We start from the raw sequence: 56,253 nt of genomic DNA on the forward strand, positions 1-56,253 counted from the left end.
CGATCATGGATCGCGACGATCTGAAGGCCGATGACAACCTTTCGGCCAGTTGCGCGTTCATATGGCCGGAGGTACCGTCATGGGCTCAAGATATCACCGGCAGACTGCCGACACCGAGAAGCTTTCCGATGACCAGATCATCGTTCTGGCGCATGAGCTCGTCGAGGCTTTTCTGGAATTCATCCGGGAAGACACGCCCGGCAACGATATCCTCGACGTCAAGGCGCTGCCGACACGGAAGACCTCGATCGAAAACGCCTTCCGCCTGGTGATCGCAACCGAGGAAAATGAAAGGGTGAGGCGTCGCCTGTCCACCGCGGGCATGGTGCTTGCGAACTTTCAGGACGGGATCGGGCCAAGGGTCTCTCTGGTTCCGGCAAGCGCCGAAGCGCCGGCCAGCTGTGACGATGATGATCGCGTGCAGCGTGTACAGCAGAGGCTCGATCGCATCTTCGCCAGGGTTGACGCCGACGTGACGAGATTGCGCACCGTTTTCGATCAATCCAATGAGCTGGCCAAGCGACGGTTCACGCGCCTGCATGCCACACCGCCTTTCCAGGAGGATGGCACCTATACCTGGCATGGCCACCATTAAAGCCACATCTGACGGCTAGGTTTCTTCCAGCCCCCCGCCAGGTGGCGCCTTGTCGGCCGCGGGTGCTCGCTCAACCAATCCACCTTCGTCTCTTCGTCAATTTTATCAACACCGTACCAAATTTACACAACTTCACTTCGCTAGCCGGACATGCCTTGACTATGGCTTTCCGGCTCCCACATCAGCGCCTCCAACGAGTAACAGTCAGACTGAACATGCGTCCATTTTTAGAAACGAGTTTCGGGCCAACCGAGCTGGAGATCATCGAAGCGGTCTTGAATCACTGGCGCAACCAGCATGCCGTGCCGAAGGAAAGTCCCGATGCAGACATCGCCGCGGCGGTGATGATCAACCTGTTCCGGGAGGGTTATCAGACCATCCCCGAACTCCGCCGGGCGGCAGCGGAACACAAGGCATTGAGCGAGCTCGTCCCTTAGCCGATCAGCTGGACCCTGAGATCAGGTGCGCGGCCGGGCCGACCAATTAACGCTGGGCCGGCGCGACGGGCGGCCGATCAGGACTTTATTTGCAGGACATGCTCGAAGAACTTTATCCGCTGCACCGGATCTTCAGTCGGGTGCTCGTAGATCAGCTTGTCGTTCTGCCATACGGGCTTGGTCCGGGCTGAAAGCGCCTTCAGTCGTTTCTGGCTGGGTTTTCCTGCAAAGGCGATTGCCATGGCCCGGGGACCCGCCTCCAGCTTGCTGATCCGCAGCCGGCCTGCCACGATCCGCAATTTGGCGAGGCGTAGGAGGATAGACGCCTCCGGCGGCAGCTCCCCAAAACGGTCGTCAAGCTCCTCCTCGAATCCGTCGATTTCTCCTGCCGACGTAGCCCGCAGCAGCCGGGCGTAAAGGTTCAGCCGAACCGTCGCATCCGAGACATATTCGACAGGGATAAGGCCTGTTATCCCGACATTGACGGTGGGAGCCGCCGCTGTCTCGACCGCCTTCTTTCTTGCGACCGCAACCGCACGTTCCAGCAGCTTCTGGTATAAGCTGATGCCAAGGATCTTCATGTGGCCGGCCTGATCCTCGCCGACGATGTCGCCGCCCCCGCGAAGGTCGAGATCCTCCATGCTGATCGCCAGTCCGGCGCCCAGGCGGTCATTCTGCACGAGGGTCGACAATCGCAGCCGCGTTTCCTCAGGAATCTGGTCCGTATCGGTCAGAAGATAAGCAATCCCCTGCGCCTTGCCGCGCCCGACCCGGCCGCGCAGCTGATGAAGCTGGGCCAGTCCGAACCGGTCGGCCCGCCAAACGAAGATCGTATTGGCACGCGGGACATCCAGGCCGCTCTCAATGATATTGGTCGACAACAGGATATCGCCGTCGCCATCGGAAAAGCCGACCATGACCTCGTCCATTTCGGCGGCCGGCATTTTTCCATGTGCAAGGCGCAGGGTCAGCTCCGGCACGAGTTCCGCCAGCGTGGTTTTCAGCCCCTCAAGATCCTCGATCTGCGGTGCAACGAAGAAGCTCTGCCCTCCCCGCCGACGTTCGCGCAGCAGTGCCACCCGTACCGAGGCCTTGTCGAAGGCGTTGAGCGAGGTGCGCACCGGCCGTCGCTTTGCCGGCGCCGTGGTCAGGAGGCTGACATCCTGGATACCGACCATGGCCGCCTGAAGCGTGCGCGGGATCGGGGTGGCGGACATGATCAGCCGGTGAAGGAGCGGCGCCATCTTAGCCATGGCAGCTTTGTCACGGGCTCCTAACCGATGCTCCTCGTCGATGATCGACAGTGCCAGGCGATCGAAGACGACGTCCTTGGCAAGGATGGCCTGGGTGGCGATAACGATACCGATCTCGCCGCTGGCAAGGCCCGCCTTGACCCTTTTCGCTTCTGCCGAGGCTACCACCCGAGACAACATGGCCACCTCAATGCCGGTTCCGGCAAAGCGCCGCTGGAAGGTGGTGAAATGCTGACGCGCGAGGACCGTCGTCGGTGCGATGACGGCCACCTGGCGCCCGGAAAGCGCGGCAGCGGCAGCGGCACGCAGGGCGATTTCCGTCTTGCCGAAGCCGACATCCCCGCAGATGAGGCGGTTCATGAACGTGCCCGAGCCGAGATCGGCAAGCACTGCCTCGATGGCTGCCGCCTGATCTGCCGTCTCGAGATAAGGAAAGCGCGCTACGAATTTCTGGTATTGGGCCCGCGGCGGAACGATCACGTCGGCCTGCGCCTCCTGCCTTTCCCGGGCCAGTCTAAGCAGATGTCGGGCCGCGAGCCGGATGTCCTTGTCGACGGCTGCGCGCTTCTTCGCCCATTGCTCCGTATGGAGCCTATCCAGCGTGACCGCCTCCGGCTGTGAGCCATAGCGCCAAAGCTTGCCGAACTCCTGCATCGGCACGAGGATAGAGGCCGCATCGCGATATTCGAGCCGCGCCGCATCATGCGTCACGCCGTCGACGGCGACATTTTCCAGTCCCGCCAGTACTGCAACGCCGTGGTCCTCGTGGACGACCACGTCACCGACAGCCAGTTCCGGTTCTGACAGAAGCATGCTCGGGCTGGAGGTTGCCGATGTGCCGCCGACGACATCCGCCGTGGTGATCACGGCGAGCCTTGTCTTGCTGTCGGCATAGCCGTGCTCCAGATCGCAGGTGAGCTTCAAGAGTGCGCCGGGTTTTGCAGCAGCCATGTCGGCCCAGCTGGCGGCGCTCAGCACCTCGGCCGATTGCTCGCGCTCCAGGCGCCGGCAGAGGCTCTCGAATGCAGCGCCATTGCCGAGTATTGCCACTCTGTCATGCGAGGCGAGCCGGCTCTTCACATAGTCGGAAAATGCCTTTCGGGGATTTGTGCCGCCCGTGAAGCTCGGCAGCTCCTCCCAGCGCTCGTCCAGATCCAGATCGAAAACCTGGGCGGCGGCGAAGGCCTCGCTCCATTCGCCCGGTCCGAGGTAAAGCGAGTGACGATCGGTCCGGGCCTGGTCGCCGACCTGATGGGCATGCCTCGCCTCCTCGATGATCTCGAGATAGGAGGCAGCGCGTTCGCCAGCTCCCGCGGCAAATGCCATTCTGGCCCTGCCGACAAGATCGAAGATCGTCTGCATCTCTCCGTATAACTGGTAGAGGCGCCGCTCCATGGCGTCCGCGCCTCTGCCGGGTTCTTCCCCGGTTTCAGCTTCAGCCGCAATAGCTTCCGATGCCGGCCCGAATTCCTTTTCCTCCAGCGTATGGACGGTCCGTTGCGACACCGGATCATAGGATCGAAGTTCGGACACCCTGCCATCCTCGGCAAGCACGATGCGCATGGGCATGGACGCGCCCGCAGGGAAGATATCAATGACCTCGTCGCGGAAGGCCAGTTCGCCCGCTTCGTCGACAACCGCGTCTTCGATATAACCGCTGCGCGACGCGAAATCCTCGAAGGCCTGCCGATCGAATGGTTCTCCGACGGCCAGCCTGTACCGGCTGCTGTCGATAATCGAGGAGGGTGGAACGCGCTGCAACAGCGCATCAAGCGAGGTTACCATCAGAGAAGGCCGCGATGTCGACCTGTTCCAGACCCTCAAAGCATCCATGCGGCGTCCCATGCACTGCCTGGACGGGGGCACGCGGTCATATGGGAGACAGTCCCATGGCGGCAGAAAGACCAACGGCAGATCCGGATCCAGACATTGGACCGCCTCGGCGATCTTGGCTGCCGAGGATTCGCTCAGAGCTACATAGACGAGCGGCTTTTCGGCACTGGGCGCAGCGGCAATCAGCCTTGCCGCGACAAGCGCTGCGGGTGGTCTTCGATTGATCGGTTCTTCCGGGGCAGAAGGAGGTGCAGCAACTTCGGCAATCTCGACATTTTCATCGGCACGCAAACGCAATTCCACCCTGCTCTACTCCTCCTCCAGGAGGACCATGATCGCACCCTCTGCCGGACAGCCGAATGGTGCGGGGAAGAACCTCGTTCAGACCGTATGGTTCCCGCGGCAGCGTGAGTTCGATGAGCAAAGGGCCGGCGATAACGGCGCCTGTCAGGATTGGTGCAAGAACGCCAGGATCTTCTCGTTCACCCATTGCGGCTCTTCGAGGTGCAGCCAATGCGTCGCTGCCGGATGGCATTCGAAACGGCCGGTCGCACATTGCAGCAGGCTCGCTTCGCCAAGCTCCGGAAGAAGCGCATGATCCCGCTTTCCCCACAGGATCAATGTCGGGGGCACGATTCGGGCAAGCGGCGGACGTGGGTTCCGGGCCAGCGCCCTGTAATAGTTCAGCATGGCGTGCAAGCGGCCGTGCCGACGCCACTCCTGCGCATAGGCCTTGATATCCTCGGCGCCGAACGTGCCCGCTTTCGAGGTTGCGGTCAGGCTACGGCGCAGAAGAAAGAAGTCGCCGGCCGAGAGGCTGGCTTCTGGTACCAAGGGCACCTGGAAGAAGCCGATATAGGCGCTGCGCAACAGCTGCGATGGATGAGACCGGATCACGTCGCGGAAGATGTCGAGATGCGGCGCGCTCATGACCACCATGCGCAGGACCCGCACCGGGTGGCTGGCCGCCGTGGCCCAGGCGACAATGCCGCCCCAGTCATGCCCGACCAAATTGAAGCGCTCATGACCGAGCATGTCTGCAAGGGCTGCGATATCTTCAACCAGCCGTTCGATCCCGTAGCCGAGGACCTCGCCCGGACCGGTGCTTTGTCCATAACCGCGCAGATCCGGTGCGATGACCCGGAAGCCTTGGCCGGCCAAGGCGCCGATCTGCTTGCGCCAGGCCCACCAGAATTCCGGAAAACCGTGAAGGAGGATGAGGGGGCTGCCATCTTCCGGTCCGGCTTCCACGAGATGCATGCTGATGCCGTTGACCTGAACCACGCGTTCGGTCCAACCAGGTTGAAGCAGACTGCCTTCATTCATGTCGGAGCTGACCTCATGCTCATGAGGAGGCAAGGACTCATGCTCGCTTGCAATAGCCGGCTCAAGCTGCATGAGATCATCCTCGGTTGACGTCACCTGCAAACCTCTATGTGCCGTCTTGGTTCCTAGACCGGCATGCCTTCAGAAGCCATGGCGCGCGGCCGAGCGGCAAGTTTGGCCTCCTTACCGGCTTCAAATCATGTCACAAGGTCCGCCAATGTCGCCGTCGGCTGATCAATCGGCGCCTTGATCCGCTTACGTCTTGGGGAACAGATATAGGAAACCTATGAGCCATCCTACCGTACCGGCCTGGGCCGCGCTGCTGGCTTTTGCCTTCACCTTGCCAGCTTCGGCTGCGGACCTGGAACACGGGAAACGTGTCTTCCGCTCCTGCGCCTCCTGTCACGCCATCGAGACAGACCGGAACGGCTTCGGGCCACATCTGAAGGGCGTGGTCGGCAGAAAGGCAGGCTCCCTTCCTGATTACAATTATTCACCGGCCATGCGGGCTGCCGGCGAAAGCGGTCTGGTATGGAACGAGCAGGCGCTGACAGAATTCCTTGCCGACCCCAAGGGAAAGGTGCCCGGCAACAAAATGCGCTTTTGGGGCCTTTGGAAATCGGAGAGCGACGACCTCATCGCCTATCTGAAAGCCCATCCGTGAACCGGACGAGCCACACCCGGCTCAATCCCGAGAAATCGTTGCAAGGTCAGTCTGCAGGACTCACTTTGGAAGGTGATGCGGGTTGAGGCCCGGGACCCACTCCGTATTGGGCATCTGCGTTCCGGTATAGGTGAGGCCGCTTTCGGTCTTGCAGTGATAAATCCGCACCGGCATGCTGTCGCCATACAGGATGTCGTAGCGCCCGCGGTGCTGGTAAACGTCGGCGATCTCGGTGGTGCATGTATAGGCATCCGGTTTCACCCGGCTCCTCTCCGGCACCACTCCCGGAAGATCCTTGAAATAGGTCTGCGACGACCGGAGGAAATCGGTTGTCTCGGCGGCCGACGCTGCCATGGGCGCGAGCGTCGCTAGCATCAGCGCAACCAGCATGATGACCGGCAAAATCCAGGCGCCCTTGAGCATCGATCCATTCCTCGTTCGCAGAAGTTTCAGCCTTGGAGATATGTGCGCCCTGTCGTCCATTCCATGGGCCGCAGCCCACATTTGTGTGATTGCGGGCAGTCAGTCCAGACGACGGTAGCCGGTCGGCCGATCATAGAGCCAGCCGATCCGTTCGATTGCCGCATCGAGGTTTTCACGCGCCACCGTCATCGTGTGGCCATTGGCATGCAGCAAGGTGCTGTCATCCTCCATCATGCCCACATGTCCCTTCCAGAAGACGAGGTCGCCGCGGCGCAGCTCTTCCCGGGTAATGGCCGTGCCGATCTTCGCCTGCATGTCGGAATCGCGCGGCGCCTGCTTGCCGACCATCATCAAGGCCAATTGCACGATCCCGGAACAGTCAATGCCGAAGCCTGACCGACCGCCCCAAAGATAGGGGGTTTCCAGGAAAGTCTCGGCGACGGCGAGATAGTCATTCCCCAGGGTGTCGCCGATAGCCAGGCAGTGACGGGCGATTACCGCCTCTCCGCTCGGCAGCGTCAGATAGCGCGTGCCGCGGGTTTTGGCCTCGCCGACGATGGTAATGCGGCTCCCCATGGAAAGCACAGCTGTCGGCGGCTTGCGAAGTTCCGGCTCCGGATAAACAAAGGTCCGCGGCACGGAAACCAGATGGGTCGGCTCTTGCGGGAGACCAAGCATGGTTTCCGGCAGATAACCGACATAGCCGTCCTGATCCGCCTGAAGCCAGGCAAAACCGCCGGCGCGATCAAAAACCCGCACCGTTTCGCCCAAAAGCAGTTCGGTATCGATCCCGCAGGCCAGATCCGGAGAGGCACGCAACGGCGCGACCGGGACAGTGATCCGCGCCGGCTCGCCGCGCACATAAGTGCCGGCGCCGACGCGACCCTTCAGGGCCTCATCGGCCAGATCGGCGCGGAAGGCATGCAAACGTCTGTCGAGTATCTCCGTCATCCCTGTCCTCGTCCTGCCATTCTTTTCAACGCCGCCCTTCCTGGATCACCAGATCGCCGAGCTTTTCCAGAAACAGCGCTCCGGCCACGGTCCGCTTGATCACCACATTGCGGCGATCCCGCTCATCACGCTGGCGGTCGACCAGCCCCATTTCGCCCATCGTATCCAAGGCGCGGGTAATCACCGGCTTGCTGACCCCCAGCGTTGCAGCCAAACCACGAACCGTGTGCGGCGGCGGCACAAGGTAGATCTGCAGGAGGATGGACATCTGGCGCAATGTCAGGTCGCGCCCGTCGCGGCGAACCTGCTCCAGCGACACCCTGTGCCATAAACCCAATGCTTCCGTCGCCGTCAGTTCAACCGGCATGACCACCTCGACCAAATCCGTGGCGATCTTAAGGTAAAGGACTTACCGGTTGGTTGCGGAGGTGGGCTATCCCGCCTGCATCTGGCGGATCACGCGATAAAGCGCCCGTATGGCAAAGGCTTCGCCGCCGACCGGCGCATGCGGCTTTTCCGCCAGAACCCAGGCATAGATGTCGAAATGCGCCCAGCGCTTGGTGGCGGTGACGAAACGCTTGAGGAACAGGGCGGCCGTGATGGAGCCCGCCATGCCGCCCGAAGGCGAATTGGTGATGTCTGCGGCCCGCGCGCGTATGTCTTTGTCATAGCCCATCCACAATGGCAGCCGCCACATGGGATCGGCCTCCTGTCGTGAAGCCTCCATGAGATCCCGCGACAGGTCCTCGTCATCGGTGAAATAGGGTGCGAGTTCGGTGCCGAGCGCCACACGCGCCGCACCCGTCAGGGTCGCCATGTCGATCATCAGGTCAGGCGGAGTTTCGTCCGCATAGGCCAGCGCGTCGGCAAGCACCAGCCGCCCTTCGGCATCGGTATTGTCGATCTGCACGGTGATGCCCTTGCGGCTCCTGTAGATATCCCCTGGACGGAAGGCGTTGCCGGAGATCGAGTTCTCGACCGCCGGAACGAGAACCTGGAGGTCGACCTTGAGACTGGCATCCATGATCATCAGTGCGAGCCCCATCACATTGGCCGCACCGCCCATGTCTTTCTTCATCAGCGCCATGTTGGCAGCGCCCTTGATGTCGAGCCCGCCCGTGTCGAAGCAGACGCCCTTGCCGACCAGCGTGATGCGCGGATGGCCCTTTTCGCCCCAGCGCAGTTCCAGCAGGCGGGGCGATGAGACACTCGCCCGGCCAACCGTATGGATGAGCGGAAAATTGTGAGCGAGAAGATCGTCGCCGACAATCGACGTAACCGTTGCGCCATAGTGCTCGCCAAGCGCCCGGAATGCCGCTTCAAGCTCCGCCGGCCCCATGTCGTTGGTGGGAACATTGACGAGGTCGCGGGCGAGAAAGACGGCGGCGAGCTGGCGCTCAATCTCGCCGCGATCAACTCCGGGCTGCAGGGACAGCTGCACATCCCTGTGCTTGTCGGCGCGGTAGCGGCCAAAGGAATAGGTGCCCAGTCCGTAGCCGAGGGTCAGTTGGGCCGGCCCTAGACCAGCCGATTCTATCCGCCAATTCCCTTGCGGCAGGAGCCTGGACAATTTGCCCGTGGCAAAGGGAGCCTCTGCCGGATCGGACCCGAGGCCGAACAAGGCACTTGCGACGTCACCTTGCGGGCCCGGCACCAGAAGGAAAGATCCAGAATCCGCCTTGAAGCCCGCGGCTCTTGCCCAGGCCAGGGCGGCCGGATCTGTGCTGCCGGCTTCCAGATCCTCCGGCGTCACGGCATAAACGGGCTTACCGGCCACTCCCTCGGCGCTGAAAGGGGATGGACGGTCGATGTAGTAGTAAGGGCTCATGGGCAGGCTTCTCGCAGGACTGGATCGGCCGAGGAATCGGCTGTCTTAACGGTCTATTAGGGTTAACAGTTTATTTCTGGAGTGGAAATGCGAGACTTGCCGCAGGCCCGCTCGAAAGACCGGACGCGGCACCGGACCCACGAGACCAGCATCCATGACCGCTTCTTTCGCCCTGTTGCCAAACAAGATCCGCCTCGTGCGGACCACTGCCTTCGCGCTCGTGGCTCTTTCGGTTGCCGGCTGCGCCAGCACAAAGCGTGACGTGGAAACCACGGGGTCGATCCCGAAAGTATCGACATCTTCTTCGTTTGAAGCCATGAACAGTGCAGAGCTGGCGAATGCCGAACAGTCCATCGGCGCTGCCTACGGCCGAGAACCGAAGAACAGGGATGTCGGCATGCGTTATGCGACCCTGCTCGGCATGACGGGAAAGCATGCGCAGGCGCTGGCGGTGATGCAGCAGGTGGCGATCGCCAATCCGGCCGATCGCGAGGTTCTGGCCGCCTATGGCAAAGCGCAGGCCGCAGCCGGCCAGCTCGAACAGGCGCTGGCAACGATCAACCGGGCCCAGACGCCCGATCATCCGGACTGGCGGCTTTATTCGGCGGAAGGGGCAGTTCTCGACCAGATGGGCCGCTCCCAGGAGGCTCGCACCAAATATCGCCAGGCGCTCGACACAAAGCCGAACGAGCCGACGGTGATGTCCAATCTCGGCATGTCCTACGTGCTTTCGGGCGATCTGAAGACGGCCGAAACCTATATGCGCAATGCCGCGACACAGCCGCGGGCCGATAGCCGGGTGCGGCAGAACCTGGCGCTTGTCGTCGGTCTTCAGGGCCGCTTCTCGGAAGCCGAGGATATTGCCCGCAAGGAGCTTTCGCAAAGCCAGGCGGATGCCAATGTCACCTATCTGCGCTCGATGCTTTCCCAGCAGAATTCCTGGGCGAAGCTCGCCGACAAGGACGGCAAGCCCAAGCCGAACACGAACTGATTACTTCAGAACCATTCTAAATTTGCCGCAATTGCTTCCTTAAGTCCTTCATCACATCGGGGACATGGGAAATGCATAAAATCTGGAAGCAGTCGGCGACGCTGCTCGGTGTTTCGATCCTGGCGATGGCAGCCTATCTAGGGCTCCTGCAGATCAACGGGAACTTCCATGAAGTTCTCCCCGGCGAGCTTTACCGGTCGGCCCAACCCACGCCGCATCAGCTTGCCGACTATATCGAGCGCTACGGCATCAAGACGGTGATCAACCTGCGTGGGCCGAGCCAGCGGGCATGGTACAAGGACGAGGTCGCCACGGCGGAGCGCCTGGCGGCGCAGCATGTCGATTTCCAGATGTCGGTGAGACGCCAGCTAACGCCCGAAGAAAGCCAGCGCTTGATCGCGCTGATGCGCGACGCGCCGAAGCCGATCCTGATCCACTGCCTGGCAGGCGCCGATCGGACCGGACTGGCATCGGTCATTTACCTGCAGCAGATCGCACATATCGACGAAGATACGGCCGAGTGGCAGCTTTCGCCGATCTACGGCCACCTGAACCTACCCTTCCTCAAGGCCTATGCCATGGACGAAACCTGGGAGGGGCTGGAACAGCTGCTGGGGATCGAGAGCCGGGATCTCGGCTGAGCGCCCCCTAGAAGCGGTCGGAGACCTGAATTCCGGCCGGGCCGAGGATGACGGCCACAAGCACAGGCAGAAAGAACAGGATCATCGGAACGGTGAGCTTCGGGGGCAGAGCCGCGGCCTTCTTTTCGGCCTCGTTCATGCGCTCGTCGCGCCCTTCCTGCGCCAGAACGCGCAATGCCTGGGCAACCGGGGTACCGTAGCGTTCCGCCTGGATGAGCGCCTGGGCAACCGCCTTGACGATATCGAGCTGGGTTCGCGTGCCGAGGTTTTCGAGCGCCATCCGCCGGTCCTGAAGAAAGGACAGTTCGGCCGTGGTCAAAGCCAGCTCTTCCGCCAGTTCGGGCGACTGGGTACCGATTTCCTCCGTCGCGCGACGCATGGCAGCTTCGATGGACATGCCGGATTCGACGCAGATCAGCATCAGGTCCAGCGCATCAGGCCAGGCGCGGCGTATCGACATCTGGCGTTTCTTGACCCGGTTGGAAATGTAGATGTTCGGCGCATAGAAGCCGACATAGGCAAAGCCGATGGCAGCCACCATGCGGATCGCGAAGGGCTTGCTCGCCAGATTGCCGAGCACGAATATCCAAACCACCGCCGCTGCCAGGAAGAGGAAGGGCAAAAGGAACCGTGCCAGAAGGAACATGTTGAGTGCGTTCTGGGTGCGCAGGCCAGCGGCGCGAAGCCGGTTCATCGTATTCTCGTCGACGAGCGCCTTTCGCAGATTGAAGCGCTCGACGATCTGGCGGACGGACTGGTTGTTCTGGGTGCGCAACGTCGTTCTTGACTGCTCGGCGTTCATCCGCGCCCGTTCGCGCGCGCGGATCTGCTCGCGCTCCGTCGAAACCGCCTTCATCCGCTTGTCGAGATTGCCCCGTTCCAGGAAAGGGCTTGCCAGCGTGTAGAAGGTGGCAAAGACCGCGATGGCGACAAGCAGGGCGAGTAGGGTAGTCGGCTCAGTCAAGGTGGCGGCAAGTTCCTTCACGATCCCATGTCCTCAGATGTCGAAATTGATCATGTTGCGCATGACAAGGATGCCGATCGACATCCAGATGCCCGACCCCACCAGGATCATGTGGCCTCGGGGATCGGTGAAAAGCACGGTCATGTATTGAGGCGAGGTGAGATAAACCAGCAGGGAAACGATGAAGGGCAAGGCACCGATAATGACGGCGGATGCCTTGGCTTCCATGGATAGAGCGCTGACCTTGGCCTTCATCTTCTTGCGCTCGCGCAACACACGGGCCAGATTGCCGAGCGCTTCCGAAAGATTGCCGCCCGCCTGGCTCTGGATGGCGATCACGATTGCAAAGAAATTGACCTCCGACAGCGGCATGGTCTGCATCATGCGGAAGCAGCCTTCCGGAATGCTGAGGCCGACCTGCTGCGATTCTACCACGCGGCGGAATTCAGTCTTCACCGGCTCCTGACCATCTGCCGCGATCAGCCGCAGAGCGTCGTTCAGCGGCAGGCCCGACTTGATGGAGCGCACCATGACGTCGAGCGAATTGGGGAATTCGACCAGAAACTTGTTCTGGCGCCGCTTGATCAGGAAACCGATGATCCAGCGCGGCAGGCCGAGGCTTGCAACAAAGGCGCCACCGAGCGAGGTCAGCATGGAAAGGCCAGCAATCAGCGCGACGAGGAAGATGAACAGGCCAAGCGCGGCGCAAAGCATGTAGAAACGGCCGGGCGTCAAGGACAGGCCGGTCTGCGCCAGACGCGACTTGAGGCTTCGATCGCCGATCTTCTTGTTCTTTTCCGCCTGCTTCTTTTCCAGTTCCTTCAGCGAATCCTGCACGGACTTGCGGCGCTTGGACAGCTCCTGCACCCGGTCGCGGGCGGACTTCATCCTGTCGAGATCGCCTTCGGCCATCTTGACGCGGCTGAGGCGTGCGTCGGCCTTCTTCTCGACCTCCATGCGGGAGAACAGGAAAGCATAGCAGAGCGCGCCGGCGGCCACGGCCACCAGTGCGATAATCGCCACGACATTGATATCCATCCCGAACATGCGTCGATGCGCTCCTGACGCTTAGCTCTTGCCCGTTTCCATGGCATCCAGTGCGGCAGCAAGCCGCCGGTCTTCGTTGTAATAGCGGGCCCGATCCCAGAAATGCGGCTTGGCGATGCCGGTCGACACATGGCGGCCTATCAGCCGGCCGTTTGCATCTTCACCCTCGATTTCGTAGCGCATCAGATCCTGCGTCACGATCACGTCGCCTTCCATGCCGACCACTTCGGTGATCTGGGTAATGCGGCGCGAGCCGTCGCGCAGGCGGGCCGCCTGGATGACCACATCGACCGAGCCGGTGATGATTTCGCGCACCGTCTTGGCAGGCAGGGTAAAGCCGCCCATGGCAATCATGGATTCCATACGGCTCAGGCATTCACGCGGAGTATTGGCGTGGATCGTTCCCATCGATCCGTCATGGCCAGTGTTCATGGCCTGCAGCAGATCGAAGACTTCGGGTCCGCGCACTTCGCCGACGATGATCCGCTCGGGCCGCATGCGCAGGCAGTTCTTGACGAGGTCGCGCATGGTGATCTCGCCCTCACCTTCGATGTTCGGCGGGCGGGTTTCGAGACGCACCACATGCGGCTGCTGCAGCTGCAGTTCGGCCGTGTCTTCGCAGGTGATGACCCGCTCCTCCTTGTCGATGTAGTTGGTCAGACAGTTGAGGAGCGTCGTCTTGCCCGAACCGGTACCGCCGGAAATAACGACATTGCAGCGCACCCGGCCGATGATCTGCAGAAGCGTGGCGCCTTCCGGCGTGATCGCCCCGAACTTCACCAGCTGATCGAGGGTCAGCTTGTCCTTCTTGAACTTACGAATGGTCAGCGCGGGGCCGTCGAGCGACAGCGGCGGGGCGATGACGTTTACACGCGAGCCATCGGGCAGGCGGGCGTCGCAGATCGGCGAACTCTCGTCGACGCGCCGGCCGACCTGACTGACGATGCGCTGGCAGATGGACAAAAGCTGCGAATTGTCGCGGAAGCGGATTTCCGACTCGATCGTCTTGCCGCCGACTTCGATAAAGGTCTGGCCGGCACCATTGACCATGATATCGGCAATGTCGTCGCGGGCCAGGAGCGGCTCCAGCGGACCATAGCCGAGAACGTCGTTGCAGATATCCTCGAGCAGTTCCTCCTGCTCGGAAATCGACATGGCGAAATTCTTGATGGTGATGATGTCGTTAACGATGTCGCGGATTTCTTCGCGCGCACTTTCGCCATCTAGCTTGGCCAACTGCGACAGGTCGATCGTGTCGATCAGCGCCGAAAAGACCTGGCTCTTCGTATCGTAATAGACTTCCGTGCGGGCCGTGCGCTTGCGCGCTGCAGGCGCCTGTGGGGCCAAAGGCGGCGCCGCTATAGGCTGACGCGATGAGGCCGGTTCGCGGATAATCTCGGCCAGGACCTCTGGCACTGCGGCACTGACTGCCGGAGATGGCGCAGGGGCAGGCGGCGGCGCGAAGCCGACGCTTTTTCCAGATCCTTCGTTTCCGCGTTTACCGAACATGCTGCGTTCCAGTTCCTGATGCCTTCGCGAGACTATTTACGTCCGAGCATGCCGAGCATTTTGCCAAGCCCGCCCTTCTTGACCTTCTTAAGCTGTCCCCTGCCCGTCACCACATGGGCGATCTGCGAAAAGGTTTCGGCAGCCGAAGACTTGGCGTCCATTTCCGAGATCATCCGGCCGCTATTGGCCGCATTGCCGAACAGCTGTGCGTCGAACGGCAGGATGGCGATCGGCTCCATTTCCAGCGGCTCGATGAAATCACCCGGCGCGATTTCCGGACGCTTCGGCATGCCCACCTGGTTGAGGATCAGATGCGGCGCGCGGTCGTTGGGCCTCAGCTTCTTCAGGGCGTCGAGCATGTTCTTGGTGTTGCGCAGGTTGGCCAGATCGGGCGCCGCGCAGATCACCACTTCATCGACCTCGGCCAGAACCGAGCGGGTCCATTCGGTCCAGCCATGCGGCACGTCCAGCACCGCAACCGGCGCACTCCGCTGCAGCAGTTCGATGATCGGCAGGAAGGCGCCGCTCTCGAAATCATAGGCCCGATCGAGCAACGAGGGTGCGGCCAGAAGCGAGAGATGTTCGGAGCATTTAGTCAGAAGGCGATCCAGAAAGACTTCATCGAGGCGCTCGGGCGCAAAAACCGCCTCGGCAATGCCCTGGGCGGGATCCTGGTCGAAATCGATATTGGCCGTGCCGAAGGGGAGGTCGAAATCGGCGAGGATGGTTTCCGTCGAAAACAGCGTCGAAATTCCAAAGGCACAGTTATGGGCGATGGTGGACGCACCGACGCCGCCTTTGGCACCGATCACGGCGATGGACTTGCCGACGGGTTCGGCTTCGGGATCCACGAAGATCGCCGAGATCGAGGCGAGCAGATCGGCCATGGAGACCGGACCGACGAGATATTCCGAAATACCGTTGCGGATCAGTTCGCGGTAAAGCGCGATGTCGTTATAGCGCCCGACGATAATGACGCGGGTGGACGGATCGCAGACTTCCGCCAGCGGTGCGAGTTCGTGAATGAGGCTGTCCGGCTCCGCGTCGGTCTCAAGGACGATCAGGTTGGGCGTCGGCGCGGAAGCGAACATATTGGCGGCGGCAGCCACCCGGCCGCTGGTCACCCGCAGATTGACCTTGGACAGCCGACGGTCGCGCGACATGCGGTCCATCGTCCGTTGCATGGCTTCGCTTTCGCAAAAGGCATGGATGGAAATGCGCGGCAGCGGCCGCAGCGATTCCATCTCGCTGACCCGCTCGGCATCGTTGCTGAGGCCATCCTTTGATTCGGTCTCGTGCCGAATGCTATAGTCGACCGGGGTCATCTTACATGTCCTCCAGCTCGGTGGCGCTTTCACGATAGCGCTTCATAGCCTGACCGCGCTGTTCCGCATCAGCTGGCGTCATCTGGCGCGGTCCGAGAAGATCATTGGGATTAGCGATCTGAGCTGCAAGGTTGCTTTGGCTTGCGCAACCGAAATTATAGTAATTCTTGTTCTCGATCATGTTCAGGGTCATATCTTCAGGCCACTGTCCGCACGGACCAGTGTGAGCGGAAACGGCACGATAAGTCAGCCGGATCGGTGCCGCATCGTCGAAGTGGCTCGGCGCAAAACGGGCCTGCAGAATCTTCGCCTTTGGAACACCCATGCGAACCAGAAGCCGCCTGATATCGCCGGCAGCCGCAGCGGCGGCACCCGAATTGGCGGAATCTTGGGGAGTGATGATCTGGATGATGCCTTTGGAGGAGCGCATGTATTCCGCAGCGAAACCTGCGACAACCTCACTTTGGCCCCGGACCAAGCCGGAGTCTCCTGCAGCGATCGGAATGTCGATGGACTTCTCGCCTTCTGAAACGACTATCGCATGCCTCGTTCGATAATCGTCTGGGAGGGAGCCGGTCGTCGTTCTGTCGGCATTGGCGCAGCCGGAGACAAGTGCGGCAAGACCAAGCAGGGCCGCAGTCGCAGACAAGTTTGGCCTTACCTTTAAAGGCAATTGTTCCCTAGGCCTTACGGATGACGCGTAAAAGCCCGAAGCGGATCCGCTCTTATGTCTTTGTGGCTCACAGGTCATTTGTAGATGAATCCGACGTTGCCTTCATAGGGAAGGTGTGGGGCTGGGCTGTCCTTGCGGCCATAGATCTTGTTGACGTGGCCGAGGAAAACGCTGGCTGTGTCTCTGGCCGGATTGAAATTGTCGTCCGGCCTTGCCAGCTGGTTACGTCCGACGGGCCGCACGAGATAAGGAGTGGCGATAATCACAAGCTCGGTCTCAGTCCGCTCAAGCGTCTTTCCACGGAAAAGCGCGCCGAAGAGCGGCAGCTTTGATGCTCCAGGCGTACCCGTCATGCCTTGCGATATGTCGTCCCGGATCAAGCCCGCTAACGCCATTGATCCGCCGGAAGGAAGTTCAACAACGGTCTCGGCATCACGCTTGCGGTATTCTACTCCGCTTGTCGTGGTAGATACCGGTTCCGACACCCGCGTCTGAATGCGCAGGCTGATACGGCCTGAGGACAAGACCGTTGGCGTGAAGCCGAGCGAGATGCCATATTCATAGGGTGTCACGGTGGTAACACCGTCTACACCCGTTGTTGTGTAAAGCCGTTCGCCACCAGAATTGAAGGTCGCTGATTGCCCGGACGTCGCCGTCAGAGTTGGCTCGGCGAGCGTGCGGATGGCGCTTGCCTGCTCCAGCGCACTGAGAGCGGTTTCAATCCCCATGCGGCCGATGGAACCGGCGATGGTGCCCGACAATCCAGCGCTGCCAGCTCCGACCGTCAGCACGTCCAGACCGGTATTTGAGGTGGCGTTGCGGGTAAATGTATTGTCGAAGCCAAGCTGCTTCAGGACTTCGCGGCGCACTTCTGCAACCGTGACCTTCAGCGTCACCTGGTCCTCGCCCTCTATCGTCAGCATGTTGACGATCGAGGAGGTCTGGCGGGCTTCGGCGAAAATGTCGCCGTCGCCGTTATTGCCCTGAACCGTGATGTTGCGGGTGGTGGCTTCACCGCCCTTGAGGAAGGCCGTTGCCAGCTTTTCGGCTTGCGACGAATCCTGAGGCGTGCGCACCGTTCCCGACAGCACAATATTATCGGAGATGATTTCGACCTTGATCTCGGAATCCGGCAGGAAACGCCGCAGGTTCTGCTGCAGGCCGGAAATGTCGCGCTCAATCTCTACGTCGAGGCTGACGATCTCTTCGCCATTGGCACCGAACACGAATATGTTCGTCTGGCCGACCGTCTTTCCGAACAGATAGATGCGGCGGGACGTCCGCGTCACCGCATCGGCCATGGACGGGTCGGCCACCAGGATATCATGAGCATCGGCCGGCAGATCCACCACCAGAGCCTTGTTAAGGCCGAGCTCCAGCCGCCTTTTGACGCCTGGTCCGCCTTCGTTTATGCGGATGAGGTTCGTGTCACCCGCCACGGCGCTCGCCACGCCAAGGCCGAGTGGAGCGAAGCCGCCGGGAGTGCCGGAGAAGGCCAGGCAGAAAGCCAGGCCGGCTGAGGCGGAGCTACGAAATTTAGCCTTAAGACTGCTCACTTGCCGCTCCGTTCACTTCGTCTGCTGTGTCGTCGTGCTTTTGACGATCGACCCGGATTTGATAACCTGTATTTCTGCCTTGCCGCCGCCGTGCAGCAGATAGTCGGCTGAAGTCGTATCGGCCTCCTGCGCATCTGCGACTGAGCGGAGGGCAAGGGTGAGCCGCTCCGCCATCTGCTGGGCAACGGCAATGACCTTGGCCTGGTCAGGCGTCAGCTCCAGCGTGGCAGTCGTGCCGACAACCGACTTGCTTCCGTCAGGCGCTTCCTGAATCTGCTGATCGATGGCCAGCACTCGGACATTGTTCAGAACGTTTTCCGTCACCAGGCCGTTACCGTCCTTGGCATCGCGGACCATGATGATGTCCACCCGGTCGTTGGGCAGAACGAATCCGCCAGCCCCGGTGGCAACGGAGATCTCCGTCGCAACCGCCCTTTTGCCCGAGGGAAGCAGAGAAGACATAATGCGGCTGGAAGAGTCGGCGATCTTTTCCGCCCGAAGCGGCTCGCCCTTGAAGATCGGCAGCCGGACGACCGACCCCACCAATTCCGTGACGGCATCGGGACGGCTGTCATTGGTGATGAAACCCTCGGCAAGACCGCCTTTCGGCCACTCCAGCCACTCGACGGTTTTGTCGTTCAGGCGGCTTCCGACCGGCAGGTTTTCAGATGAAACGAGCACCTTAACCGTCGGCTCGCGCTGGATCACGGTCTCGACGAGTTCGGGAGCCTTGGCGCCGGAAAGGTTCATGGCCAGCATGCCGGCAAGGCCTGCTGCCACAACCGCAACGGCGAGAATCATTAAGCGAGCAGGTTTCATGACCTTCCCCGGAGGAATTCAATTTCTCTCCGGAGAATGGCCTGCAATGGTGTAATTATAGTTAACGAAGCGCTTACGTTCTAGGTTAATACCACGTTAATACGTCTTCTGGCCTTCAGCCCAGGGCATGCATAGCCCATTGAACGATCGGCGCCTGATCGAAGGTGAAAAATCCGCCAATCGCAATGGCAATACCATAAGGCACCTTCTTGGCCGTCGCCATGGAGGCTGGCAGCGGTACGCCCATGGCCATGACCGTATGGGCCTGAGAGCGCATCAGCAGGAAAAGCAATGTGACCCCACCGCCGGCATAGGCCACCGTGATCAGGAAAACGACGAGAGAGTGATCGAACCCGAACCAAAGGGCCGTCGCTGTCAAAAGCTTAGCGTCTCCGCCGCCCATGATGTTGAAGGCGAAAAGCGCGAAGCAAACGGCAAACACTGCTGAAGCGGCGAGCACGCTCAAGCCGATGGCAGACCAAGCGAGGCCGGAGAAAGGTGCGAGGATCAGGAACAAGGCAACCATCGCAAGAGAGAGCTTGTTTGGAATGGTCATGGTCAACAGGTCGCTCACGGCAGCCAGTGCCAAGCAGAACGGCACGATCATACAGACGGTTAAGACCATGTCTGGTAAAGCTCCTACCCGTGCGGCCCTCGGACTTCCTCAGGCGTAAATGGTAAGGCCGCCCCCTGAAGGGCGGCTTACATCTCTACAGATTTACGTTGCGATGCCGACAGATCTATAAGACAGTTCGAAAGACTTACGGCGTTGCATTTGGGCCAACGCTATTGAGCTTGGTCGCCAAGCGACTAAACTGGTTATTCAACGCGCCGCCCAGAGTGGTAGCGCCGGCGATCAGGGCAACAGAGATGAGAGCAGCGATAAGACCATATTCAATGGCGGTCGCGCCGGACTCATCTTTCATGAAACGGGCAAAAATCTTAGACATGGAAATCCTACTCCACACGATGTTGTTCAGCACTCCCGACAACTGTTTCCGCTGTTCGGATGCCGTGAAAGATACTAAGGGAGGATTGCCATCGCCTTAATAAAGAACGTTACCAGGACCTTAACGGTTGGGTGCGACATCTTGTGGTAAACCTTGTATCAAAGAGTTCCGGAGGTTTTTAACATTCGCTAAAAGGCCTGCGTACCAAGGTCTCTCCCATCGATCCCAAGCCGATCTGCCGTTACCAAAGGCAGGTCGCGGGGAGGTCAATGGTGCCTCCAGCGCTCGGCTGTTGCCGCTTAAGCTTTGATTCACCATTCCAGGGCATGCTGAACCTCGAAATCCTCATTCCAAGGCCATACAATGGTATCGCGCAGTATCTTCGCTGTTTTTGTCTGCATGTTCAGCCTTGCGCACGGGAGCCTCAGCCCCGCCATGGCCGCAGATCAGCAGCTGCTTCGCGTGTTCATGAACCATGCGCGCGTACTGAAGCTCGACCGTCCGGTTGCTAAAGTGATCGTCGGCAATGCTGAAGTGGCCGATGCCACGGTCGCAGACCCGAAAACCATTGTTCTGACCGGCCGCGCATTCGGTACCACCAATCTCGTTCTTCTTGACGAGGAGGGCAATGCAATCGCCGATGAGCGCATCCTTGTCTCCATTGACGAGGGCAATACCGTGCGGGTTTACCGCCAGACCGATCGCACCGTGCTTTCCTGCACGCCGAATTGCGAACAGCATGCCACCTTCAGCAATACAACGGGCGCTGCCGCCGCTACCTCGCCTTAATCAGGGACATTCCGCTCAATTGCGGCCAGTCGCTGAAACGGAATTTCAATAAACGCTCCCTACGATCCTTCTCGCTCGTACCGGCTTCGGACAGGACCAATGCGTCAGGATCATGCGGAAACCACCAGCGGCTCGACCGCATGCCCAAAAGGCAAGAGAGCCTGGTGGCGCTTCGCCAGATCGAAAGACGGCGCGGCAGCGATTGAATTTGCGATCCTTGCAATCCCTTACTTCCTGATCGTCTTCGCGATCATCGAGACATTCGTGGCTTATACCGGCGAACAGCTGGTCGGCAATGCCGTCGATACCATGGCTCGCAAGCTTCGGACCGGCAACATCACTGTCGGGCATAATCCCGCCACAGATAAGGACCGGGACCAATTTCGGCAGCAATTCTGCAACGAGATCTCGATCCTGATCAAATGCAGTGCGCAGGAAGTCGCGACACCCGACAAGCTCTGGCTGGACGTGCGCAGCTTTACAAGCTTTGCCCAGATTCCCACCACAGTGCCGAGGAATCCTGCCAATTCCACTTACGGAGAGCTTGATACAAGCTCCTTTGCATATTCTCCCGGCGGCCCTAAGACCATCAACATGCTGCGCGCCTATTACAAGTGGGACGTGATGACCGACCTTATCCGGCCGTATATCAGCAATGTGCGACCAACCGACAGCTCCCGCCCATATTACTTCCTGATCGTCGAAACTGCGGCCTTCCAGAACGAGGATTACCCGTGATGGGATGCGAGCCTGAAACACCCATAGGACAGCCCGGTCCGATTCGGCGCATCAGGGAGTTGCTGGCGGACCGCAGCGGCGTCGGCGCAGTGGAATTTGCGCTCATCGCCCCGCTTCTGCTGTGCCTCTACATCACGGCCTTCGAGCTCACCATCGGGCTGAGCGTTTCCAAACGCACGACCCGAACGGCAAGCACGATCGCCGACCTAGTAACGCAGCAGACAGCTGTCACGCCGACCGTGCTGGCAACGATGAAGGATGTGGCAAACAGCATTTTTGCGCCCTATACGCCGCAGAACCTCAGCATCAAGATTACCGGCGTCACCATCGGCACGGGCGGCGATCCGACCGTGAAATGGTCATGGGATCAGGCGAACGGAAGGCCTTATCCGGCTGGCTCCGCGGTTGCCGTACCTGCCGATATGCGCAGCCCCAGTACCTTTCTGGTTCGCGCCGAAGTGTCCGTCACCCACCAACTGTTCATGGTCATGCCCGGACTGCTGCCAAGCAGCCTGCAGACGATCACCCTTAGCCGGCAATACTATTATCGCCAGCGGGTCGGCTCAGAGATTACATGCACCGGTTGCTGACTTTTCCTTGCCCTTTACCCCCCGCCCTTTGCCAAGTCACTCTCGCGACTATATGTAACGCGATCCACGCCGGCTGACGGTTCGGCGGGAGAGGCTCCAACTTGTCCGGGTGATCGATGGCGCGTGCCTTCCTGTTCGTTCTCGATTCTTTCGGCGTGGGCGGAGCTCGAGACGGTGCCGACTATGGTGATCTCGGCTCCGATACGCTCGGCCATATTGCGGAATTCTGTGCTGCCGGTGCTGCCGACCGGGCCGGCTTGCGGCAGGGTCCCCTGAACCTGCCCAACATGTCGTCGCTCGGCCTTCTCGAAATCGCCAAGCTTGCCGGCGGCGACTATCCCTTGGGCATGCCACTGCCCGAGCGGATTTTCGGGCTGCACGGAGCAGCCGAGGAGATTTCGCGCGGCAAGGATACACCTTCCGGCCACTGGGAAATTGCCGGTACACCCGTCATGTTCGACTGGGGCTATTTCCCAAGCGAGGGGCCAGCCTTCCCGCCGGATCTCGTGGAAGCCATCTGTCGCGAAGGCGATGTCGCGGGCATTCTCGGAAACTGTCACGCATCGGGAACCGAAATTCTCACCAGACTGGGAGACGAGCATATCCGGAGCGGCAAGCCGATCTGCTACACGTCCAGCGATTCCGTATTCCAGGTTGCCGCCCATGAACAGCATTTCGGGCTGGAGCGCCTGCTGGATTTCTGCCAAGTCGTCCGCAGGCTTCTAGATCCGCTGAATATCGGCCGGGTCATTGCCAGGCCCTTTGTCGGGGAAACGCCGGCGACATTCGAGCGAACCGGCAATCGCCGGGATTTTTCCGTGCCGCCGCCAGAGCCGACACTGCTGGATAGGCTGGTGGAGGCAGGCCGCAACGTCCATGCTGTCGGAAAGGTCGCAGATATCTTTGCACATCAAGGCATTTCCCGCGTCGTCAAGGCAACTGGAAACACGCAGCTGATGGAAGCCACATTGGCGACGATGGGGGAAGCGGCGGACGGCGATCTCGTTTTCACCAATCTCGTCGATTTCGACATGCTCTACGGCCACCGTCGGGATGTTGCCGGCTATGCAGCAGCACTGGAGGCCTTTGATCGCAGCCTTCCGGATGTTCACCGAAGGCTGCAACCCAGCGACCTGGTGGTTCTGACAGCTGATCACGGCTGCGACCCGACCTGGCGCGGCACCGACCACACCCGAGAACGCGTGCCGATCATGGCTTTCGGCCCGGGTATCCGCTCGCGTTCGGTCGGCCTGCGCCCCACCTATGCGGATATCGGCGAGACCATTGCGGCGCATCTCGGCATCGCTGCCGGCACGCATGGATGGAGCTTCCTGTGACTGATCCCCTCCTCAAAGCCGAGATCCACTGCCATATCGAAGGCGCCGCGCCCGTCAGCCTCGCCTTGGCGCAGGCGGAAATGTACCGAGTCGATATCAGCAAGATCGTGAAGGACGGGCGCTATGTCTGGTCGGACTTCTCGGAATTTCTCCTCTGCTACGACGCCGTCGCCAGCCTCTTCAGGACCGAGGCGGACTATGCCCTGCTGACCGAAACCTATCTGACGGAACTTGCCGCCGCCAACACGATCTACAGCGAGATCATCGTCTCACCCGATCATGGCGACCGGATCGGGCTCGGCGCTGACGCCTATCTCGCCGGCATCTGCGACGGCATCCATGCGGCACGCGAGAAAGTCGGGATCGAGACCCGCATTATCGTCACCGGCGAACGTCACTTCGGCCCGGAGCGCGTCATCGCCGCGGCCGAATATGCTGCACGGGCCGGGAATAGCTTGATCACCGGCTTCAACATGGCCGGCGACGAACGGATGGGCAAGGTTGCCGATTATGCCCGTGCCTTCGATATCGCTCGTGATGCGGGACTTGGGCTGACGATCCATGCTGGCGAAGTCTGCGACGCCTCGAGTGTCCAAGATGCGCTCGACCTGGTGCGGCCATCGCGGATCGGCCACGGGGTGAGGTCGATCGAGAACCAGGCCGTCGTCGAAAGGCTCGTTGAGCACAGCACGGTGCTGGAAGTCTGCCCCGGCTCCAATATTGCGCTCAGCATTTATGCGGACTTCGGCCACCATCCCCTGCGGGATCTTATGGCCGCGGGAGTGCGGGTCTGTCTCAATTCCGACGACCCGCCTTTCTTCCGGACATCGCTGGCGCAGGAGTATGAAACAGCCGCGGCAGTGATGGGCTTCAGCGAAGACGAGATCAACGGAATGACGAGAACGGCCATCGAGGCAGCCTTCGTCGACGAGGAAACGCGCTCACGGCTTTTGGCAAGGCTCCAGGAGGCAAGCGGCGCCAGCGCCGAGACTGGGGATGAGCCGGCGAAACAGGTCTGACGACTTGCGGACCTGAGCTTTTTCCTGAAAAGAAGAAACAGGCAACAACGAGGGAAGCTCATGGACGGCGTCACTGTCATCGATCATCCGCTGGTGCAGCACAAGCTGACGATCATGCGCAAGAAGGAGACTTCCACGGCCGGCTTCCGCAGGCTTTTGCGGGAAATCTCGATGCTGCTCTGCTACGAAGTAACCCGCGATCTCGAGCTGACGATGGAAACCATCGAGACGCCGCTTGTCGAGATGCAGGCGCCGATCGTCGAAGGAAAGAAGCTCGTTTTCGCCTCGATCCTCCGCGCCGGCAACGGCCTGCTGGAAGGCATGCTGGAGCTCGTGCCTTCGGCACGCGTGTCGCATATTGGCGTTTACCGCGACCACGAGACGCTGCAGCCGGTGGAATATTACTTCAAGGCGCCGGAGGACATCGCGGAGCGACTGATCATCATCGTCGACCCCATGCTGGCAACCGGTAATTCCTCGATTGCCGCAGTGGACAAGCTAAAGGAAAGAGGCGCCCACAACATCCGCTTCTTGTGCCTGCTTGCCGCACCGGAAGGCATTAAGAACTTCCAGAGCGTTCATCCAGACGTGAAGATCTATACGGCTTCCATTGACAGCCATCTCAACGAACTCGGCTATATCGTCCCCGGCCTCGGCGACGCGGGCGACCGGATGTACGGCACCAAATAGTTTTTTCAGCCTTTGCTTACCATGCGCGGCATTTAAACGGCCTCCGGCCACAAACGGAGGCCGTTTTCTTATGCATTTCACGCTAGAACAGGTCGACCCCTCAAACGAGACGCCGTTCATGCTCCTGCGCACCGCCATTTTCGCAGCCCTGGCCGTCCTTCTGGCGACGCAGATCCCGGCCATGGTGAAGCTGACCGGGGAGCCTGCAGCGGTTGCCGCCAATCCGCAGGAGCCGGCCAAGCAACAGCCAGCTTCGACTGCCACCGGACGCGTCAAGCTGAAAGCCGACGGCCGTGGCCATTTCAACGGCACGTTCCGCATGAACGGCAAATCGGTGGACGGCCTGGTCGACACGGGCGCCTCCCTGGTTGCGATCAACGAAAGCACCGCCCGCAAGCTGGGTTTTGGGGTCAACAGCCTCGACTTCCGGTACACGGTCAACACCGCCAATGGCGGAACGGACGCGGCCCATGTGGTGCTCGAACGGGTGGAAATCGGCAGCCTGCGTGTGAAGGACGTGGATGCCTTCGTGCTTCGCGACAAGGCCCTGACCGGCACCCTCGTCGGAATGAGTTTCCTCAAAAAGCTGAAGTCCTTCCAGGTGGAAGACGGCAGCCTGACGCTCAACCAGTAGCTATTCGACCCGTCCAAGAAGCACGGGCGCAGATGTAGGGCGTTCCTCCGCGATCCTATAGATCCGCCGCATGAGATCCGCCACCTGTTCGGCGGCGGGGAGGTCGGCTGCATGCACGATTGCGATCGCGTCGCCGTGGCTGACTTTCGTGCCAAGCGGCTGCAGCCCGGCAATTCCGACACTCGAATCGATCGCGTCGGTCGTCCGCATGCGGCCTCCCCCCAAAGCGACCACGGCCATGCCAAGCGCGCGCGTGTCGCAGGCGCAAAGATATCCGTCCTGCCAGGCGGTCACCGCCAGACGCACGGGAGCGGTCGGCAGATAGGCCTGCGGCCGATCGCAGAAATCTGCCGGTCCCCCGAGCCCGTGCACCATGCGCGCGAACCGCTCCATCGCCTCCCCCGATGCCAGGACCTTTCGCGCCATATCGTCCGCCTCGCTTCGGACTGCCGCCAATCCGGCCTGCACGAGCATTTCGGCAGCGGTCGCAAGCACAACGGTTTCGAGACGCGATCCCGCCTTTCGGCCGGCCAGGAATTCCAGGCAATTGATGATTTCGAGCGCGTTACCGGCCGCATCCGCAAGCGGTTCACTCATGTCCGTCAGCAGCGCCGTCGTCTTCAACCCGGCGCCGTTGCCCACGTCCACCAGAGACCGGGCGAGAACCTCTGCCTCTTCACGCCTCGCCATGAAGGCACCATTGCCCACCTTCACATCGAGGACCAGGCTCGTAAGACCGGCGCTGAGCTTCTTCGACAGGATGGATGCCGTGATCATCGGGATGGATTCGACTGTGGCCGTGACATCGCGGACCGCATAAAGACGCCGGTCGGCCGGCGCCAGATCCGCGGTCTGCCCGATAATGGCACAACCGACATCCTCGACCACCTGCCGGAACTGCGTTGCGTCCGGGGCAATGTCATAGCCCGGTATCGCCTGCAGCTTGTCGAGCGTGCCGCCGGTATGACCAAGGCCGCGCCCCGAAATCATCGGCACGGCGAGGCCGCATGCCGCCACGATGGGGGCCAGCATCAGCGAAACATTGTCGCCGACGCCACCGGTCGAATGCTTGTCGGCAATTGGTCGGCCGATTGCGTCCCAGTTCAAGACACTGCCGGAGTCCCGCATTGCGACAGTCAAGGCGACAGTCTCGTTTCGAGACATGCCTTTGAAATAGACGGCCATGGCGAAGGCGGCGGCCTGAGCTTCCGAAACGCTTTCGTCCGTCAGACCGGCAATGAAATCTGCTATCTCGTCGGGTGTCAGTTCCTGTCCGTCGCGCTTACGGCGGATGATCTCTTGCGGGATCATTGGCGTTAGTAGCCTGCAGCGCTACGCGCCGACGTGCCACCATTCAGAAGCATCAGGATATCATCCAGCAGGCCGGATGCGCCAAACCGAAAGGTCGACGGCATGATCCAGTTCGGACCGAGCATGCTTTCGGCCAGCCGCAGATAAAGATCGGCATCGGCCACCGTGCCTATGCCACCGGCAGCCTTAAACCCGACACGCTTCTTCGAATCGCGGATCGCCTGCAGCATGACATCGGCCGCTTCGAGCGTGGCATTGACCGAGACCTTGCCCGTCGAGGTCTTGATGAAATTGGCGCCGGCTGAAATGGCCAGTTCCGAGGCCCGGCGGATGAGCCCGCGGTCCTTCAACTCACCTGTCTCGAGGATCACCTTGAGGCAGGAATCGGGGCAGGCGCCGCGGACCGCTTCCACCATGGCAGTCACCGCCACCTCGTCCCCTGCCAGCAAGGCTCGATAAGGGATCACCATGTCGATTTCATCGGCGCCGTCCTCGACGGCTTTCCTGGTTTCCTCGATCACCGCTTCAACTGGCAGATCGCCGGTCGGGAAGTTGACGACCGTTGCAATTCTTACCGGATGCCCCGCTCCCAGGATCTGGCGCGCATGCGCGACGAAGCCGGGCCAGATGCAGATGGCAGCCGCATGACCAGACGGCGTCTGCGCCCTATGGCAGAGCTTCTCGATCGCCTCGTTATCACAATCGTCACGCAGATTGGTCAGATCGAGAAGAGACAGGGCGAAAGCCGCTGCCTCGCGCGGGCTTTGAAATTCCATGGTCTGCCTCCGCTTGAAAGGAGGGACATATTTATCGTTCAAACGATTAGATGCAAGCCGACCGCGGCAAATGGATCTGCCGGCAGTAGATAACCTACCGAATCTACTAGCTTTTCAGGCAAGCATTTCCTTCAGGATGGCTGCAAGCCGCCGACCGCCGACAGGTGCCATGTCCTTGGTTTCCTCATGGCTGAGTTCGGCGCCAGTCATGCCGGCTGCATAATTGGTAACGACAGAGGCGGCCGCGACCTTCAAGCCGAAATAGCGCGCTAGGATGACTTCCGGCACGGTGGACATGCCGACCGCATCGGCACCGAGAACGCGCGCCATGCGGATTTCCGCAGGTGTCTCGAAGCTGGGTCCCGAGAACCACATGTAGACGCCGGAAAACAAGGGAATGCCGCAGCGGATTGCCGCATTGCGCATTGCGAGCGCCATATCGCCGTCATAGGCATTGGTCATGCCGACGAAGCGCCCATCACCCTCTTCGCCGACAAGCGGGTTCATGCCGGAATAGTTGATGTGATCGGTGATCTGCATGACGGAGCCGGGCGGCATGTCCTCGCGCACCGAGCCGGCGGAATTGGTGAGAACCAGCGACTGAACGCCGAGGCCCATCAGGACCTCGATCGGGAAGCGCATCGCTTTCGCGTCGCCCCGCTCGTAATAGTGCGAACGCCCCGACAGCATGATGACCGGCTCCCGACCCAGATAGCCGGCCACGAGCTCAGCCGCATGACCGGTTACTCCGCTGAGCGGAAATCCGGCCAGTTCGGAATAGGGAATGCGGATCTGGCTGGAAACCTCATCGACCAGGCTGCCGAGGCCGGAGCCCAGAACCACCGCATGACGCGGCACCAGCCCATCCAGCCGATCGACGAGCAGGTCGATGACGTTTTTCATCCGATGACATCCGTTTCGAATGCATAGGGCAGGAGTTCGGCCATAGTCACCGTTTTCTGGACACCTTGGTCATCGCAAAGATAGACACGCGTATCGGCCGAGGCGAATTCGGAAATCTTTTGACGGCAGCCGCCGCAGGGCGTGCAAAGCGGCAGCCTTTCCGCAATGACCGCGAGCTCGACGATCTTCTTTCCGCCGCCCATGATCATGGCGCCGATTGCCGTCGGCTCGGCGCACCAGCCCTGGGGAAAGGAGAGGTTTTCGATATTGGCGCCGAGATAGACTTGCCCATCGTCTGCCCTGATCGCTGCGCCGACGGGGAACTTGGAATAGGGCGCGTGCGCCTTGCTCATCGCATCGCGGGCCGCTTCGAACAACTGACGTGGGGACGGCTCTGAGGACATGTGCTTAACGCTCCTTGGTATAGGGCACGCCGCCCGCCTTTGGTGGCCGCGCGACGCCGATGAAGCCCGCCAGCAGCACGCAGGTAAGGATATAGGGCAGCGCCTGGAAGATCTGCACCGGCACCTCGCCGATCCAAGGCAGGGACTTGCCCTGCATGAAATTGGCAAAGGCATCCAGGAAGCCGAACAGCAGGCAGGCGAACATGACCGGAACCGGCTTCCATTTGGCGAAGATCAGCGCCGCGAGCGCAATATAGCCTTTGCCGGCCGACATATTGTTGATGAAGGCCGCCGACTGGGCGATGGCAAGATAGGTGCCGGCGAAACCAGCCAGGAAACCGGTAACGATCAGAGCCCGATATCGCAGCCAGGTCACCGAAATGCCGGCCGTATCCACCGCGCCCGGGTTTTCACCGGCAGCCCGCAGCCGCAAGCCGAAGCGCGTGCGGTACAGCACCCACCAGGAAAGCGGCACCATCAGGAAAGCGATATAGGTGAGGATATTGTTGCCGGAAATGACATTGGCATATAGCGGCCCGATGACCGGAACGTCACGCATGGCGTCGGCGCCTGGCAGGATGATCGGGGCAAACCGCCCCTCCCCCGGCACCTGCGGGGTGCGTCCGCCCTGCCCGAACCAGGCTTGGGCCAGCACCACGGTCAGCCCTGCCGCCACGAAGTTCAGCGCCACGCCAGATACGATCTGGTTGCCGCGGTTGGTGATCGACGCAAAGCCATGCACCAGTGAAAAGACGATGGAAACGCCGATCCCCGCCAGCAGTCCGAGCCAGGGATTGGCGGTCAGATAGGCGACGCAGGCGGCGGCGAAGGCGGAAACCAGCATCTTGCCTTCAAGGCCGATGTCGAAAATGCCGGCCCGCTCCGAAAACAGGCCCGCCAGTGCGGTAAACAGCAGGGGGATGGAGAGCCGGATCGCCGAGCCGAGGATGCTGACGAAGATATCGAAATACTCCATGGCCTCACGTCCTGCCGAATGGCTGATAAAGCCGGACAAGCGCCGGCCGAAGCATGTATTCCAGCGCGCCGGCGAAAAGAATGACCAGGCCCTGGATGACGACGATCATGTCACGGGTGATGTTCGGCATTTCGAAGGAAAGGTCGGCGCCTCCCTGATAGAGAACGCCGAACAGGATCGCGGCAAGAACAATGCCGACGGGATGGCTGCGGCCCATGAGCGAGACGGCGATCCCGACAAAGCCGGCGCCGGCCACGAATTCCACCTGCAGCCTTGCGGAAGCGCCCATGACGGCATTGAGAGACATCATGCCGGCGAGGCCGCCGGAAATCAGCATGGCGATGATCACAGTTCGCACATAAGGGATGCCCGCATAAACGGCTGCCGACGGGCTGATGCCGAGGGTGCGCATTTCATAGCCGAGCTTGGTGCGCCAGATCAGCAGCCAGACGAGAAAGCACATGACGAGCGCGATCAGGAAGGAGACGTTGAATGGCGCCGGCCCGAGCTTCAGGCCGAAGAGCGCCATCAGCCAATCCAGCTTCGGCAACTGCCCGCCCGGCAAAAATGTGCGGGTCTCCGGCGCCATCTTGCCCGGCACGATCAACACGTGCACGAGTAGATAAACCATCAGCGCTGCGCCGATGAAATTGAACATGATCGTGGTGATGACGATATGGCTGCCTCGCTTGGCTTGGAGCCATGCCGGAATGAATGCCCAGGCCGCACCGAAAGCCGCCGCGCCGAGTATCGCAAACGGCATGGTTACGTACCAGGGCACGTAACGGTCGAGTGCCAGGGCAACCAGTGCTGCGCCAAGGCCACCGACATAGGCCTGACCTTCCGAACCGATATTGAACAATCCGGCATGGAAGGCGACGGCCACGGAAAGGCCGGTAAAGATGAAGCTCGTCGCATAGAACAGCGTGAAGCCAATGGCGTCGCCCCGCCCAAGCGCGCCCTGGACGAGGAATTTCAGCGCTTCGAATGGATCCTCGCCGATCCACCAGACCACAAGGCCGGAGAAGAACAGGGCAAGCAGCAGGTTGAGAAGCGGAATGACGCCATAGGATATCCAGCCGGGAAGCGATACGGAGGCCGTCGTCATGCCTTGCCCCCCGTCCGCTTGCCGCCGATGCGTCTTTCAGTCATGCCATGCTCCAAAACAAAACTCACCCGCGACATCACGCGGCAATGCCGGCCATCATCAGGCCGAGCGCCTGCTCGTCGGCCTCGGCCGTCTTTTCCCCGACGACCCTCCCGGCAAACATCACCAGGATACGGTCCGACAGGGAGCGGATCTCGTCGAGCTCGACCGAAACCAACAGCACCGCCTTGCCTGCATCGCGGGTGTCGATGATCCGCCGGTGGATGAACTCGATTGCGCCGATATCGACGCCACGCGTCGGTTGGCCGATGATCAGCATTTTCGGATCGCGCTCGATCTCGCGTGCGACAACGATCTTCTGCTGATTGCCGCCGGAAAAATTGGCCGTCCTCAGCCGCGGATTGGGCGGTCGGATATCGTATTTGGCGATCTTCTCTTCCGCTTCCTTGCGGACGGCCTCCAGGTCCAGCATGCCGCCGCGACCGTAACGCTGGTCGCGATGGTAGCCGAGGATGGAATTCTCATATTCCTCAAATTTCAGGACAAGACCCATATGATGCCGGTCTTCGGGAATATGCGCGAGACCAAGCGCGCGCAGCCGGCTGGGATCGGCACCCTGGACCGGCTTGCCTTCGATGAAGATCTCCCCGGAGGTCGGCTTGCGGATGCCCGCGATGGCTTCCAGGAGCTCCGACTGACCATTGCCCGCGACGCCGGCAATGCCAACGATTTCCCCGGCCCGCACGTCGAAAGACACGTCGTCCACCATGGTGACGCCGCGGCTGTCCTTGACGGTCAGGTTGCGCACCGACAACAAGACGGCGCCGGGATTGGCTTCGGACTTCTCGACGCGAAGCAGGACGCGGCGGCCGACCATCAGCTCGGCCAATTCCTCGACTGTCGTCTCGGCGGTCTTGCGGGTCGCCACCATTTCACCGCGGCGCATGACGGACACGGTATCGGTGATCGCCATGATCTCGCGCAGCTTGTGGGTGATGAGAATGATCGTCTTGCCTTGGTCGCGCAGGACCTGCAGGATCCTGAAAAGGTGATCCGCCTCGGCCGGGGTCAGGACGCCCGTCGGCTCGTCGAGGATGAGGATTTCCGCCCCACGGTAAAGCGCCTTGAGGATTTCGACCCGCTGCTGATTGCCCACCGGCAGTTCTTCGATCACCGCATCCGGATCGACCTCGAGACCGTAGTCCTGCTCGAGCCGCTTCAGTTCGCGGCGGACGCCGGTGACGCCTTTCGCCAGAAGCTGTCCGCCTTCGGCTCCCAGCATGACGTTTTCCAGCACGGTGAAATTTTCCACCAGCATGAAATGCTGATGCACCATGCCGATTCCGGCGGTGATTGCCGCCTGGCTGTCGCGAATGGCGACCGGTGTGCCGGAAATCCGGATCTCGCCCTGATCGGCCTGGTAAAAGCCATAGAGGATCGACATCAGCGTGGATTTGCCCGCACCGTTTTCGCCGATGATCCCATGGATCGATCCCTTGGCGACGGTGAGGTTTATGTTCTTGTTGGCATGCACCGCCCCGAACCGCTTGTCTATTCCGACAAGCTCGATGGCAGGCAGGCTGGCAGTATCAAGGCTCAAGGGTTCGCCCTTCCGCATCATACAAAAAAAGGGCGCATGATGAGGAAATCACCATGCGCCCTTCGCGAGACATATCACTTCGGGCAGGAATTGTCCGACATGTAGTCGTGAACCTTGACGGTGCCGGCAATGATGTCGGCCTTGGCCTTTTCGACCGCCTTCTTCATGTCTTCGGTGATCAGCGACTTGTTGTTGTCGTCGATCGCATAGGCGACGCCGTCTTCCTTGACGCCGAGCGCGGTGATGCCAGCGGTGAACTTGTCGTCCTTGGTGTCCTTGAAGGCGTTATAGACGGCCAGGTCGACGCGCTTGACCATGGAGGTCAGAACCGAACCGGGATGTACGTAGTTCTGGTTGGAGTCGACGCCGATCGACATCTTCTTGTTGTCGGCTGCCGTCTGCAGAACGCCCAGGCCGCTGGCGCCGGCTGCCGCGTAGATCACGTCGGCGCCCTGATCCATCTGGTTCTTGGCAAGCTCGCCGCCGCGCACAGGATCGTTCCAGGCTGCACCCGTCGTGCCGACCATGTTCTGGAAGACCTGCGCATCGGCCTTGGCAGCCTTGGCACCCTGGACATAGCCGCAGCCGAACTTGCGGATCAGCGGTATGTCCATGCCGCCGATGAAGCCGACCTTGCCGGTCTTGGACGCCATGCCGGCGAGAAGGCCGACGAGGTAGGAACCCTCTTCTTCCTTGTAGACCACAGAGCGGACATTCTTCAGATCAACGACAGAGTCGACGATGACGAATTTGGTGTCGGGATATTCGGCTGCGACCTTTTCCATGGCCGAGGTCCAGGCGAAGGACACGGCGACAACCGGATTGAAGCCGCGGCTGGCGAAATTGCGGATCGCCTGCTCGCCCTGCGTATCGCTGGTCGGCTCGAAATCGCGATATTCGGTGCCGCTTTCCTTCTTGAAGGCTTCCGCACCTGCATAGGCAGCTTCGTTGAAGGATTTGTCGAACTTGCCGCCAGTGCCATAGACCAGCGCCGGCTTGATATCGGCGGCCAGCGCCGTGGTCGACATTGCGGCCAAGGCAAGAAGGCTCAAAAAGGTTTTCTTCATCGTGCAGCCCTGTTTTCTTTGTGTTGGGTCCTCCCGCACGCCCGTTGAACCGGACGGTCTGCGGTCACCTGCCCCCCTCTTCGAAGGCGTGGCTCTCCGCACTCTTGCATGGGCTCTGGAAAATTTCACGAGATTTTTTTCAGCTGGTAAAAACCGACCATCCTGCTGACAAGTTAAACAAAAACGCCGCGGATCTGATTAAATCCGCGGCATCCGGCAAGTTTTCAGGCCTCAAGCGACCGGGCAGGAAACGCCGGTGCCGCGCAGGCCGCAGTAGCCGCCCGGGTTCTTGGCGAGATACTGCTGATGATAGTCCTCGGCATAGTAGAAGTCTTCGATCGGGGCGATTTCGGTGGTGATCCGCGTCCCGCGGCCAGCCTGATCGAGGGCCGCCTGAAACGCATCGAGACCCTGCTGAGCCTCAGCCGCCTGTTCGGGCGTGGTCGTATAAAGAACCGACCGGTAGGTGGTGCCGATATCATTGCCCTGGCGCATACCCTGGGTCGGGTCATGCTCCTCGAAGAAGACCTTGAGCAACTGGCGATAGGACACGACCGACGGATCGAAGACGACCTTGACCACTTCCGCATGGCCGGTCATGCCGGTCGTCGTTTCGTGATAGGTGGGATTGGGCGTGATGCCGCCCGCATAGCCGACTGATGTCACGTAGACGCCGGGCATCTTCCAGAACAGCCTTTCGGCGCCCCAGAAACATCCCATGCCCAAATAAGCCACCTGCAGGCCCTCCGGATAAGGATCCTTGAGCGGCTTGCCGTTGACGAAATGGGTTTCGGCTGTCTCAAGCGGCGTATCACGCCCCGGCAGCGCCGTCTCCGTCGAGGGCATTACCGTCTTCTTGTTGAACATGTCGATCAGGAACATCTTTGCCTCCAAGCTTGGCGCCGCCCGTCGCTCCTATGCCGAGAACCGCCCCGCAAAATGGGGCTTCTTGTATCCGAGGATCCAGAAAGCCAGCGCGATCACCAAGAAGATCGCGAAAGCAGGCTGAGCGAGCAGAGGGGCAATATAGGGCCGCCATATGTCTGCACTGATATAGTTATCCGCTGCCATTTCCGCCAGGGTCAGCCCCTCAGGATCGAGATTGAGCCAGGCATTGCCAAGGCTGGTGAGGACCACCGAAGACGCGGAAACGGACTGGATGGAGTCCAGCGTTCCAAGCACGATGGCAACCAGAAGCGCCAGGCCTGCACCCATCCGGCAAAGAAAGCGGGCGATCCTCATCCCTCGACAGCCTCCCCTTGTTACCGTTGACTGGCAGCTATTGCTCCTGCGCAAAAGAATAACGCCTGCATCTTGCCTTGGCAACGCGCAGGGTTGATTTCGCTCTTGTCAAAAATCCTTCAGATTCCGGTTGATCCTTGGAAATTCATCGGTATATATCGCGCCGACCGCTGCTTCGCCTTTCGGCGCGCAGCCCTTAATCGTCTTAAGGACAGGTGGCCGAGTGGTTGAAGGCGCACGCCTGGAACGCGTGTATACGTGAAAGCGTATCGAGGGTTCGAATCCCTCTCTGTCCGCCACCTCTTCCCCTGACTAGCATATTCCGCGATACACTTCGTGGGCGCTTTCGCGCCTCAACGACAGATGAGCTTCGGCCTCAAGGTCTTGTCGAGGTCGCTTTCAGCCGATCTCGTGCTGGTGCTGCCGATACCAGTCGAGAAAGGCCGCGACGCCTTCCTTCAACTCCGTCTCCGGCTTTCTGCCGGTCAGCGCCACGAGAAGATCGGGGCTTGCAAAGGTGCGCGGCACGTCTCCCTGCTGCATCGGCAGCATTTTCCGCCTGGCGGGCTTGCCCATGATGGTCTCGATCGTCTCGACAAAATCGAGGAGCCCGACCGGCTGACCGCCGCCGATATTGACGACGCGGAACGGAGCCTGGCGCGACAGGGTGTCGATCTCGGCGACGCGGTTTTCTTCTGAAGGCGCAATGCGAGACAGGTCGATGATCGAATCCACGAGATCGTCGATATAGGTGAAGTCGCGGCTCATCTTGCCTTCACCATAGATTTCGATCTCCTGGTCTTCCGTCATCGCCTTGACGAACTTGAAGAGCGCCATGTCGGGCCGGCCCCAGGGGCCGTAAACGGTAAAGAAACGGAAGGCGGTCGTCGGGACCTTGTAAAGATGCGCATAGCTGTGCGCCATCAGTTCCATCGACTTCTTGCTCGCCGCGTAAAAGGTCATCGGCTCGTCGGCCTTGTCGCCTTCCCGAAACGGAACGTCCGGATTGGCACCATAGACAGAAGAAGTGGAGGCCAGCATCAGGTGACCGACGCCAATCTCGCGCGCCACTTCCAGGATATTCCAGGAGCCGATGAGGTTGGAATCCAGATAGGCTTTGGGATTTTCCAAGCTGTATCTGACGCCCGCCTGGGCAGCGAGGTGGATCATCACATCGGGCGGAAAGGCCTTGGCCAGATCTCGAAGAAGCCCGCCATCCTCCAGCATGCCCATGACCGAATGATAGGACGGAAACTGCGTCAGCGCTGCATTTCTCGCTTCTTTCAAGCGAAGGCTGTAATAGGGCGTCATGCCGTCGTAGCCGACGACCTCATGCCCCTCTTCGAGCAGCCGCCGCGCCAGATGAAAGCCGATGAAACCTGCTGTGCCGGTGATGAAATAGCGCATGGATATTGCCCCCGCAGTCGCCTTGGGAATGATCCCATAGCCTGTCGTCAAACGCTTGAATAGTCACTTGCAGCTCATCAAGCATGCCGGCAGAAGGTTCAGTGAAAAAGACGCAGCCTGGCCGGCGGGGTTCCGGGGCGGCCGTTCTTGCGATCGACGGCGAATTGGATCAAATCCATGGAGGCCTGGTCCGTCAGCGGCTTTGCCATGACGCCGACGACACCGGAAAGGCCGGTGGCGACGAGGCCGGGATTGCCGGTGATCATAATGACGACGATGCCGAACTGCGCCAGGGTCTCGGCAATCTGCGGACCGGTTTCCCCATCTGCCAAGCGGACGTCGACAAAGGCGATGTCGGTTTCCCTGGTGTAGTTGAGGGCGACCTTCATGTCGGGAGCAATCCCGACCACGTCATGGCCGCTGCGATGCACCGCATCCTCTATATCCATGGCCACAAGCAAACTGTCTTCGACAATTAGAAATCGATATTCCAAAGGGCAACCCTCCCGACTAGGCGTGCAAATAGAAAGGCTCTTCTCAGAGACAAGAGTCCGGCGCCTGCAAGTTGTCGATTACTGGACCTGCACCGCCGCGTGGGGGCTGCAATGCCAGTTGCGGAAGCCGCTGACAACTCTCCGAACATTTCGCAAGCTTACGAAAGGTGAGCATCGCACAGGAACAAGCCCGGGGCCTGAGGCATTGACGGGCCGGAAGTTCGAAGTTCAACAAAATGGAGAAATACCATGAAAAAGATCATCCTCGCTTCCTGCGCCCTTCTCGCAGCTTCCTTCGCGACCGGCGCCAGCGCCCAGCAGAGCACCGTTAACGGTGCCGCCGGCGGTGCAGTGACCGGTGCGATCGTCGGCGGCCCCGTAGGTGCCGCTGTCGGTGGCGTCGTCGGTGCAGTGGCCGGTACCGCTATCGATCCGCCGCCGCGCGAAGTCGTGACCTATGTCCAGGAGCAGCCGGCCACAACGACGTCCGTGACCGTTGAACAGCCGATCGCCGTCGGCAAGCCTGTTCCGCAGACCGTGGTGCTGACGCCTGTGCCTAGCAACAGCAAATATGCCTATGCAGTCGTCAACAACCAGCGCGTGATCGTCGATCCGCAGACTCATACGGTGGTTCAGGTCGTCGAATAACCCTATCACTGCCATATTCTACGAGACGGGTTCCGCCAGCTCTCAGCGGAGCCCGTTTCCGTTCCTGGCCCTAGACGTAGACGGCTTGATCGACGCGGTCTTCCTGGCCGAAGAATTTCAGATAGCGCTCCACTTCGGCCGGATCGCCCGTCGCCTTCTGGGGGTTGTCGGAGAGCTTGACGGCCGGCCGGCCGTTCACTTCACTCACCTTGCAGACGACCGAAATCGGCTTCAGGCCAGCAATCTCGCGGGGCGCGCAGCCAGCAAAGTCATTGGTCAGATTGGTGCCCCAACCGAAACTCATTCGCACCCGGCCCTGGAAATGCTGGTAGGTATCGATGATGGCATTGACATCCAGCCCGTCGGAAAAAATCAGAAGCTTCTTCTTCGGATCGCGACCCATCTTCTTCCACCAGGCGATGATCTTTTCGCCGCCCTCGATCGGCGGCGCGCTGTCGGGTCGGAAGCCCGTCCAATCGGCCACCCAGTCGGGCGCATCGCGCAGAAAGGCGGCGGTTCCATAAGCGTCCGGAAGCACGATCAGCAGATTGCCGTGATAAAGCCGGTTCCAGTCCTTCAACACTTCATAGGGTGCCGCGCGCAGTTCGTCGTCGCTGTTGGCGAGTGCGGCGGCCACCATCGGCAGTTCATGGGCATTGGTACCGACAGCTTCAAGGTCCGAATCCATCGCCAGGAGAACATTGCTTGTTCCGGTAAAGGCGGGGCCGACCCCCTCCTTCAGTGCTTCGACACACCAGCGCTGCCATAGAAAGCTGTGGCGGCGGCGGGTGCCGAAATCGGAAATCCGCAGGCCGGGCAATGTCTGCAGCCGCTCGACCTTCTCCCACATCTTCGCCTTCGCCCGTGCGTAAAGAACATCAAGGGTGAAAAAGCCGAGAGAACGCATGGCAGAGCGCGAACGCAGTTCATTGATGATGGAGAGTGCCGGAATTTCCCACAGCGTCGTTTCCATCCACTTGCCGTGGAAGGTCAATTCGTACTGGCCATTGTGCTTGGAGAGTTCGTATTCCGGAAGCTTGTAGGTGGAGAGCCAGTGGAGGAATTCGGGCTCGAAGATCTGCTTGCGGCCATAAAAGGTATTGCCGGCGAGCCAGATCATTTCCTTTTTAGAAAGACCGACCGTTCGCGCATGATCGAGCTGTTCGCGTAGCGCCCCTTCGTCGATTTCCTCGGCCAATTTGACGCTGGTGGTGCGGTTGATCACGGAGAAGGTCGCGTTGACCTCCGGATACAGCTTCCAGATCATCTGCAGCATGAGCAGCTTGTAGAAATCCGTGTCGATCAGGCTGCGGATGATCGGATCGAGCTTCCAGGCATGGTTATAGACTCTGGTCGCAATATCGGTCTTCGTCATGCCTGCCCCTGCTCCGGCCCCACTGGGACCAGCTCCGCCCGATCTTAAGCTGCAACTGGGGGCAGCGGCTTCATTACCCCCTGCGTCTTATCGGAAAAAAGACCGGATAAGTCCAGAACGCAATTGGGCCGCGGCAAACCCCGCGGCCCTGATCGTCAAGCACCATGTGCAGCTTAAGGCCTGGCAGGCTGAGTGCCGGTTGCGGGAGCTGCGGCAGGCGGCGTTGCAGCCGGATTGGCCGAAGGGGTGGCATTCGGATTGGCGGGCGTATTGTCGCCGGCCGGCGGCGAGGCGGTCTGCTGCGCCGGCGGATCTGTTGCCTCGCCCCACCATCCGGCTACACCCCAGGCAAGCGCGGCCAGGATGAGTCCGGCGATGAGCACCATCAGGACAGGCGAACCGCGTCGCCCCTGGCGCGCTTCGGTGGCGCTCAGCGGCTGTTCAACGGGCGATGCGGCCTGATCGGGACGGCGGGCATCGGCTTGCTTTGGATCGAAACGGCTATTCATGATTTCGCTCCTCGTGGACCGGACACTCCGGTTGATGCACGAGGAACGTGCAGTGCAGGCGAATGTTCCGTTTGCGCTAATATCCCGTTGACCGATCCACGACGTTGCGTAGCTTTTGCCCCGCCTCATACTCGTTCATCTGGGACTCGGCATTGCGGAAAAGAGCCTTGATATCCGAGGCGGAGGCTGCATGCGGCGTGATGATGACATTCTCCATCTGCCAGAAGGCACTATCGGCCTCCAGCGGCTCGTTTTCAAACACATCAAGAGAGGCGCCGCCGAGCACACCATTTTCGAGAGCAGTGATGAGGTCGGCTTCGACCTGGCTGCCGCCTCGGCCGGCATTGATAAAGACAGGTCGCCCAAGCGCGCCGCCCTGGCGCAACTTGGAGAATAGGCGCGCATCGAAGAGCCCGCGCGTTTCGGATGTCAGCGGCAAAAGCCCGACCAGGATATCGGTCTTAGCAAGAAAATCATCGAGCTGGCTGCTGTCGAATGTCTCGATCCCCTCGATAGATTTCCGGCTGCGCGACCAACCGACGACGTTGAAACCCATGACCTTCAGCTTGCGCACCGAATCCTGCCCGAGCACGCCAAGGCCCATGACGCCGACAGTCACTTCCTTCGCCTCCGGCTGGGCCAGTTCTTGCCATTGGCAGTCGCGCTGCTGCTTCAGGTAGGTCGGCACCTGGCGCAGATGGCTGAGCGCCTGAAGCACCACCCACTCGCTCATGCGCACCGTCAGGCTTTCATCGACGAAGCGCACGACCGGAATATCGGGAAGACTCGGCATGCCGAGGATGTAGTCGACGCCGGCACCGCCCGAAAACAGGACTTCCAACTTGGGCGCCCTTTGAAACAGTTCCGCATCCGGCTTCCAGACCACCGCATACCGGGCGTCGGAAAGATCGGCATCAGGGTCGGAGGCACGCAGGACGGTGCGGTCCTTAAATGCATTGGCGAGCGCTGCGTCGATTTCTCGGCGTTCGAATTTCAGGTCAACGACGACCGGGCCTTTTACAGACATTGCACTGACCTTTGCATGATGGATGGGTGTTCGATCACTGGCTGATGGCGACATGCTCGACGGCTTCGAGATTGAAGGCGGCGGCCATCAGGGCGCGGGTATAGTCTTCCTTCGGCGCCTTGAAAATCTGCTCGGCCGGGCCTTCTTCCACCACTTTGCCAAGCCGCATGACGATGACATGGTTGGCCAGCGCCTTGACGACTTTCAGGTCGTGGCTGATGAAGAGATAGGCGAGATCGTGCTTCTTCTGGAGGTCCCGCAGCAGGTCCACCACCTGCGCCTGCACAGTCATGTCCAGCGCCGAGGTCGGCTCGTCGAGCATGACGAAGCGTGGCTTCAGCACCATGGCACGAGCAATCGCGATGCGTTGCCGCTGGCCGCCGGAAAATTCGTGCGGATAGCGCCACCTCGTCGCGGGATCGAGGCCAACCTCGTTCAGGGCCCAGGCGACACGCTCGTCGCGCTCATCGGCGGAAAGGCCGCGCTCATGCACCTTGAGCCCCTCAGCGATGATATCGCCGACCGACATGCGGGGGCTCAAGGAGCCATAAGGGTCCTGGAAGACCACCTGCAGCCGGTCGCGGAACGGCTTCATCTGCTTGAAGGTGAATTTGTCGATCTCATTGCCGATAAAGGCAATGCGGCCTTGCGAGGAGATGAGGCGGGCAAGTGCCAGGCCGAGCGTCGTCTTGCCGGACCCGGATTCGCCGACAACGCCAAGCGTCTGACCGGCACGGAGGGTGAGATCGACGCCATCCACCGCCTTGACGTGGTCGACAACCTTGCGCAGGAAGCCGGCCTTGATCGGGAACCAGACCCGGATGTCCTTGCCTTCCATCACCACCGGCTTGTCCGGATCCGCCGCCGGCGGCTCGCCACGCGGTTCCGAGGCCAGGAGATGCTGGGTATAGGCGTGCTTCGGCCGGGCAAACACCTCCTCGACCGTGCCTGTTTCGACGATCTTGCCCCTGGTCATGACGCAGACGCGGTCGGCGAACTTGCGCACGATGCCAAGATCGTGCGTGATGAACAGCATGGACATGCCGTGCTCACCCTTGAGCCCTTTGAGCAGTTCGAGAATCTGGGCCTGAACCGTCACGTCGAGTGCCGTCGTCGGCTCGTCTGCGATCAACAGCTTCGGGCGGTTTGCCAGCGCCATGGCAATCATGACGCGCTGCCGCTGGCCGCCCGAAAGCTCGTGCGGATAGGCCTTCAGCCGCTTTTCCGGCTCGCGAATGCCAACCTGGTGAAGAAGCTCCAGCGTTCGGGTGCGTGCGGCCTGGCCGCCGATGCCCTTGTGAAGCTCGAGGATCTCGCCGATCTGTTTCTCGATCGGATGCAGCGGGTTGAGCGAGGTCATCGGCTCCTGGAAGATCATCGTGATATCGTCGCCGCGCACCCGGCGCAGCTCCGGTTCGGACGTCTTGAGCAGGTCCTTGCCGTTGAACAGGATCGCGCCCGACGGATGGCTGGCCGATGGGTAAGGCAGGAGTTTCAGGATGGAATTGGCCGTGACCGACTTGCCGGAACCGGATTCACCAACCAGGGCCATGACCTCGCCCGGCAGGATATCGAAGGACACCCGATCGACGGCGAAGCTGGTATTGCCGCCTTGGTGAAAGGCGACGGAAAGATCCCGCACCGAAAGAAGTGGCTCTGTCATCGGGCAAGGCTTTCAAGAAGATCGGTCAGGGTCTGTTCGTCGGGGCGGAGGATGGTGAGAAACCGGTCTGGCGGCAGATTTAAGTCTGCTAGGCCAAGATCGGCAGTCAAGATGTGGGTGCAGTTTGCCTCGAGCGCTGCCGAAATATGGATGGCATCCGGCAACTTGACGCTTAGCTTAAAGGAGCGAAGCCAGGCCGCGCGCGTCAAGACGAAGCGGGTCACCGCCGTAACCTGCAGCCATTCGTTCGTTGCGATCAAATCTTCGTAAGCGTCTGCGAGTTGCTCATCCGAATTCCGATAAGGAATGACGAGAAGCTCCGACAAAGTCAGCTCGCTCGTCACGAACACGCGCGGCTCCGCATTTGGCCGGATCGTAAACAACTCGCCAAGCTGCCTTCCCAAGACATCCTTGCGCTCGAAGGCGGCGATGAAGACATTGGTATCAAGATAGATGCGCCGAACACCGTGCATCAGTAATCCCATTCGTCGCGCAATTCTCTGATGCGCGCTACGGCCTCCTCCGTGGAGACCGACGGACGGTCCTGGGCCCTGACCTTTGAGATAAGGGCTTTGGTCTCCTCTATCGTCATAGGCTGATCGCGAACACGCCTTTCAGGAAATGCGGGTAAGGCGCTTCTCGGTTCGCCCTCCACCTCCACGACCACCCGCACCTTGGCGTCCGCATCCAGTCCCTCACGCAGGTCCTCGGGAAGCTTGGCAGCGGGATAATGCTCTCGAACGATCTTGTTCATAGCTTCTCGCCCAGTGAGTTCTTTCCCAATGCTAGCGTATATCTGCTCATTTGACGAACCCGCCTCACCCGAACGTCTTTCTGGGATCGAAGGCGTCGCGCACCGCCTCGCCGACAAAAATCAGCAGCGACAGCATGAGCGACATGGTGACGAAGGCAGTGAGGCCCAGCCACGGCGCCTGCAGGTTGTTCTTGCCCTGCGCGATCATTTCTCCGAGCGAAGGAGAGCCCGGCGGCATGCCGAAGCCGAGGAAATCCAGCGATGTCAGCGTCGCGATTGATCCCGACAGAATGAACGGCAGGAAGGTCAGGGTCGCCACCATGGCATTGGGCAGCAGGTGCCGCGACATGATGGTCCAGTTGCCGACGCCGAGCGCCCGTGCCGCCCGAACATATTCGAAATTGCGGGCCCGCAGGAATTCGGCCCGCACCACGCCGACAAAGCCAACCCAGGAAAACAGCAGCAAAATGCCGAGCAGGATGAAGAATCCCGGCGGCAGGATGGATGCGATGATCAGCAGAATGTAGAGCACCGGCATGGAGGACCATATCTCGATGAAGCGCTGCATCAGCAGGTCCGTCCAGCCGCCGAAATAGCCCTGTACGGCGCCGGCCGTCACGCCGATCACGGCCGAACAGATCGTCAGCGCCAGACCGAACAGCACCGAAACCCGAAACCCGTAGATCATCCGCGCCATAACGTCGCGGGCCTGGTCGTCGGTCCCGAGCCAGTTGAGATTGCCGATAATGCAGTTGGGGTCCTGATCCTTTTGCGGATAGGCGGCACAGCGCTCGGCGCTTTCCATCATCCAGAAAGGCTCCGTCGGCGCCGAATGGGGGATGTTGGAATTGACCGTCTGGTAGGAATAGCGGATGGGCGGCCAGACCATCCAGCCGTTTGCGTCGATCTCCTGGGTGATGAAGTCGGAGCGGTAGTCGGTGGTTGCCAGGAAGCCGCCGAACTTTTCTTCCGGATAATCGACAAACACCGGATACAGGATTTCGCCCTTGTAGGAGGCGATGATCGGCCTGTCATTGGCGATGAATTCGGCGAACAGGCTGCCGACGAAGAGGATCATGAAGAGCCAGAACGACCAGTAGCCGCGCTTGTTGGCGCGAAAATTGGCCAGCCGCCGGCGGTTGGTCGGGGAGATCCAGGGCCGTTTCTGCGGGGCCACCACCGTATCTGCTGCGGATCGTGCGGATGTCGCCTCCATCACACGTCTCTCCGCTCGAAATCGATGCGTGGATCGATCCAGGTATAGATCAGGTCCGAAATCAGGCTGACGACGAGACCCATCAGCGAAAATATGTAGAGCGTGCCGAAAACGATCGGGTAGTCGCGGTTGATGACGGCGAGATAGCCGAGCCGGCCCAGACCATCGAGCGAGAATATGTTTTCGATCAGAAGCGAACCGGTGAAGAATGCCGAGATGAAGGCGCTCGGAAAGCCGGCAATGACGATCAGCATGGCGTTGCGGAAGACATGCCGGTAAAGCACCTGCCGCTCGTTCAGGCCCTTGGCCCGCGCGGTGGTGACATACTGCTTCTTGATCTCGTCGATAAAGGAATTCTTGGTCAGAAGCGTCGTGGTGGCGAAGGCCGACAGCGACATGGCGATCAATGGCAAGGTGAGGTGCCAGAAGTAGTCGAGAATCTTCTGCCACCAGGAGAGTTCGGCAAAATTGTCCGAGACGAGCCCACGCAGCGGGAACCAGTCGAAGAAGGAGCCGCCGGCAAACAGCACGATCAGCAGAATGCCGAACAGGAAGCTCGGCACCGCATAGCCGATGACGATGATACCGGATGTCCAGACGTCGAAGGTAGAACCGTCCCTGACCGCCTTGCGTATCCCAAGAGGGATCGAGATCAGGTATGAAACGATCAGGATCCAGAAGCCGAGCGACATGGACACCGGAAGCTTGTCGATGATCAGGTCCAGAACCGAGGTGTTTCGGAAGAAACTTTCGCCGAAATCGAAGCGGATGTAATTGCCCATCATCTCAAGGAAGCGCGTCAGCGGCGGCTTGTCGAAGCCGAACTGCTGCTCGAGCTTCTTGATGAAGTCCGGATCGAGGCCCTGGGCGCCGCGATACTGCCCCTCGTCGCCGCCCTGGCTCAGCATATCGCCGCCCCCCGACAGCCGGTCGCCGCTATCCTGGCCCTGCAATTGAGCAATCACCTGCTCGACCGGCCCGCCGGGGGCGAACTGCACGACGAGAAAGGATATAGCCATGATGCCGACAATGGTCGGGATCATCAGAAGAATGCGGCGGAGGATATAAGCGCCCATTACTGCTTCCAGCCCGTTGTCGCCGGTCTAGCCTCACTGCTTCGGTTGGCGACAGTCAAACGGCAATTTCCTTGTCTCGTGCGAATCATTGGGTTCATTTGGAACAGCTGGCCGCTCGCGTGCAAGCGTGGTCGATCAGCCCGGTCACTTCACTGCGTCCTGGGACCACCAGATATCCGGGAAGCCTATGCCGTATTCAGGCAGGTTTTGCGGATGTGTGATCCTTTTCCAGTAAGCGATCTTAGACTCGCCGGAATAGAACATCGGGATAACGAAATTGTTGGCGAGCAGCACACGATCCAGCGCCTTGATTGCAGCCACCTGCTGTTCCCGGTCAGGCGCGGCAGTGACCTTGGCAATCAATGCATCCACTGCCGGATCGGCAATGCCTGCGTAATTGCGTGACCCCTGCCGCTCCGCTGACTTGGATCCCCAATACTCCGCCTGTTCGTTGCCCGGATTCATCGTCTGCGCCCAGACACCAAAGATAATATCGTAATCGAAGCTGCGAATGCGGTTGATATATTGCGACGCGTCGACCGTCCGGATGCGGGCGTCGATGCCGATCTTCTTGAGGCTTGCCACATAGGGAAGCACGGTGCGCTCCATGGAAGGGCTGTTCAGCAGGATCTCGAAGCTCATCGGCTGGCGCGACTTGGCGTTGAGCATGCGGTTGCCCTTCAGCTCCCAGCCGGCCTCCTTCAACAGCCCGATCGCCGTGCGCAGGTTGTCACGTACTTTCTGCGGATCGCCGCCAACCGGATTGGTATACGGCGTCGTGAATACCCTTGGGGGAATCTTGTCCTTCAATTCCTGAAGGATCTCGCGCTCGCGCCCCTGGGGCAGCCCGGATGACGCAAGCTCCGTTCCCCAGAAGAAGCTATCGACGCGCTTCAGGCCGCCATAGGCAAGGTTCTTGTTGAGATCCTCGAAGTCATAAGCGTAGTTGAGCGCTTCCCGGACCCGTGCATCCTTGAACGTCTCACGGCGCAGATTGGGCACGAATGCCTGCATCACGCCTGTCGCCTTGAACGGGTTCGTCAAGGCTTCCTTGATCACCCGCCCATCCTTGACTGCATCGAAATCATAGCGCGTCGCCCAGCGGCTGGAACTGTTTTCCTGGCGGTAGTCGATGGTGCCGGCACGAAAGGCTTCGAACTCCACATCCGCGTCCGAGAAGTAGGTGTAGTTGATCGCACGGAAATTGTACTGGCCGATATTGATCGGCAGATCCTTGCCCCAGTAATCGTCGCGCAGTTCGTAGCGAATGGCGGCACCGGGCTGAACCGACGCGATCCGGTAAGGTCCGGACCCCATGACAGGCTCCAGGGTTGTCTTCGAAATGTCGCGCTGCTGCCCCTTGGCATCTTTACCTTCCCACCAATGCTTCGGCAGAATGGGAAAGTCACCGACGATCGAGGGAAGCTCGCGGTTGTTTTTCTCATCGAAGCGAAAGGTGACTTCGCGCTCCCCGGTCTTTTCGGCACCACTGACATGGCGGTAGTAGCCGGAATACATGGCGCTGAGTTCCTTCAGCTTATCCAGGCTGAAGATCACATCCTCGGGCGTCACAGGTTGACCGTCTGCCCATCTGGCTTCCGGTCTCAACCTGAATGTCGCCGACGACATATCGGGGGGATAGGAAATGGCTTCGGCCAGAAGCCCGTAGTTGCCGAAGACTTCGTCTTCCGACCGCTTCATCAGCGTATCGAAAACACTCAAAAGTCCCGCCGCGGCGGCCCCTCTGTCGATCACGAGGTTCAGATTGTCGAAAGTGCCTTCGTCCGCCAACCGCAATTCGCCCGCTTTGGGGGCATTGGGATCGACATAAGGGAGTTGCTTGAAATCAGACGGCAGCTTCAGGTCGCCTATAACGGCGATGCCATGCCGCCATTGAGGTTCCTGTGCCGCGGCACCAGAGAAGCCGAGGATCATCGCCGTCAGGATGATCGGTGCGCCGCGCTTCAACCAATCGAAATCCATGCATTGCCCCTTGATTATGCTTTTGTTGCGCAAAGCATAGGGCAAAAGCAGGCAAAAAACAGGAGCTTCGGCTCACAAGCTCTTTATCTTGAACCTTCTATCTCCATTTCACCAAAATCCGGTTTAACAGTAGGCTTGATTCATCAGATGATTTGGCGGGCAGGCATGAAAGCAATTCGGGTCAGAAGTTACAGGTTGGCGGCGGCTGTCCTTTTGTGCGCTGCGCTGGGGACGACGACCGAGGCGCAGGAAGCGCAGACGGCTAAGCAGCTTTTCGGCAGCGTGAAACTTCCCAGCAGGTCGGAGCCGGAGCCGCTCGGCTTTTACGCCAAGGGCTGCATGGCAGGCGCGGTGGCGCTTCCCACCGATGGGCCCACCTGGCAGGCCATGCGCCTTTCTCGCAACCGGCGCTGGGGCAATCCGGTGATGATCTCGCTGCTGGAACAGTTTTCGCGCGACGCGGCAAGGCTCGGCTGGGGCTCGGGCATCCTGGTCGGCGACATCTCGCAGCCGCGCGGCGGGCCGATGATCACCGGGCATGCGTCCCACCAGGTCGGTCTCGACGCGGATATCTGGTTTACGCCGAAGCCCGCCCAGCCGCTGACCGTGCAGCAGCGCGAAGACATGCCCTTCACCTCCATGCTCGACAAGAGCAAGTTCCTGACTGTTAACCCGAAGCGCTGGAGCGATACCCATGCCCGGCTGATCATGCAGGCGGCGAGCTATCCGCAGGTGGAGCGGGTCTTCGTCAATCCGGCCATCAAGAAGAAACTCTGCGAGACATGGACGGGCGACCGCAGCCTGCTCGGCAAGGTGCGGCCGATCTACGGACATGACGAGCATTTCCATATCCGCATTTCCTGCCCGGCGGGTTCCAGCGATTGCCAGAAGCAGGCGGCCGCTCCGAAGGTCGACGACTGCAACAGCAAGGGGCTCGCCTGGTGGTTTACCAAGGAGCCCTGGGCACCGGCGCCGAAGCCCGATCCGAACAAGCCGCCGGTGAAACCACGGCAGGTCATGCTCTCGGATCTGCCAAAAGCCTGTGCGGCCGTGCTTTCAGCAGCGGCGCGATCCGAGGCCGATGCTACTTATGGCGGAAGGGCTCTTTCCTATTCAAGCGATGCGCCTGCACCGGCAGCCGTGACGGCCACCGAAACGCCTGCCATGGTTCCGCCCTCCGAGGTTCCGCTGCCGAGCAGCCGTCCGCAACGGTAAAGGCGCAGCGCCTCGTTGCCCGATAATCCCGCCTGACCACCTTCCCAACCCAGGCGCGGCAGGCTAGAACCCGCACAAATCGATTGAATGGGGCGAGGAACCTTTCATGTCTGCCGCACCTTGCATTGCGCTGATCGCGCATGACCAGAAAAAGGATGACATGGCCGCCTTCGCACGCCAGCACCAAGCGGCTCTTTCGCGCTTCCGGATCGTCGCCACGGGTACGACCGGCGGGCGTGTGCAGGACGCCTGTCCGGAGCTTCAGGTCACCCGGCTGAAGAGCGGCCCGCTCGGCGGCGACCAGCAGATCGGCGCGATGATTGCCACCGGCGACGTTGATATGCTGATCTTCTTCATCGACCCTTTGAGCGCCCTGCCGCATGATGTGGACGTCAAAGCCCTGACCCGGCTTGCCACCGTCTATGACATACCCATGGCGCTCAACCGCGCTACCGCCGAGAAATTCCTCGATTTCCAATAGACCGGATATATTGCGCCATGCTTGACGACACCCGCAGCGAAGATTTGCCTTTTCCGATCCTGATCGGTGACATCGGCGGAACCAATGCCCGCTTTTCCATTCTTGCCGATGCCAATGCGGATCCGGAACAGTTTCCCATTGTCCAGACGGCGAATTTTCCGACGATAGACGATGCAATCCGCACGATCGTTTTGGAGAAAAGTCCGCTAAAGCCGCGCTCAGCCATTCTTGCGGTCGCCGGCCCGATCGACGGCGACGAGATCGACCTGACCAACTGCAACTGGGTCGTTCGCCCCCGGAACATGATCCAGAACCTCGGTTTCGAGGATGTTTTGGTCGTCAACGACTTCGAAGCGCAGGCGCTGGCCGTTGCAGCCCTTCCCGAGCAGTACCGCGAGAAGCTCGGTGCTTCCGGCGAGCCGCATCTGGCCTCCCGCGTGGTTCTGGGACCTGGCACGGGCCTGGGCGTTGCTGGACTGCTGCATGCCCGCGATACCTGGTTTCCGGTGCCGGGCGAAGGCGGCCATGTGGATGTCGGGCCGCGCTCGGAGCGAGACTTCCAGATCTTCCCGCATTTGAGAAGGATCGAGGGCCGAGTGTCCGCCGAGGAAATCCTGTCGGGCCGCGGCGTGGTCAACATTTATCAGGCCATTTGTGCAGCCGACGGCATTGCGCCGACGCTGACCTTGCCGGCCGACGTTACGGCGCATGGGCTCGACGGGTCCAATCCGCAGGCGGTGGAGACGCTTTCGTTGCTTGCTACCTATCTTGGACGGGTTGCCGGGGACATGGCCTTGATCTTCATGGCCCGCGGCGGCGTTTATCTGGCCGGCGGCATTTCCCAGAAGATCATCCCGGCCCTGAAAGGCCCACAGTTCCGGGCCGCCTTCGAAGACAAGGCACCGCATAGCGAGTTGATGGCGACGATCCCGACCTATGTGGTAACCCATCCGCAGGCAGCGCTGGCAGGTCTTGCCAGCTTCGCGCGCATGCCCGCGGCCTACGGGATCTCGATGGATGGCCGGCGCTGGCGGCATCAGGCGTAAACTTGCCGGATTGCAACAGCACCGGCGAATCATGCGGGCTTGGCTGGCAAAAGCGTTACGAAGTGTTTAATAGCCCCTGCTCATGGAAATGAGCCGGCACATGCCGAAACGGGAAACGCCTTTGAACGCTGCCCAAGATAAGAAGCGCCATGTCGATTCCGGCGCAGTCGTCAGTGTCCTGAGGCGGATCATCGCCGAAAACGGCCGCGACCACATTCGTGGCTATGCGTTTGCGATCCTTTGCCTTGTCCTGGTGGCGCTATCCACGGCGTTTACCGCCTGGATCATGGAATCGGTCGTCAACGAGGCTTTCGCCAACAAGCGCGCGGATATCGTCTGGCTGATCTGCGCCTCGATCCTTGCCGCCTTCATCCTGCGCGGCTTTGCCACTTATGGTCAGGCGGTGACGCTGTCGAAGATCGGCAACAACATCGTCGCGCGCTACCAGCGGCGGCTTTATTCCCACCTGATGACGCTGTCGGTCGGTTTCTTTTCGGAATCGCGCTCGGCCTACCTTGCCGCGCAGGTGAGCCAGAATGTGTCGGGCATTCGCGACGTCCTCAACCTCACCGTCACCTCGACGGCGCGCGATCTCCTGACGCTCGCTGCGCTGGTCGGCGTCATGTTCGTGAAGGACTGGGTCTTGGCGCTCATCGTTTTTGCCGTTGCGCCGCCACTGCTTTACGCCTTGCGCTATGTTTCGAAGCGCCTGCGTGCCGCTACCCGCGAATCCGTCGAGATCAACAGCCGCGTTCTCGGCGCCATGCAGGAAACCATCCAGGGGATATCCATCGTCAAGGCCTTCACGATGGAGCAGGAGCTCGAGCGCAAGGTCAACGGCATCATCGACACGGCCGAGCGACGCGCCAACCGGATAGCCCGCCTTTCTGAGCGCACATCGCCTCTCACTGAAACCTTTGCCGGCTTCGCGATCTCCAGCGTTCTTGCCTATGCCGCCTTCCGGTCGATCTACAATGATGTACCGCCGGGCGCCTTCTTTGCCTTCGTCACCGCCTTGCTGATGGCCTATGATCCGGCCCGCCGGCTTGCAAAGCTGCAGGTGCAGATCGATCGGGCGGTGGTCAATGCGCAGATGATCTATGCCATCCTCGACACCCAGCCTGCTCAGCGCGAGAAGCCGGGCGCTCAAGATCTGGCAACCACGACGGCGCGTGTCGAGCTGCAAGGCGTTGTATTCTCCTATGCCACCGGCTCGCCTATTCTGCGCGGCGTCGACATCGTCGCAGAAGGCGGCAAGACAACCGCGCTGGTCGGTCAATCAGGGGCCGGCAAGTCGACGATTATCAACCTCATTCCTCGCTTCTATGACCCGACCGAAGGCAGGATCCTGATCGACGGGCAGGACATAGCCGAAGTCACCAAAGCATCGCTGCGGCGCCAGCTCGCCTATGTTTCGCAACAGCCATACCTGTTCGAAGGATCGATCCGCGACAATATCCGCTATGGCAGACCAGATGCGACGGATGCCGAAGTGGAAGAGGCAGCGCGCCTCGCCTATGCTCACGATTTCATTCTTACCCAGCCGTTCGGCTACGACACGCCCGTCGGCGAACACGGCATGACCCTTTCGGGGGGGCAGCGTCAGCGGCTCTCGATTGCCCGCGCGCTGGTTCGCAACGCGCCGATCCTGCTTCTCGATGAGGCCACGTCGGCACTCGACAACGAATCGGAAGCAGCCGTCCAAAAGGCCCTTGATACGGCCATGCGCGGCCGCACGGTGATCGTCATCGCCCACAGGCTCTCGACCATAGTGAAGGCCGACAAGATCATCGTCATGCATGAGGGACGGGTTGTCGAGGAAGGCACCCATCAGGTGCTTGCGCAGCGCCAGGACGGGCTTTACGCTCGCCTCAACAATCTGCAATCGCCCGAAGCGGGCCACTGACTTGATCAAGGATTACGCCGCGCATGACCGCTAATGACATGAAACTCGTGGTCGTCGGCGCTGCGGGGCGTATGGGGCAGACGCTGATCCGCGTCATCCAGGACACCGAGGGCGTCACCTTGCATGCCGCCATCGAACGCGAAGGGTCCGCCTTCATCGGCAAGGACGCCGGCGAGCTCGCCGGCGCAGGCACGATCGGCGTGGCGGTTACCAGCGATCCGCTGCAGGCATTTCTCGATGCGGAAGGCGTGCTCGATTTCACAGCGCCTGACGCCAGCGTCACCTTTGCGGGCCTCGCCGCCCAGGCGCGGATCGTGCATGTAATCGGTACGACGGGCTGCTCCACCGACGACGAGCAGAAATTCGAGGCGTCGGCGCGGCATGCCCGTATCGTCAAGTCCGGCAATATGAGCCTCGGCGTCAATCTTCTGTCTGTTCTCGCCGAGCAGGCGACCAGAGCCCTGCCCGCCGCCGGATGGGACGTGGAGATCGTCGAGATGCATCACAAGCACAAGGTGGATGCACCGTCGGGGACCGCGCTTCTGCTCGGCGAAGCCGCCGCCAAGGGCCGCGGCATCGACTTTGCGACGCAATCGGTGCGGGTCCGCGATGGCCATACCGGCGCCCGCCCTGTTGGCACGATAGGCTTTGCGACATTACGTGGCGGATCGGTCGTCGGCGATCATTCCGTCATACTTGCCGGCGAAGGCGAGTTGGTGACGCTCTCGCACAGCGCGCGCGACCGGTCTATTTTCGCGCGCGGCGCTGTTGCTGCAGCCTTCTGGGCGCGCGACAAGAAGCCCGGCCACTATTCCATGCTCGACGTTCTCGGGCTCTCTTAAATTACATTTGGAGGAATCCTTTCATGAGCGGCACCCTCGTCCTCGTTCGCCACGGCCAGAGCGACTGGAACCTGAAGAACCTATTTACCGGCTGGCGCGACCCCGAACTGACACCCCTCGGCATCCAAGAAGCCGAAACTGGCGGACAGGCTCTCGCTGACACTGGCATCATGTTCGACATCGCCTTCACATCGGTCCTGAAGCGCGCCCAAGACACGCTGAAGATCGTGCTCGACAAGCTCGGCCAGCCTGAACTGGAAACGATCCGCGACCAGGCGCTCAACGAACGGGATTACGGAGACTTGTCCGGCCTCAACAAGGACGATGCCCGCGCCAAATGGGGCGAGGAGCAGGTGCATATCTGGCGCCGCTCCTACGACATCCCGCCGCCGGGCGGTGAGAGCCTGCGCGATACGGGCGCCCGCGTCTGGCCCTATTACCTGACCGAGATCCTGCCGCGCGTTCTGCAGGGCCAGAAAGTGCTCGTTGCGGCGCATGGCAATTCGCTGCGTTCGCTGGTCATGGTGCTCGACCGGATGAGCAAGGAGGAAATCCTCAAGCTCAACCTGGCGACAGGCGTGCCGATGGTTTACACGCTGAACGCCGATTCAACCGTTGCCTCCAAGAAGGTGCTCGGAGACATGTCCGGCGCCCATTGAAGCTTGGCTTCAAGGCGGGTAGGTTCAATTCTCGATGGTGAATTGAACCGTGTCGGCGGGAAAGCGCGTGACGGAATACTGGACCGGCACGCCCTGCAGATCGACATTGAGAGCGCGGGTTACCAGCACGATGGCGCCTGGGGATAGTTTGAGATCGACAAGATCGCTGCTGTCTGCATGCACTGCGGTGACCTCCGTCGATGCGCGTATATAGTCGGTCAGTCCGCATTCCTGGAAAGCGGCGGTGATCGAGCCGGTCCTGGCGTAGATCTCCGCCATTTGCCCAAACCGGTCGGCAGGAAACCGGGCGGTCGAACGGGAAACCGGACGCCGGTCTGCGGTGCCGACCGTTTCCAAACGCAAGACCCGCGAGCCGGGCGCGACCTGCAGCCGCTGCGCGATATCTGCCGACGCCTCTTCCTCGGCCCATCCCAAAAGCAGACCCTCCTTTTCGCGGGCCTGATCGCCGATGCCGGGGCTGAAGCGTGTGCGTTTCGAGATGGGGAAATTGATGCGTTCCTTGCGCTCGATCAGCGTCCCGCGCCCCTGTACCGCCCGCACGATCCCCTCTTCGGCCAGAGCCGCCAGCGCACTTCTGACCGTGTGGCGGTTGACGCCGAATTGCTCCGCCAGCACCATTTCCGGCGGCACTTTGCCAGCCGCATCGTAATCGCCATTGGCGATCGATGTGCGGATCCGGTCGGCAATCTGACGCCACAGCGCCACCCCATTCTGCCTTTGAACGATAATTGGCTCAGTCTCCCCTGTCACACGCTTGTTATATCGCAGCTCTATATCTAAGCTTAATTGTATGGTTGTCTATATAAATAGACATTTGAGGTTTTGCAATGGATGCTGCACAACAAACTGCCTCCAATCCCCAGGCTGAGCAGCGCCGCCGCGCAATAGGCCTGCTCGCCCGCGCAACGGCGCAAGAGCTACGATTGGCCTGGGACGGATTACCGGAAAAGCCTGACGTAAAGCCCGTGCGGGGTCCGGAAACAGGCCTCACCATGGTGCGCGGTCGCATCGGCGGCGGCGGCGCTCCCTTCAACCTGGGTGAGGCCACGGTGACGCGCTGTACCATTCTCCTAGCTTCCGGAACGGCGGGCCACGCACAGGCCATGGGGACAGCCAAGGAAGCTGTGAAGCTGGCGGCAGTCTTCGATGCACTTTGGCAAGAAGCCGGCACCCGGCAATGGGTAGAAACCACCCTCCTTTACCCGATCGAAGCGCGCATCGCCGCCGAAGACAAGGTGAAGGCCGAGGAAACGGCAGCCACGAAGGTCGATTTCTTCACCATGGTTCGAGGAGAAGACTGATGACGAGCAAGACGCAAGCGCTGTCCGGCGGTTTTAGCCAGCCGGTATTCGAATCCCAGAGCGTATTCCGCATGCTGATGGATGGCATGGCCAAACCAGGCACGTTATGCACCGTGGATCTGGATGTCGGGCAGCCCGAGCCGCTTGGCGGGGCAGCCGGCGCCATCGCGCTCACCTTATGCGACCATGAAACCAGCGTCTGGCTCAGCGCCGGGCTTTCGCAATCTGCAGTCGCCGAGTGGATCGGCTTCCATACGGGGGCGCCTATCATCCGCGAAAAGGCTGAAGCGCATTTCGCCTTCGTGGAAGCCGGCGCGACACCAGCCTCGTTCGGCCTCTTCTCGCTCGGCAGCCAGGAATTTCCGGACCGGTCGACCACGCTGGTCATCGAGGTCAAGGCGCTTGGCCAAGGCCCTCTGATGACCCTGACCGGCCCCGGCATTCGGGCCACCCAGACGATTGCCGTCGACGGGCTCCCGGACGTCTTCATGCGTCTTTGGGCGGACAACCGGGCGCTTTTCCCGCGCGGTGTCGACGTGATCCTAACGGCTGGACAGAAGTTCTTGTGCCTGCCGCGCACGACACGGCTCGCATTGCAGTAACCGGGCCCAAGTTTCCACAACTCGCCCCAACTTTTCGCATCCTCAAGGATGCCGAGGTCGCGGCAGGAGAATGAAGCATGTATGTTGCCGTCAAGGGTGGCGAAGCCGCCATCAACAATGCCCATCGGTTGCTCGCGGACCGGCGCCGCGGCGACCGTTCGCTCCCGTCGGTTACCATCGACCAGATCGTCGAACAGCTCGGTCTCGCGGTGGATCGCGTCATGGCCGAGGCATCGCTGTACGACCGTTCGCTGGCGGCACTTGCCGTACGTCAGGCCCGGGGCGACATGATCGAGGCCATTTTCCTGCTGCGCGCCTACCGGACGACGCTGCCGCGGTTTGGCGCAACCGTGCCGGTCGACACGGCCGGAATGAAGGTCGAGCGGCGCATATCCGCCACCTACAAGGATCTGCCGGGCGGCCAGCTTCTCGGACCGACCTTCGATTATACACACCGGCTGCTCGACCCTTCGCTGCTGAGCGACGAGCAGGTCGAGGAGCCGGTCCGCAAGCAAGCCGGCGGCGAAGAGGTCATGCGGGTTTCCGACATTCTCGCGCATGAAGGCCTGATCGAGCCGGACGGCGAATTTCCCGAAGACCATGAGGCAGGCGACCTGACGCGCGAGCCGATGGAATTTCCGATGAGCCGCGACCTGCGCCTGCAGGCATTGGCGCGCGGCGACGAAGGCTTTCTCCTGGCGCTCGGCTATTCGACGCAGCGCGGCTACGGCCGCAACCATCCCTTTGTCGGCGAAATCCGCATCGGCGAGGTCGAGGTGGAGATGGATATCGCCGAACTCGGCTTCGCCGTACCGCTTGGCCGCATCCGCGTCACCGAATGCCAGATGGTCAACCAGTTCAAAGGTTCCTCCAAGGCACCGCCACAGTTTACCCGCGGCTATGGCCTGGTTTTCGGACAAAGCGAGCGCAAGGCGATGGCCATGTCGCTGGTCGACCGCGCTTTGCGTGCCGAAGAACTCGGCGAGGACATCATTGCCCCGGCACAGGACGAGGAATTCGTGATTTCCCATTGCGACAATGTGCAGGCGACCGGCTTTG

At 60.7% G+C, this 56,253-nt stretch carries 59 protein-coding genes and 1 tRNA gene (1 of these 60 running past the window's edge); 23 read left to right on the top strand and 37 right to left on the bottom strand.

Annotated elements, in window-relative coordinates; genetic code table 11:
• Positions 1-79: 79 nt before the first annotated feature.
• Positions 80-595 carry a hypothetical protein gene (locus E2F50_RS14570; RefSeq protein ID WP_133316882.1) on the top strand — a complete coding sequence of 172 codons (516 nt, stop codon included), beginning with the start codon at positions 80-82 and terminating at the stop codon, positions 593-595.
• A gap of 155 nt (positions 596-750) precedes the next feature.
• Positions 751-1,032, top strand: coding sequence for a hypothetical protein (locus E2F50_RS14575; protein ID WP_245515417.1), 282 nt, complete (start codon positions 751-753; stop codon positions 1,030-1,032).
• A gap of 77 nt (positions 1,033-1,109) precedes the next feature.
• On the opposite strand, the gene E2F50_RS14580 is transcribed toward E2F50_RS14575, so the two are convergent.
• Both E2F50_RS14580 and E2F50_RS14585 read right to left on the bottom strand, forming a co-directional pair.
• Positions 1,110-4,421, bottom strand: a complete 3,312-nt coding sequence (locus E2F50_RS14580; protein ID WP_133316883.1) for a DEAD/DEAH box helicase — start codon at positions 4,419-4,421, stop codon at positions 1,110-1,112.
• Positions 4,422-4,565: 144 nt separating this feature from the next.
• On the bottom strand, positions 4,566-5,444 hold the full coding sequence (locus E2F50_RS14585) for an alpha/beta fold hydrolase (RefSeq protein WP_133316884.1): 879 nt from the start codon (positions 5,442-5,444) through the stop codon (positions 4,566-4,568).
• 286 nt (positions 5,445-5,730) lie between these two features.
• On the opposite strand from E2F50_RS14585, the gene E2F50_RS14590 reads away from it, so the two are divergent.
• Complete coding sequence (locus tag E2F50_RS14590) at positions 5,731-6,108, top strand: c-type cytochrome (protein WP_133316885.1); 378 nt, start codon at positions 5,731-5,733, stop codon at positions 6,106-6,108.
• A 60-nt stretch (positions 6,109-6,168) separates the two neighbouring features.
• Here E2F50_RS14590 and E2F50_RS14595 read toward each other — a convergent pair whose 3' ends face one another.
• The 4 genes from E2F50_RS14595 to E2F50_RS14610 all read right to left on the bottom strand — a co-directional run bounded on the left by E2F50_RS14595 (position 6,169) and on the right by E2F50_RS14610 (position 9,310).
• Positions 6,169-6,531, bottom strand: a complete 363-nt coding sequence (locus E2F50_RS14595; protein ID WP_133316886.1) for a hypothetical protein — start codon at positions 6,529-6,531, stop codon at positions 6,169-6,171.
• Between the two features lie 99 nt (positions 6,532-6,630).
• Entirely contained in the window at positions 6,631-7,482 is an 852-nt protein-coding gene (locus E2F50_RS14600) for a C40 family peptidase (RefSeq protein WP_133316887.1), read from the bottom strand.
• Positions 7,483-7,507: 25 nt separating this feature from the next.
• Positions 7,508-7,849, bottom strand: a complete 342-nt coding sequence (locus tag E2F50_RS14605) for a MarR family transcriptional regulator (protein ID WP_133316888.1) — start codon at positions 7,847-7,849, stop codon at positions 7,508-7,510.
• A gap of 66 nt (positions 7,850-7,915) precedes the next feature.
• Complete coding sequence (locus tag E2F50_RS14610; RefSeq protein WP_133316889.1) at positions 7,916-9,310, bottom strand: leucyl aminopeptidase family protein; 1,395 nt, start codon at positions 9,308-9,310, stop codon at positions 7,916-7,918.
• Between the two features lie 154 nt (positions 9,311-9,464).
• Between E2F50_RS14610 and E2F50_RS14615 the strand changes: the two genes are divergently transcribed.
• Together E2F50_RS14615 and E2F50_RS14620 are read left to right on the top strand one after the other, a co-directional pair.
• Positions 9,465-10,301: a tetratricopeptide repeat protein gene (locus E2F50_RS14615; RefSeq protein WP_133316890.1), complete on the top strand. Its 837-nt coding sequence runs from the start codon at positions 9,465-9,467 to the stop codon at positions 10,299-10,301.
• 71 nt (positions 10,302-10,372) lie between these two features.
• Entirely contained in the window at positions 10,373-10,942 is a 570-nt protein-coding gene (locus E2F50_RS14620) for a dual specificity protein phosphatase family protein (protein WP_133316891.1), read from the top strand.
• Between the two features lie 7 nt (positions 10,943-10,949).
• Here the strand turns inward: E2F50_RS14620 and E2F50_RS14625 are convergent, their stop codons facing one another.
• The 9 genes from E2F50_RS14625 to E2F50_RS14665 form a co-directional block, all read right to left on the bottom strand.
• Positions 10,950-11,930, bottom strand: a complete 981-nt coding sequence (locus E2F50_RS14625; protein ID WP_133316892.1) for a type II secretion system F family protein — start codon at positions 11,928-11,930, stop codon at positions 10,950-10,952.
• A gap of 9 nt (positions 11,931-11,939) precedes the next feature.
• Entirely contained in the window at positions 11,940-12,953 is a 1,014-nt protein-coding gene (locus tag E2F50_RS14630) for a type II secretion system F family protein (RefSeq protein ID WP_133316893.1), read from the bottom strand.
• 21 nt (positions 12,954-12,974) lie between these two features.
• Positions 12,975-14,462, bottom strand: a complete 1,488-nt coding sequence (locus tag E2F50_RS14635) for a TadA family conjugal transfer-associated ATPase (protein ID WP_133316894.1) — start codon at positions 14,460-14,462, stop codon at positions 12,975-12,977.
• A 32-nt stretch (positions 14,463-14,494) separates the two neighbouring features.
• On the bottom strand, positions 14,495-15,787 hold the full coding sequence (locus E2F50_RS14640; protein WP_133316895.1) for a CpaE/TadZ family protein: 1,293 nt from the start codon (positions 15,785-15,787) through the stop codon (positions 14,495-14,497).
• A 1-nt stretch (position 15,788) separates the two neighbouring features.
• On the bottom strand, positions 15,789-16,436 hold the full coding sequence (locus tag E2F50_RS14645; protein ID WP_245515418.1) for a CpaD family pilus assembly protein: 648 nt from the start codon (positions 16,434-16,436) through the stop codon (positions 15,789-15,791).
• A gap of 98 nt (positions 16,437-16,534) precedes the next feature.
• Positions 16,535-18,016 (bottom strand): type II and III secretion system protein family protein, encoded by a 1,482-nt coding sequence (locus E2F50_RS14650; protein ID WP_133316897.1) that lies wholly within the window; start codon positions 18,014-18,016, stop codon positions 16,535-16,537.
• Positions 18,017-18,028: 12 nt separating this feature from the next.
• The gene (cpaB, locus tag E2F50_RS14655; RefSeq protein ID WP_133316898.1) at positions 18,029-18,835 is read right to left on the bottom strand and encodes a Flp pilus assembly protein CpaB; all 807 of its coding nucleotides are present in this window, start codon (positions 18,833-18,835) and stop codon (positions 18,029-18,031) included.
• A gap of 115 nt (positions 18,836-18,950) precedes the next feature.
• Entirely contained in the window at positions 18,951-19,460 is a 510-nt protein-coding gene (locus E2F50_RS14660; protein ID WP_133316899.1) for an A24 family peptidase, read from the bottom strand.
• A gap of 136 nt (positions 19,461-19,596) precedes the next feature.
• Positions 19,597-19,785: a Flp family type IVb pilin gene (locus tag E2F50_RS14665; protein ID WP_133316900.1), complete on the bottom strand. Its 189-nt coding sequence runs from the start codon at positions 19,783-19,785 to the stop codon at positions 19,597-19,599.
• Between the two features lie 399 nt (positions 19,786-20,184).
• On the opposite strand from E2F50_RS14665, the gene E2F50_RS14670 reads away from it, so the two are divergent.
• The 7 genes from E2F50_RS14670 to E2F50_RS14700 all read left to right on the top strand — a co-directional run bounded on the left by E2F50_RS14670 (position 20,185) and on the right by E2F50_RS14700 (position 25,582).
• Complete coding sequence (locus E2F50_RS14670; RefSeq protein WP_133317122.1) at positions 20,185-20,574, top strand: pilus assembly protein N-terminal domain-containing protein; 390 nt, start codon at positions 20,185-20,187, stop codon at positions 20,572-20,574.
• A 99-nt stretch (positions 20,575-20,673) separates the two neighbouring features.
• On the top strand, positions 20,674-21,312 hold the full coding sequence (locus tag E2F50_RS14675) for a TadE/TadG family type IV pilus assembly protein (protein WP_133316901.1): 639 nt from the start codon (positions 20,674-20,676) through the stop codon (positions 21,310-21,312).
• On the top strand, positions 21,312-21,902 hold the full coding sequence (locus E2F50_RS14680) for a TadE/TadG family type IV pilus assembly protein (protein ID WP_133316902.1): 591 nt from the start codon (positions 21,312-21,314) through the stop codon (positions 21,900-21,902). The genes E2F50_RS14675 and E2F50_RS14680 overlap by 1 nt, the downstream gene beginning before the upstream one ends.
• 116 nt (positions 21,903-22,018) lie before the next feature.
• Positions 22,019-23,239 (top strand): phosphopentomutase, encoded by a 1,221-nt coding sequence (locus E2F50_RS14685; RefSeq protein WP_133316903.1) that lies wholly within the window; start codon positions 22,019-22,021, stop codon positions 23,237-23,239.
• Positions 23,236-24,258 carry an adenosine deaminase gene (locus E2F50_RS14690; RefSeq protein WP_133316904.1) on the top strand — a complete coding sequence of 341 codons (1,023 nt, stop codon included), beginning with the start codon at positions 23,236-23,238 and terminating at the stop codon, positions 24,256-24,258. The genes E2F50_RS14685 and E2F50_RS14690 overlap by 4 nt, the downstream gene beginning before the upstream one ends.
• Positions 24,259-24,318: 60 nt before the next feature.
• A complete protein-coding gene (gene upp, locus E2F50_RS14695) occupies positions 24,319-24,948 on the top strand; it encodes a uracil phosphoribosyltransferase (protein WP_133316905.1) in 630 nt (209 codons plus the stop codon).
• Positions 24,949-25,018: 70 nt separating this feature from the next.
• Entirely contained in the window at positions 25,019-25,582 is a 564-nt protein-coding gene (locus tag E2F50_RS14700) for a TIGR02281 family clan AA aspartic protease (RefSeq protein WP_245515419.1), read from the top strand.
• On the opposite strand, the gene deoA is transcribed toward E2F50_RS14700, so the two are convergent.
• From deoA to E2F50_RS14750, 10 genes are all read right to left on the bottom strand, one after another.
• On the bottom strand, positions 25,583-26,893 hold the full coding sequence (deoA, locus tag E2F50_RS14705; RefSeq protein ID WP_133316906.1) for a thymidine phosphorylase: 1,311 nt from the start codon (positions 26,891-26,893) through the stop codon (positions 25,583-25,585). It abuts the gene before it with no gap.
• 5 nt (positions 26,894-26,898) lie between these two features.
• Positions 26,899-27,669, bottom strand: a complete 771-nt coding sequence (deoC, locus tag E2F50_RS14710) for a deoxyribose-phosphate aldolase (protein ID WP_133316907.1) — start codon at positions 27,667-27,669, stop codon at positions 26,899-26,901.
• Positions 27,670-27,783: 114 nt separating this feature from the next.
• On the bottom strand, positions 27,784-28,572 hold the full coding sequence (locus E2F50_RS14715; protein WP_133316908.1) for a purine-nucleoside phosphorylase: 789 nt from the start codon (positions 28,570-28,572) through the stop codon (positions 27,784-27,786).
• Entirely contained in the window at positions 28,569-28,976 is a 408-nt protein-coding gene (locus tag E2F50_RS14720) for a cytidine deaminase (RefSeq protein WP_133316909.1), read from the bottom strand. Before E2F50_RS14720 ends, E2F50_RS14715 begins: the two co-directional genes overlap by 4 nt.
• A 4-nt stretch (positions 28,977-28,980) precedes the next feature.
• On the bottom strand, positions 28,981-29,952 hold the full coding sequence (locus E2F50_RS14725; protein ID WP_133316910.1) for an ABC transporter permease: 972 nt from the start codon (positions 29,950-29,952) through the stop codon (positions 28,981-28,983).
• Positions 29,953-29,956: 4 nt separating this feature from the next.
• Positions 29,957-31,060, bottom strand: coding sequence for an ABC transporter permease (locus tag E2F50_RS14730; RefSeq protein ID WP_133316911.1), 1,104 nt, complete (start codon positions 31,058-31,060; stop codon positions 29,957-29,959).
• A gap of 76 nt (positions 31,061-31,136) precedes the next feature.
• Positions 31,137-32,660, bottom strand: a complete 1,524-nt coding sequence (locus tag E2F50_RS14735) for an ABC transporter ATP-binding protein (protein WP_245515420.1) — start codon at positions 32,658-32,660, stop codon at positions 31,137-31,139.
• A 74-nt stretch (positions 32,661-32,734) separates the two neighbouring features.
• Positions 32,735-33,727, bottom strand: a complete 993-nt coding sequence (locus E2F50_RS14740) for a BMP family lipoprotein (protein WP_133316912.1) — start codon at positions 33,725-33,727, stop codon at positions 32,735-32,737.
• 231 nt (positions 33,728-33,958) lie between these two features.
• Positions 33,959-34,609 carry a peptide-methionine (S)-S-oxide reductase MsrA gene (gene msrA, locus E2F50_RS14745; protein WP_133316913.1) on the bottom strand — a complete coding sequence of 217 codons (651 nt, stop codon included), beginning with the start codon at positions 34,607-34,609 and terminating at the stop codon, positions 33,959-33,961.
• A gap of 33 nt (positions 34,610-34,642) precedes the next feature.
• On the bottom strand, positions 34,643-34,969 hold the full coding sequence (locus E2F50_RS14750; RefSeq protein ID WP_133316914.1) for a hypothetical protein: 327 nt from the start codon (positions 34,967-34,969) through the stop codon (positions 34,643-34,645).
• A 209-nt stretch (positions 34,970-35,178) separates the two neighbouring features.
• Between E2F50_RS14750 and E2F50_RS14755 the strand changes: the two genes are divergently transcribed.
• Positions 35,179-35,268: transfer RNA gene (locus E2F50_RS14755), tRNA-Ser, on the top strand.
• A 100-nt stretch (positions 35,269-35,368) separates the two neighbouring features.
• Here the strand turns inward: E2F50_RS14755 and E2F50_RS14760 are convergent.
• Both E2F50_RS14760 and E2F50_RS14765 read right to left on the bottom strand, forming a co-directional pair.
• On the bottom strand, positions 35,369-36,376 hold the full coding sequence (locus E2F50_RS14760) for an NAD-dependent epimerase/dehydratase family protein (RefSeq protein ID WP_133316915.1): 1,008 nt from the start codon (positions 36,374-36,376) through the stop codon (positions 35,369-35,371).
• Between the two features lie 98 nt (positions 36,377-36,474).
• Complete coding sequence (locus E2F50_RS14765) at positions 36,475-36,870, bottom strand: response regulator (RefSeq protein WP_133316916.1); 396 nt, start codon at positions 36,868-36,870, stop codon at positions 36,475-36,477.
• Positions 36,871-37,119: 249 nt separating this feature from the next.
• Between E2F50_RS14765 and E2F50_RS14770 the strand changes: the two genes are divergently transcribed.
• Positions 37,120-37,518 carry a DUF1236 domain-containing protein gene (locus E2F50_RS14770; RefSeq protein ID WP_133316917.1) on the top strand — a complete coding sequence of 133 codons (399 nt, stop codon included), beginning with the start codon at positions 37,120-37,122 and terminating at the stop codon, positions 37,516-37,518.
• A 70-nt stretch (positions 37,519-37,588) separates the two neighbouring features.
• Here E2F50_RS14770 and pncB read toward each other — a convergent pair whose 3' ends face one another.
• From pncB to E2F50_RS14815, 9 genes are all read right to left on the bottom strand, one after another.
• Positions 37,589-38,893, bottom strand: coding sequence for a nicotinate phosphoribosyltransferase (gene pncB, locus E2F50_RS14775; protein WP_133316918.1), 1,305 nt, complete (start codon positions 38,891-38,893; stop codon positions 37,589-37,591).
• A 173-nt stretch (positions 38,894-39,066) separates the two neighbouring features.
• Positions 39,067-39,402, bottom strand: a complete 336-nt coding sequence (locus tag E2F50_RS23240) for a hypothetical protein (RefSeq protein WP_202615461.1) — start codon at positions 39,400-39,402, stop codon at positions 39,067-39,069.
• Between the two features lie 76 nt (positions 39,403-39,478).
• Positions 39,479-40,429, bottom strand: coding sequence for a 2-hydroxyacid dehydrogenase (locus tag E2F50_RS14785; protein ID WP_133316919.1), 951 nt, complete (start codon positions 40,427-40,429; stop codon positions 39,479-39,481).
• Between the two features lie 34 nt (positions 40,430-40,463).
• Positions 40,464-42,092, bottom strand: coding sequence for an ABC transporter ATP-binding protein (locus E2F50_RS14790; RefSeq protein WP_133316920.1), 1,629 nt, complete (start codon positions 42,090-42,092; stop codon positions 40,464-40,466).
• The gene (locus E2F50_RS14795; RefSeq protein ID WP_245515421.1) at positions 42,089-42,577 is read right to left on the bottom strand and encodes a type II toxin-antitoxin system VapC family toxin; all 489 of its coding nucleotides are present in this window, start codon (positions 42,575-42,577) and stop codon (positions 42,089-42,091) included. Before E2F50_RS14795 ends, E2F50_RS14790 begins: the two co-directional genes overlap by 4 nt.
• Positions 42,565-42,846 carry a hypothetical protein gene (locus tag E2F50_RS14800; protein WP_133316922.1) on the bottom strand — a complete coding sequence of 94 codons (282 nt, stop codon included), beginning with the start codon at positions 42,844-42,846 and terminating at the stop codon, positions 42,565-42,567. Before E2F50_RS14800 ends, E2F50_RS14795 begins: the two co-directional genes overlap by 13 nt.
• A gap of 64 nt (positions 42,847-42,910) precedes the next feature.
• A complete protein-coding gene (locus tag E2F50_RS14805; protein ID WP_133316923.1) occupies positions 42,911-44,062 on the bottom strand; it encodes an ABC transporter permease in 1,152 nt (383 codons plus the stop codon).
• Positions 44,062-45,138, bottom strand: a complete 1,077-nt coding sequence (locus E2F50_RS14810) for a microcin C ABC transporter permease YejB (RefSeq protein ID WP_133316924.1) — start codon at positions 45,136-45,138, stop codon at positions 44,062-44,064. Before E2F50_RS14810 ends, E2F50_RS14805 begins: the two co-directional genes overlap by 1 nt.
• Positions 45,139-45,282: 144 nt before the next feature.
• On the bottom strand, positions 45,283-47,121 hold the full coding sequence (locus E2F50_RS14815; RefSeq protein ID WP_133316925.1) for an extracellular solute-binding protein: 1,839 nt from the start codon (positions 47,119-47,121) through the stop codon (positions 45,283-45,285).
• 165 nt (positions 47,122-47,286) lie between these two features.
• Between E2F50_RS14815 and mepA the strand changes: the two genes are divergently transcribed.
• The 6 genes from mepA to E2F50_RS14845 all read left to right on the top strand — a co-directional run bounded on the left by mepA (position 47,287) and on the right by E2F50_RS14845 (position 53,270).
• On the top strand, positions 47,287-48,336 hold the full coding sequence (gene mepA / locus E2F50_RS14820; RefSeq protein WP_133316926.1) for a penicillin-insensitive murein endopeptidase: 1,050 nt from the start codon (positions 47,287-47,289) through the stop codon (positions 48,334-48,336).
• Between the two features lie 106 nt (positions 48,337-48,442).
• A complete protein-coding gene (locus E2F50_RS14825; RefSeq protein WP_133316927.1) occupies positions 48,443-48,817 on the top strand; it encodes a methylglyoxal synthase in 375 nt (124 codons plus the stop codon).
• Between the two features lie 17 nt (positions 48,818-48,834).
• Positions 48,835-49,863 carry a glucokinase gene (locus E2F50_RS14830; protein ID WP_133316928.1) on the top strand — a complete coding sequence of 343 codons (1,029 nt, stop codon included), beginning with the start codon at positions 48,835-48,837 and terminating at the stop codon, positions 49,861-49,863.
• Between the two features lie 100 nt (positions 49,864-49,963).
• On the top strand, positions 49,964-51,769 hold the full coding sequence (locus tag E2F50_RS14835) for an ABC transporter ATP-binding protein (protein WP_133316929.1): 1,806 nt from the start codon (positions 49,964-49,966) through the stop codon (positions 51,767-51,769).
• Positions 51,770-51,792: 23 nt separating this feature from the next.
• Positions 51,793-52,611, top strand: coding sequence for a 4-hydroxy-tetrahydrodipicolinate reductase (dapB, locus tag E2F50_RS14840; protein WP_133316930.1), 819 nt, complete (start codon positions 51,793-51,795; stop codon positions 52,609-52,611).
• A 23-nt stretch (positions 52,612-52,634) separates the two neighbouring features.
• Entirely contained in the window at positions 52,635-53,270 is a 636-nt protein-coding gene (locus E2F50_RS14845; RefSeq protein WP_133316931.1) for a 2,3-bisphosphoglycerate-dependent phosphoglycerate mutase, read from the top strand.
• A 24-nt stretch (positions 53,271-53,294) separates the two neighbouring features.
• Here the strand turns inward: E2F50_RS14845 and phnF are convergent, their stop codons facing one another.
• Positions 53,295-54,020: a phosphonate metabolism transcriptional regulator PhnF gene (gene phnF, locus E2F50_RS14850; protein WP_133317125.1), complete on the bottom strand. Its 726-nt coding sequence runs from the start codon at positions 54,018-54,020 to the stop codon at positions 53,295-53,297.
• Between the two features lie 98 nt (positions 54,021-54,118).
• On the opposite strand from phnF, the gene phnG reads away from it, so the two are divergent.
• The 3 genes from phnG to E2F50_RS14865 all read left to right on the top strand — a co-directional run.
• On the top strand, positions 54,119-54,592 hold the full coding sequence (gene phnG / locus E2F50_RS14855) for a phosphonate C-P lyase system protein PhnG (RefSeq protein ID WP_133316932.1): 474 nt from the start codon (positions 54,119-54,121) through the stop codon (positions 54,590-54,592).
• Positions 54,592-55,194, top strand: coding sequence for a phosphonate C-P lyase system protein PhnH (gene phnH, locus E2F50_RS14860; RefSeq protein ID WP_133316933.1), 603 nt, complete (start codon positions 54,592-54,594; stop codon positions 55,192-55,194). Before phnG ends, phnH begins: the two co-directional genes overlap by 1 nt.
• 77 nt (positions 55,195-55,271) lie before the next feature.
• Positions 55,272-56,253, top strand: partial view of a carbon-phosphorus lyase complex subunit gene (locus E2F50_RS14865; RefSeq protein WP_133316934.1) — the 5' portion only. It continues 137 nt past the right edge of the window; the window shows 982 of its 1,119 coding nt (coding positions 1-982); it begins with the start codon at positions 55,272-55,274; the stop codon falls past the right edge of the window.

The organism is Rhizobium deserti (assembly GCF_004358025.1).
Lineage (GTDB): Bacteria > Pseudomonadota > Alphaproteobacteria > Rhizobiales > Rhizobiaceae > Neorhizobium > Neorhizobium deserti.

Excerpts from the sequence above, each read along its gene's own strand:
- E2F50_RS14660 (WP_133316899.1), bottom strand. The coding sequence starts at position 19,460 with ATGGTCTTAACCGTCTGTATGATCGTGCCGTTCTGCTTGGCACTGGCT.
- E2F50_RS14810 (WP_133316924.1), bottom strand. The coding sequence starts at position 45,138 with ATGGGCGCTTATATCCTCCGCCGCATTCTTCTGATGATCCCGACCATT.
- E2F50_RS14640 (WP_133316895.1), bottom strand. The coding sequence starts at position 15,787 with ATGACCCCGGTCGACTATAGCATTCGGCACGAGACCGAATCAAAGGAT.
- E2F50_RS14770 (WP_133316917.1), top strand. The coding sequence starts at position 37,120 with ATGAAAAAGATCATCCTCGCTTCCTGCGCCCTTCTCGCAGCTTCCTTC.
- E2F50_RS14800 (WP_133316922.1), bottom strand. The coding sequence starts at position 42,846 with ATGAACAAGATCGTTCGAGAGCATTATCCCGCTGCCAAGCTTCCCGAG.
- E2F50_RS14595 (WP_133316886.1), bottom strand. The coding sequence starts at position 6,531 with ATGCTCAAGGGCGCCTGGATTTTGCCGGTCATCATGCTGGTTGCGCTG.
- E2F50_RS14725 (WP_133316910.1), bottom strand. The coding sequence starts at position 29,952 with ATGGAGTATTTCGATATCTTCGTCAGCATCCTCGGCTCGGCGATCCGG.
- E2F50_RS14615 (WP_133316890.1), top strand. The coding sequence starts at position 9,465 with ATGACCGCTTCTTTCGCCCTGTTGCCAAACAAGATCCGCCTCGTGCGG.
- E2F50_RS14630 (WP_133316893.1), bottom strand. The coding sequence starts at position 12,953 with ATGTTCGGGATGGATATCAATGTCGTGGCGATTATCGCACTGGTGGCC.
- deoC (WP_133316907.1), bottom strand. The coding sequence starts at position 27,669 with ATGGAATTTCAAAGCCCGCGCGAGGCAGCGGCTTTCGCCCTGTCTCTT.
- E2F50_RS14845 (WP_133316931.1), top strand. The coding sequence starts at position 52,635 with ATGAGCGGCACCCTCGTCCTCGTTCGCCACGGCCAGAGCGACTGGAAC.
- phnG (WP_133316932.1), top strand. The coding sequence starts at position 54,119 with ATGGATGCTGCACAACAAACTGCCTCCAATCCCCAGGCTGAGCAGCGC.
- E2F50_RS14665 (WP_133316900.1), bottom strand. The coding sequence starts at position 19,785 with ATGTCTAAGATTTTTGCCCGTTTCATGAAAGATGAGTCCGGCGCGACC.
- mepA (WP_133316926.1), top strand. The coding sequence starts at position 47,287 with ATGAAAGCAATTCGGGTCAGAAGTTACAGGTTGGCGGCGGCTGTCCTT.
- E2F50_RS14790 (WP_133316920.1), bottom strand. The coding sequence starts at position 42,092 with ATGACAGAGCCACTTCTTTCGGTGCGGGATCTTTCCGTCGCCTTTCAC.
- E2F50_RS14680 (WP_133316902.1), top strand. The coding sequence starts at position 21,312 with ATGGGATGCGAGCCTGAAACACCCATAGGACAGCCCGGTCCGATTCGG.
- E2F50_RS14785 (WP_133316919.1), bottom strand. The coding sequence starts at position 40,429 with ATGTCTGTAAAAGGCCCGGTCGTCGTTGACCTGAAATTCGAACGCCGA.
- E2F50_RS14795 (WP_245515421.1), bottom strand. The coding sequence starts at position 42,577 with ATGGGATTACTGATGCACGGTGTTCGGCGCATCTATCTTGATACCAAT.
- E2F50_RS14700 (WP_245515419.1), top strand. The coding sequence starts at position 25,019 with ATGCATTTCACGCTAGAACAGGTCGACCCCTCAAACGAGACGCCGTTC.
- deoA (WP_133316906.1), bottom strand. The coding sequence starts at position 26,893 with ATGATCCCGCAAGAGATCATCCGCCGTAAGCGCGACGGACAGGAACTG.
- E2F50_RS14750 (WP_133316914.1), bottom strand. The coding sequence starts at position 34,969 with ATGAGGATCGCCCGCTTTCTTTGCCGGATGGGTGCAGGCCTGGCGCTT.
- E2F50_RS14590 (WP_133316885.1), top strand. The coding sequence starts at position 5,731 with ATGAGCCATCCTACCGTACCGGCCTGGGCCGCGCTGCTGGCTTTTGCC.
- upp (WP_133316905.1), top strand. The coding sequence starts at position 24,319 with ATGGACGGCGTCACTGTCATCGATCATCCGCTGGTGCAGCACAAGCTG.
- E2F50_RS14585 (WP_133316884.1), bottom strand. The coding sequence starts at position 5,444 with ATGAATGAAGGCAGTCTGCTTCAACCTGGTTGGACCGAACGCGTGGTT.
- E2F50_RS14815 (WP_133316925.1), bottom strand. The coding sequence starts at position 47,121 with ATGGATTTCGATTGGTTGAAGCGCGGCGCACCGATCATCCTGACGGCG.
- E2F50_RS14570 (WP_133316882.1), top strand. The coding sequence starts at position 80 with ATGGGCTCAAGATATCACCGGCAGACTGCCGACACCGAGAAGCTTTCC.
- cpaB (WP_133316898.1), bottom strand. The coding sequence starts at position 18,835 with ATGAAACCTGCTCGCTTAATGATTCTCGCCGTTGCGGTTGTGGCAGCA.
- E2F50_RS14635 (WP_133316894.1), bottom strand. The coding sequence starts at position 14,462 with ATGTTCGGTAAACGCGGAAACGAAGGATCTGGAAAAAGCGTCGGCTTC.
- E2F50_RS14825 (WP_133316927.1), top strand. The coding sequence starts at position 48,443 with ATGTCTGCCGCACCTTGCATTGCGCTGATCGCGCATGACCAGAAAAAG.
- E2F50_RS14730 (WP_133316911.1), bottom strand. The coding sequence starts at position 31,060 with ATGACGACGGCCTCCGTATCGCTTCCCGGCTGGATATCCTATGGCGTC.
- dapB (WP_133316930.1), top strand. The coding sequence starts at position 51,793 with ATGACCGCTAATGACATGAAACTCGTGGTCGTCGGCGCTGCGGGGCGT.
- E2F50_RS14715 (WP_133316908.1), bottom strand. The coding sequence starts at position 28,572 with ATGAAAAACGTCATCGACCTGCTCGTCGATCGGCTGGATGGGCTGGTG.
- E2F50_RS14685 (WP_133316903.1), top strand. The coding sequence starts at position 22,019 with ATGGCGCGTGCCTTCCTGTTCGTTCTCGATTCTTTCGGCGTGGGCGGA.
- E2F50_RS14670 (WP_133317122.1), top strand. The coding sequence starts at position 20,185 with ATGTTCAGCCTTGCGCACGGGAGCCTCAGCCCCGCCATGGCCGCAGAT.
- E2F50_RS14675 (WP_133316901.1), top strand. The coding sequence starts at position 20,674 with ATGCGTCAGGATCATGCGGAAACCACCAGCGGCTCGACCGCATGCCCA.
- E2F50_RS14760 (WP_133316915.1), bottom strand. The coding sequence starts at position 36,376 with ATGCGCTATTTCATCACCGGCACAGCAGGTTTCATCGGCTTTCATCTG.
- E2F50_RS14600 (WP_133316887.1), bottom strand. The coding sequence starts at position 7,482 with ATGACGGAGATACTCGACAGACGTTTGCATGCCTTCCGCGCCGATCTG.
- phnH (WP_133316933.1), top strand. The coding sequence starts at position 54,592 with ATGACGAGCAAGACGCAAGCGCTGTCCGGCGGTTTTAGCCAGCCGGTA.
- E2F50_RS14805 (WP_133316923.1), bottom strand. The coding sequence starts at position 44,062 with ATGGAGGCGACATCCGCACGATCCGCAGCAGATACGGTGGTGGCCCCG.
- E2F50_RS14605 (WP_133316888.1), bottom strand. The coding sequence starts at position 7,849 with ATGCCGGTTGAACTGACGGCGACGGAAGCATTGGGTTTATGGCACAGG.
- pncB (WP_133316918.1), bottom strand. The coding sequence starts at position 38,893 with ATGACGAAGACCGATATTGCGACCAGAGTCTATAACCATGCCTGGAAG.
- msrA (WP_133316913.1), bottom strand. The coding sequence starts at position 34,609 with ATGTTCCTGATCGACATGTTCAACAAGAAGACGGTAATGCCCTCGACG.
- E2F50_RS14610 (WP_133316889.1), bottom strand. The coding sequence starts at position 9,310 with ATGAGCCCTTACTACTACATCGACCGTCCATCCCCTTTCAGCGCCGAG.
- E2F50_RS14620 (WP_133316891.1), top strand. The coding sequence starts at position 10,373 with ATGCATAAAATCTGGAAGCAGTCGGCGACGCTGCTCGGTGTTTCGATC.
- E2F50_RS14740 (WP_133316912.1), bottom strand. The coding sequence starts at position 33,727 with ATGAAGAAAACCTTTTTGAGCCTTCTTGCCTTGGCCGCAATGTCGACC.
- E2F50_RS14720 (WP_133316909.1), bottom strand. The coding sequence starts at position 28,976 with ATGTCCTCAGAGCCGTCCCCACGTCAGTTGTTCGAAGCGGCCCGCGAT.
- E2F50_RS23240 (WP_202615461.1), bottom strand. The coding sequence starts at position 39,402 with ATGAATAGCCGTTTCGATCCAAAGCAAGCCGATGCCCGCCGTCCCGAT.
- E2F50_RS14830 (WP_133316928.1), top strand. The coding sequence starts at position 48,835 with ATGCTTGACGACACCCGCAGCGAAGATTTGCCTTTTCCGATCCTGATC.
- E2F50_RS14835 (WP_133316929.1), top strand. The coding sequence starts at position 49,964 with ATGCCGAAACGGGAAACGCCTTTGAACGCTGCCCAAGATAAGAAGCGC.